Source organism: Micromonospora sp. NPDC049274, from assembly GCF_040678875.1.
In the GTDB taxonomy this organism is placed as follows: Bacteria; Actinomycetota; Actinomycetes; order Mycobacteriales; family Micromonosporaceae; genus Micromonospora.
Window position 1 is genome coordinate 1 of the sequence record NZ_JBFAQS010000026.1, and the last position, 57,671, is coordinate 57,671.

General features: G+C 72.6%; 18 protein-coding genes (1 of these 18 running past the window's edge). 12 read left to right on the forward strand and 6 right to left on the reverse strand.

Going from position 1 to position 57,671, the window contains the following annotated elements:
* Positions 1-1,932, reverse strand: a 1,932-nt coding sequence (locus AB0K10_RS31360; protein WP_363689546.1) for a glycoside hydrolase family 2 TIM barrel-domain containing protein, incomplete at its 3' end; no start/stop codon positions are given.
* A 565-nt stretch (positions 1,933-2,497) separates the two neighbouring features.
* On the opposite strand from AB0K10_RS31360, the gene AB0K10_RS31365 reads away from it, so the two are divergent.
* From AB0K10_RS31365 to AB0K10_RS31380, 4 genes are all read left to right on the forward strand, one after another.
* Complete coding sequence (locus AB0K10_RS31365) at positions 2,498-3,628, forward strand: LacI family DNA-binding transcriptional regulator (protein ID WP_363689548.1); 1,131 nt, start codon at positions 2,498-2,500, stop codon at positions 3,626-3,628.
* Positions 3,629-4,135: 507 nt separating this feature from the next.
* Positions 4,136-9,556, forward strand: coding sequence for a biotin carboxylase N-terminal domain-containing protein (locus tag AB0K10_RS31370; RefSeq protein ID WP_363689550.1), 5,421 nt, complete (start codon positions 4,136-4,138; stop codon positions 9,554-9,556).
* A 178-nt stretch (positions 9,557-9,734) separates the two neighbouring features.
* A complete protein-coding gene (locus AB0K10_RS31375) occupies positions 9,735-10,580 on the forward strand; it encodes a metallophosphoesterase (protein ID WP_363689552.1) in 846 nt (281 codons plus the stop codon).
* The gene (locus tag AB0K10_RS31380) at positions 10,577-11,230 is read left to right on the forward strand and encodes a 4'-phosphopantetheinyl transferase superfamily protein (protein WP_363689554.1); all 654 of its coding nucleotides are present in this window, start codon (positions 10,577-10,579) and stop codon (positions 11,228-11,230) included. The genes AB0K10_RS31375 and AB0K10_RS31380 overlap by 4 nt, the downstream gene beginning before the upstream one ends.
* On the opposite strand, the gene AB0K10_RS31385 is transcribed toward AB0K10_RS31380, so the two are convergent.
* Positions 11,190-12,599, reverse strand: coding sequence for an aldehyde dehydrogenase family protein (locus AB0K10_RS31385; protein ID WP_363689556.1), 1,410 nt, complete (start codon positions 12,597-12,599; stop codon positions 11,190-11,192). The genes AB0K10_RS31380 and AB0K10_RS31385 overlap by 41 nt on opposite strands.
* Before the next feature lie 154 nt (positions 12,600-12,753).
* Between AB0K10_RS31385 and AB0K10_RS31390 the strand changes: the two genes are divergently transcribed.
* From AB0K10_RS31390 to AB0K10_RS31425, 8 genes are all read left to right on the forward strand, one after another.
* On the forward strand, positions 12,754-14,082 hold the full coding sequence (locus tag AB0K10_RS31390; protein WP_363689558.1) for a carotenoid oxygenase family protein: 1,329 nt from the start codon (positions 12,754-12,756) through the stop codon (positions 14,080-14,082).
* Positions 14,083-14,111: 29 nt separating this feature from the next.
* On the forward strand, positions 14,112-15,035 hold the full coding sequence (locus AB0K10_RS31395) for a hypothetical protein (protein ID WP_363689560.1): 924 nt from the start codon (positions 14,112-14,114) through the stop codon (positions 15,033-15,035).
* Between the two features lie 58 nt (positions 15,036-15,093).
* Positions 15,094-33,141 carry a type I polyketide synthase gene (locus AB0K10_RS31400; protein ID WP_363689562.1) on the forward strand — a complete coding sequence of 6,016 codons (18,048 nt, stop codon included), beginning with the start codon at positions 15,094-15,096 and terminating at the stop codon, positions 33,139-33,141.
* A 22-nt stretch (positions 33,142-33,163) separates the two neighbouring features.
* Positions 33,164-33,994, forward strand: coding sequence for a hypothetical protein (locus AB0K10_RS31405; protein WP_363689564.1), 831 nt, complete (start codon positions 33,164-33,166; stop codon positions 33,992-33,994).
* Positions 33,994-37,041 (forward strand): amino acid adenylation domain-containing protein, encoded by a 3,048-nt coding sequence (locus AB0K10_RS31410; protein WP_363689566.1) that lies wholly within the window; start codon positions 33,994-33,996, stop codon positions 37,039-37,041. The genes AB0K10_RS31405 and AB0K10_RS31410 overlap by 1 nt, the downstream gene beginning before the upstream one ends.
* Positions 37,042-37,073: 32 nt before the next feature.
* On the forward strand, positions 37,074-38,546 hold the full coding sequence (locus AB0K10_RS31415; RefSeq protein ID WP_363689568.1) for an FAD-dependent monooxygenase: 1,473 nt from the start codon (positions 37,074-37,076) through the stop codon (positions 38,544-38,546).
* Positions 38,547-38,589: 43 nt separating this feature from the next.
* Positions 38,590-39,204 (forward strand): TetR/AcrR family transcriptional regulator, encoded by a 615-nt coding sequence (locus tag AB0K10_RS31420; RefSeq protein WP_363689570.1) that lies wholly within the window; start codon positions 38,590-38,592, stop codon positions 39,202-39,204.
* 121 nt (positions 39,205-39,325) lie between these two features.
* On the forward strand, positions 39,326-40,870 hold the full coding sequence (locus AB0K10_RS31425) for an MFS transporter (protein ID WP_363689572.1): 1,545 nt from the start codon (positions 39,326-39,328) through the stop codon (positions 40,868-40,870).
* Between the two features lie 53 nt (positions 40,871-40,923).
* Here AB0K10_RS31425 and AB0K10_RS31430 read toward each other — a convergent pair whose 3' ends face one another.
* The 4 genes in view from AB0K10_RS31430 to AB0K10_RS31445 are tightly spaced (at most 29 nt apart) and all read right to left on the reverse strand, a layout consistent with a single transcriptional unit that may run on beyond the window.
* A complete protein-coding gene (locus AB0K10_RS31430; protein ID WP_363689574.1) occupies positions 40,924-41,988 on the reverse strand; it encodes a methyltransferase in 1,065 nt (354 codons plus the stop codon).
* A 29-nt stretch (positions 41,989-42,017) separates the two neighbouring features.
* On the reverse strand, positions 42,018-43,184 hold the full coding sequence (locus AB0K10_RS31435; RefSeq protein ID WP_363689575.1) for an acyltransferase: 1,167 nt from the start codon (positions 43,182-43,184) through the stop codon (positions 42,018-42,020).
* A complete protein-coding gene (locus AB0K10_RS31440; RefSeq protein ID WP_363689577.1) occupies positions 43,181-51,520 on the reverse strand; it encodes a type I polyketide synthase in 8,340 nt (2,779 codons plus the stop codon). The genes AB0K10_RS31435 and AB0K10_RS31440 overlap by 4 nt, the downstream gene beginning before the upstream one ends.
* Positions 51,521-51,526: 6 nt before the next feature.
* On the reverse strand, positions 51,527-57,671 hold the 3' portion of the coding sequence (locus tag AB0K10_RS31445; RefSeq protein ID WP_363689579.1) for an SDR family NAD(P)-dependent oxidoreductase. It continues 4,487 nt past the right edge of the window; 6,145 of the gene's 10,632 nt are visible here — the last part of the coding sequence; the start codon falls outside the window, past its right edge; its stop codon occupies positions 51,527-51,529.

Below are 57,671 nucleotides of genomic sequence, written 5' to 3' on the forward strand. Positions count from 1 at the left end.
CGGCAGATCGACCGCGGCCACCGGGTTGAACGCCGCCTGCACCCGCTGGATCTGCGCGTTGCTCCACGGATCCGGCAGATTGTCGACGCCGTAGATCGGGTGACCACCCTCCTCCGGGGTGAAGTCGGTGGACCGCACGCCCGGCACCACGCTGGCCCAGGCGGACAGCAGCGTGTACGGACGCAGATCGGTGGCGCCCTTGCCGCGCTTGGCCATGGTTGCCGTGGCGAACCACTCGAAGCCCTGCTTGTTGTTGCATGCCGGCCAGATGAACTCGCCCTCGCCGTCGGGCCGCCCGTTCACGCTGACCAGGCCCTCCCCGTACCTGCCGAAGCCGTCGACGTAGTGCGGGATCACCGCGAAGTTGGCGTACGTCATCCCGGGATACAGACTGACATTGTTGCCGACGCCCACCTCGGCGATGATCGGCCGGGTGCCGTCGGCGCCGTTCATCGCCGCGTACAGCTCCTTCTCGAACTGTTCGGAATCCTGGCCGCTCTGGTTCGGCTCGTTGTTCTGACTCCAGCGGATGATCGCGGGGTGGTTGCGGTCACGCAGGACCAGCGCACGGGCGTGGTTGACCATGTTGTCGTGCCCGACGGACTCCTTCCACTCCTGCGAGGATTGGGAGCCGCGAATCGCGACCTCGTCGATGATCATCAGGCCCATCTCGTCGGCGACATCCAACATGTACGGGCTTCCGGGCTCCTGGTGGATGCGCACCACGTTGTAGTTCAGCCGCTGGTAGTTGTCCACCGCCTGCGGCCAGCCGCCGTTGCCGGACGACGGGGGCAGGAAGCCGGGCAGGGTGTGGTACGCGTCGCCCTTGCCACCGTTGTTGATCCGGTCATAGTCGGCGCCCTGGAGGTTGTCGCCGCGGAAGTTCACGCGCACGCCGTTGAGGTAGTAGTAGTCACCGTTCTGGGTGGCCTCCCGGAACCCGAACCGGTACTCGCCGTCGCTCGTCCGGCCGTCGTCGGTGACGGCATGCACCGTCAGCCCGTGCAGCTGCGCCCGGTACCCCGACCGGTACGGCACGTTGGGCCACCAGTACGAGGTGCTGTCGAGGTTCCACGCGACCGGCCCGACGGTCACGGTCGCGGTCGAGCGGGCCGCCACGGTGACCGTACGGCTGGGCAGATCCGGGTAGCTGAAAGCCGTTCCGTTCTTGGACGACAGCGACCCGGTCAACGTCACCGACCGGGAACTGCCCGACGTGTTCCGCACCGTCACGTCGTAGGTCAGCGTCTTGTTCGCCACCGACGTACGCACGAATGTGTCGCTGACGTACACCTCCGGGTACACCCGCAGGAACGCGGACCCGAAGATCCCCTGCGGGACCGCCTCGGACCACGTGGCGGCGTCGGGCACCAGGTACCGGCCGTTGGATGCCTTCAACGCGCCGCGGCCCTTCACGTTCACCGTGATCGTGTGGGTGGTGCCGGGCGCCGCGTATGCGCTGATGTCGAAGTTCGACGGGGTGAACGCCGTCGTCTGGGTGGCGACCACGCGGCCGTCGACCGACAGTGTCGCCTGGTGATTGACGGCACCGAACTCGATCCAGGTCGACTGCGGCTGCCCCGAGTCCGGAACCGTGATGCTGCGCGAGTACACCGCCTCGTTCACGGTGGTGAAGCCCTGCTTGTACCAGCCGCCACCGGGTACCGTGATCGTGGTCGCCCCCCGACCCGCAGGCGTGAAGTTCCACGTCCCGGCCAGGTCGACCGAGGTGATCGCGGCGTTGCCGGCCGCCACACCGTCAACACCGGCGGCCGCGACACTCTGCTTCGCGACCGGCGCGGCCAGGGCCGACCCGGGGGTCGTCAGGGTCAGGCCGCCCAGCGTCAGGGGCAGGGCGAGCGCCACGGTCGCGGCCAGCCCTCTGGCCAACGCCGACAATCGGCCACCCCAGTGGACGTTCGTACGATGCACGGTAACCCTCCTGTGACTCGTCCGCCAGCTCCGCAACACCGGTTCAGGGCACGGCCTCACGGCCGATACTCGAATCGATTCGACAGATCTGCCGGCGTCGCCGACCATCCGGGAAGGATGGTTGCGGCCAGATACATAGACCTGTATCAAAGGGCGTATCGAGCGTTAAGTCAAGGTTTCAAGACGGTTACTTCCCGCTCCTGACGCCTCGCAAGCTTCGAGCGGCCGCCGAGGAATACGACCCTTCCAGAGCGCAAAGGCATCGCGCTCAGGCATTCCGCCTCACCGGCCGAGTGGTGCGGCACCGATCGAATAGCGAACCGGTTCGCCTCTGCGGCACCCGACCGCGTGACACGCTCAAGGCGTGGACAGCACTGCGGTCCTCGGCCAAGTCGGCGGGCGGGCCCGGCCTGAACTGTTCGGTTCGAAACTGGGGTTAGGGTGTCGGCAAGGAACGTGCTTCGCCATCGTCACGGGCGGGTTGCGAGCTCTTAACGGTGAGTGTCTGACTGCGTAGACATGACTGCGCAATCATACAGGACTATGGCCGGCGACGGGAGATGCCGTGACGCGACTGGCGAGGCCGGGTGGAAGCCCTCCGGCGCCACGCAGCGTGGACGTCGCGCGGCTGGCCGGCGTCTCCCAGAAGACGGTGTCCAGGGTCCTCAACGACGAGCCGTATGTCTCGGCCGACGCGCGCCGGCGGGTCCTGGACGCCGCCGCGGAGCTCGGCTACCGGCGCAACCAGGCGGCCCGCGCGCTGGCCTCCGGGCGGACCCGGTCGATCGGCGTGGTGACGCTCGGCAGCGCCCTGTACGGGCCGGCGTCGTGGCTCATGGGCATCGAGGAGGCGGTCCGGAAGGTGGGCTACACGCTGCGGGTGGCCACCACCATCGAGGGCGACCCGGGCGGCATCGCGAGCGCCCTGGCGTCGCTGCTGGACCAGGGCGTGGACGGCCTCGTCATCTCCGAGCCGATCGACGAGGGCGTCGGCCTCATCAGCGTGGACGTGCCGGTCCTGGTCCTCGGTGCGCCGCCCACCTTCACCGCGCCGCAGGTGGTGACCGCCAGGGTCGGCGCGGGCCGGCTCGCGCGGGCCGCGACCGAGCACCTACTGGAGTTGGGGCACGCGACCGTCCATCACCTGGCCGGCCCGCAGCGGTGGTATTCGGCACGGGACCGTCTCGCCGGCTGGCGCGAGGCGCTCCGCGCTCACGGCGCGGACGAACCGCCGGTCGTCGAGGGCGACTGGTCGGCCGCGTCCGGCTACGCGGCAGCCCGGGAACTGGCCGGCGACGGCACCGTGACCGCGGTGTTCGCCGCGAACGACGACATGGCGATCGGTTTCATCCGCGCGCAGCTCGAGGCCGGGCGCCGGGTGCCCGAGGACATCAGCGTCGTCGGGTTCGACGACATCCCGATCGCCGCCTACGTCACTCCCCCGCTCACCACCGTGCGGCAGCCGTTCGACGAGGTCGCGCGGCAGGGCCTCGCGCTGCTGGTACAGGTCATCGAGAAGCCGGACGTCGAGCTTCCACCGGCGGCCGACCAACCGGTCGAGCTCGTCGTCCGCGCCTCGACGGCGCCACCTCCGCCCCGGCCGATCCCGGGACGTGACCGCCGAGCGATCCCCCATGCCCCCGGTGGCCCGCACGATCAGCCCGCGGGCAGCGAAGTCCCATCCACCCAGCCCTGATCAGCGTCGATCTGTTCACCTATGGCGGCACGTCACCCGAGCACCGGCCGCCGCTGACGAGCGGCGGCAGCACCCGCGCCGCGGGCCTGTAGATCGGGGTCCCGAAGGCGCCCGTCGACATCGCCGCCGCCCGGACCGCGCTCACTTCGCCACCCCGAGTCCAGGACAGCCGGTGGGATCGCGGCCGAGCCCTCTCCGCGACTGGCGTATGCAAGCAACCGCCTCGACTGACCGTGTCGGCCCTGGTTGGCTTCGGCTTGCCGGGCCGGATGAACCCGTCGGTGCGCCGGGCCGCTGAGATCAGCGTCCAGGGCGCTCCCCGCCGGGTCACCGCAGCGACCGATTCTGATCAGACCTAGAGCGGCAGCTCGCGCCCCCCTGGAACGGGAAGCAGGGGTACCCCCTGCTTCCCGTTCGCACGCTACTTTCGTCAAAGCCTGCACCACGATCCATGTGCGATGTCACACGCGATCGTCTTCTGGGGGTCAGGCAAGGAGAGGACGACCGATGTTCAGGCGTATCGCGATCATCAACCGTGGAGAACCTGCCATGCGGCTCATCCACGCCGTGCGGGAGCTCTCCGCAGAGACCGGGACCCCGATCGAGACGGTCGCGTTCTACACCGACGAGGACCGAACCTCGACCTTCGTCCGTGAGGCGGATCTGGCCCATCCGCTCGGTCCGGCCGCCGCGCGGCCCTATCTCAACCATGACTTACTGGAGCGCGCGCTCGTCAAGACGGGCGCGGACGCGGCCTGGGTGGGCTGGGGTTTCGTCGCCGAGGACCCGGCGTTCGCGGAGTTGTGCGACCGAATCGGGATCACCTTCGTGGGCCCGAGCGCGGAGGCCATGCGCAAGCTCGGTGACAAGATCGGCTCGAAGCTGATCGCCGAGAAGGTTGGGGTTCCGGTCGCTGCGTGGAGTCGCGGCGAGGTGGCCACCCTCCAGGACGCGCTGCGGGCCGGTGACGAGATCGGCTATCCGCTGATGCTGAAGGCGACCGCCGGTGGCGGTGGGCGTGGCATCCGGCGGGTCGACTCGGCGTCGGATCTGACCGAGGCGTACGAGCGGACCAGCCAGGAGGCGCTGCGGGCGTTCGGCTCCGGTGTGGTCTTCCTTGAGCGCCTGGTGACCGGCGCGCGCCACGTCGAGGTGCAGATAATTGCCGACGGCCAAGGCGGCGCCTGGGCGCTCGGTGTCCGGGACTGTTCGGTACAGCGGCGCAACCAGAAGATCATCGAGGAGTCGTCCTCGGTCGTGATGGCACCCGAGCAGGCCGCTGAGGTGAAGGCGGCCGCGGTCCGGCTGGCGCTCGCGGTCGGCTATCGGAGCGCGGGAACCGTCGAGTTCCTCTTCCAGCCGGGCGAGAAGCTGTTCGCGTTCCTCGAGGTGAATACGCGACTCCAGGTCGAGCACCCGATCACCGAGATCACCACCGGCACCGACCTGGTCAAACTCCAGCTGTACGTGGCCGGCGGCGGCCGCCTCGAAGGTGCGCAGCCCGTCGAGCAGGGGCACGCGGTCGAGGCTCGGCTGAACGCTGAGGACCCGGATCGTGACTTCGCTCCGTCCCCAGGCCGCATCGCCCGGCTCGCGCTGCCGGCCGGCCCGGGCATCCGGGTGGACACCGGAGTCAGCGAGGGCGACAGCATCCCGGCCGCGTTCGACTCGATGATCGCCAAGATCATTGCGTACGGCCGCAACCGCGAGGAGGCCCTCGGGCGGCTCCGTCGGGCGATGGCCGAGACCACGGTCATCATCGAGGGCGGCTCCACCAACAAGAGCTTCGTGCTCGATCTGCTCGACCAGCCCGAGGTCGTCGACGGCTCCGCCGACACCGGCTGGATCGACCGGGTCCGCGCCGAGGGCCGCCTGATCAGCCACCGGCACTCGGCGATCGCCCTGGCCGCCGCCGGCATTGGGGCCTATCTGGATGAGGAGGAGGTCAGCCAGCAGCGGCTGCTCGCCACCGCGCACGGCGGCCGTCCTGAGGTGCGGCACGACATCGGCCGCGCGCTCGACCTGAAGCTGCGCGGCGTCCGGTACCGGGTGCAGGTCTCCCGGCTGGGCCGCGAACGCTTCGGGGTCGACATCTCCTCCGGCGCCTCCTACGGGCACGCCGACGTGGTGACCGAGCGGTTCGACGACCACACCAGCCAGATGTACGTCAACGGCCACCGCTTCCGCCTGGTCACCGCCACCCACGGGCCGATCCGCACGATAGAGGTCGACGGCGTCACCCACCGGGTCAGCCGGGACGAGGGCGGCGTGGTCCGCTCCCCCGCGCCCGCCCTCGTCGTCGCCACCCCCCTCGCGGTCGGTGACGAGGTCGAGGCTGGCGCGCCCATCCTCGTGCTGGAGAGCATGAAGATGGAGAACGTGCTGCGGGCGCCGTTCAAGGCCCGGGTAGGCGAATGCGCGGTCGCGGTCGGCAGCCACGTCGAGGCCGGCGCCCCGCTGATACGCCTGGAGCCATTGGCCGATGATGTCGAGGAGACCCCGGCCGACGACGCCCCCGAGATCGACCTGCCCTCGTCGCAGGCCGACCTGTCCGCCGAAGAGAGCTTGGCGAACCTGCGGGCCATGCTGCTCGGCTACGACGTCGACCCGGCCGAGCTCGAGGTATATCTGGCCACGCGTACCGATCCGCGGCAGGGCGAGCTGGACCTGCTGACGGTCTTCGCCGACCTGGCCGAACTGAGTCGCAACAGGCCGGACGACGACTGGAAGACCGAGCCGGGCAACGCGGTGCACAGCCCTCGCGAGTACTTCCACAGTTATCTGCGGAGCCTCGACGCCGACCGGGCCGGACTTCCCCCCGCGTTCCGGACCCGGCTCGAACGGGTTCTCGCGCACTATGGCGTAACCGATCTGGACCGGACGCCGGAACTGGAGAACGCGGTCTTCCGGATCTTCCTTGCCATGCGGAAGTCGGCCGCGAACGCGGGTATGGTCGCGGAGATCCTGGGCCTGTGGATCACCGCGAATCCGCCCCGGGAGCCGCTCGCCGGCCGTGCCGCCATCGCGCTGGGGCACCTGATCGAAGCCACCCAGGTACGATTCGTATCCCTGTCCGACCTGGCCCGGGGCATCGTGTTCCGGTGGTACGCGCAGCCGCTGCTCCGGCGTACCCGAGCGAAGAGTTATGCCGAGGTCCGGGCTGGCCTGCGTTACCTCGATCGGCATCCCGATGCTCCCGACCGCGCCGACCACATCGAGCGGATGGTCCGCTGCCTGCAGCCCCTGGTGAGGATCATCGGCGAACGGATCCGGCGTCCAGGCCTCCATGATCATGCGCCGTTGCTGGAAGTGCTCACCCGCCGCTACTACGGCAACCGCGGCCTGACCGCGGTGACAGTGCAGGACGAATTCATCACGGCAGAGCACGGCACGACACGCGTGGCGGCGGGTGCCACGGACATGACAGGTCTTCCCTCCGCCCTCGGCAGGCTGAACAAGCTCGCCACCGGGACAACCGGCGAAGAACTGGTCGCAGACCTGTACGTCGCGTGGGAGGACCAGCCCGCCATCGACGTGATGGCAGCACGATTCGGCGAACTGCTTGCCGAGCATCCTCCGCACATCGGTGTGCACCGCGTGACCGTGACCGTGGCCGGCACCCACGGCGCGGTGATGCACCATCACTTCACGTTCCGCGCGGATGAGTCGGGACATTTCACCGAGGACCGTCTGATCCGGGGTCTGCATCCCCAGATCGCCAAGCGCCTGCAACTGAAGCGGCTCCGCCAGTTCCAGTTGACTCGGCTGCCCTCCGTCGACGAGGAGATGTACCTCTTCAAGGCGGTGGCCAGAAACAATCCGGCTGACGAGCGGCTCATCGCAATGTGCCAGGTCCGGGACTTGACCGCGCTGCGGGAGACCGGCGGCCGCCTGCTGGCGCTGCCGGCCCTCGAGCAGGCCCTCACGCTGGCCCTGGACGCGATCCGCACCATCCAGGCGCAGCGCCCGCAGAACAAGAGGTTCGACACCAACCGGATCATGATGTACGTCTGGCCGGTCACCGAGTTGTCACTGGACGAGCTGAACGCGCTGGTGCAACGGATCCTGCCGACCGCCTCCGGGGCCGGCCTGGAAGAGGTGCAGTTCATCGCTCGTCAGCGGCGATCCAGCGGGGAGCTGACCGAGGTGGCGGTGACGATCACCCTGGAGCCGGGCAACGGCGCGCGCCTGCACGTGGGCGAGCCGTCCACCGAGCTGGTGCAGCCGCTGGACGACTACCGGCAGAAGGTGCTGCGGGCGGCACGGCGCGGGACTGTCTACCCGTACGAGCTGACCGACCTTCTGGGCAGTTTCGTCGAGTACGACCTCAACTCCGCCGGGGCTCTGGAGCCGGTCGACCGGCCGAAGGGCCGGAACTCGGCGGCCATCGTCGCCGGTGTCGTCACCACGCCGACCGACCGCTACCCGCAGGGCATCAGACGGGTTGTGCTGCTCGGCGACCCGACCAAGTCGCTCGGTGCCCTCTCCGAGCCGGAGTGTGCCCGGGTCATCGCCGCACTCGACCTGGCGTCCGCTCTGGCCGTGCCGCTGGAGTGGTTCACTCTCTCCGCCGGCGCGCGGATCTCGATGTCCTCGGGCACCGAGAACATGGACTGGGTCGCGGCCGCGCTCAAGCGGATCGTCGAGTTCACCCAGGCCGGCGGCGAGATCAACATCGTGGTCGCGGGCATCAACGTGGGCGCGCAGCCGTACTGGAACGCCGAGGCCACGATGCTCATGCACACCAAGGGCATCCTGGTCATGACACCCGACTCGGCGATGGTCCTCACCGGCAAGCAGTCGCTCGACTTCGCCGGTGGCGTGTCGGCCGAGGACAACTTCGGCATCGGCGGCTACGACCGGGTGATGGGCCCTAACGGCCAGGCGCAGTATTGGGCGCCCAGCCTGCCAGCCGCCCGGGACGTACTCATGATCCACTATGACCACACCTACGTGGCGCCGGGTGAGTCCCAACCCCGTCCCGCGCTCACCACCGACCCCGCCGACCGGGACATCTCCGGCTACCCGCACACCATCGCCGGTAGTGACTTCACCACCGTCGGCGGGATCTTCTCGGCAAGACACAACCCGGACCGCAAAAAGGCCTTCGACATTCGTACGGTCATGCGTGCTGTCTCCGACCAGGACCACCCCGTCCTGGAGCGGTGGGCCGACATGGCCGACGCCGACACCGCCGCGGTCCAGGACGTGCACCTCGGCGGTCGCCCGGTCTGTCTGATCGGCATCGAGTCCCGGCCGGTCACCCGGCGCGGCTTCCCGCCCACCGACGGTCCCGACACCTACACCGCGGGCACCCTCTTCCCGCGCTCGTCGGCCAAGACGGCGCGAGCGATCAACGCCGCTTCCGGCAACCGACCGCTGGTGGTACTGGCCAACCTGTCCGGCTTCGACGGTTCACCGGAATCCATGCGCAACCTCCAGTTGGAGTACGGCGCCGAGATCGGCCGGGCCATCGTCAACTTCAGGGGCCCGATCATCTTCACCGTGATCTCCCGCTACCACGGCGGCGCATTCGTGGTCTTCTCCAAGGCCCTCAACCCGAACATGACCGTCCTGGCGCTGGAAGGTTCGTTCGCCTCCGTCCTCGGCGGCGCCCCCGCCGCCGCGGTGGTGTTCTCCGGTGACGTCAACAACCGCACCGCCAACGACCCGCGCGTCGCCGAACTCGAGACCCGGGTGGCAGCCGCGTCCGGTGCCGAACGGGCTGCCCTCAGCATGCGTCTCGCCGAGGTCCACTCATCGGTGCGCGCCGAGAAGCTCGGCGAGGTGGCCGCGGAGTTCGACCGTGTACACAGCATCCAACGGGCGGTCGAGGTCGGCTCGGTGGACGCCATCGTGAGCACCGCCGAACTACGTCCCCGCCTCATCGAAGCCATCGAACAGGGCCTCGGCAAGCGGGGAGCGTAGCGCGGCCACGACGAACCGAACGAACACCCATCGTCGGTTGCCGCCACGGTGAAGAAGCTCATTGCTGGCAGCGGCGCCCCGGAAATGTCCTGCCGGGACACAGGTGGGGCTCACCGCCGACCGACCCCTGTGTTGCTAGGGGTGGCCGACCGCGCGTCTGATCACTACCGTTCGATTAATGCGAAGGACCCTGTACGCGGTCAGTGACCTGCACGTGTCGTACCGGGAGAACCGCCAGGTCGCCGACACGCTGCGGCCGGAGTCCGACGACGACTGGCTCCTGGTCGCGGGCGACGTCGCGGAGAAGTTCGACGAGGTCACCGGCGCACTGGCGCGGCTCAGCGAGCGGTTCGCCAAGGTGATCTGGGCACCCGGCAACCACGAACTGTGGGCCCACCCGCAGGACCCGGTGCAGCTCCGCGGCGAACGGCGCTACCGGGAGCTGGTCCGGGCGTGCCGGGAGCTGGGCGTGCTGACCCCGGAGGATGAGTACGCGGTCTGGCCCGACCCCGATGGCCCGCTGGTGATCGCCCCGCTCTTCCTGCTCTACGACTACACGTTCCGGGCGCCCGGTACCCGGACGAAGGACGAGTCGCTGCGCTACGCGTACGACACTGGCGTGGTGTGCACCGACGAGATGCTGCTGCACCCCGACCCGTACCCCAGTCGCGAAGCCTGGTGCCAGGCGCGCGTGACCGAAACCGAACGGCGCCTCGCCGCCGTCGACCCGGCCCTGCGCACCGTGCTCGTCAGCCACTGGCCCCTCGTGCGACAGCCCACCGACATGCTGCGGTACCCGGAATTCGCGCAGTGGTGCGGCACCGAACTGACCGCCGACTGGCACGTCCGATTCCGCGCGGAGTTGGCCGTCTACGGCCATCTGCACATACCGCGGACGGCCCACTACGACGGCGTACGGTTCGAGGAGGTCTCGCTCGGTTACCCGCGCGAGTGGAAGCCGCGACGCGGCGACGATCCCGCCCCCATGCGCGCCGTCCGGCACACCCCGATCGCCGCCCGATGATCGAGGAGTTGCTCCCGGCAGGCGTCCGCGTCGCCGAGGCGTTCCGCGATCTCGACGACGAGCCCGTCTACCCGGGCGAGGAGTCCGCGGCTGCGCAGGCGGTCGAGTCCCGCCGGCGCGAGTTCGTCACCGCCCGCTGGTGCGCGCGTGAGGCCCTGGCCCAGCTCGGCGTCCCACCCGGCCCGATCCTCCGCGGCGAACGGCGAGAGCCGGTCTGGCCTGCCGGCGTCGTCGGCAGCATCACCCACTGCGCAGGCTATCGCGGCGCGGCCGTCGCCGACGCCGGTCACCTCGCCAGCCTCGGCATCGACGCCGAGACACACGCCCCGCTGCCGGAGGGTGTCCTGGAAGCTGTCACGGTGCCCGCCGAACGGCCGCGTCTGGCCGCGCTCGCCGTCCAGGATTCGTCGGTCTGCTGGGACCGGTTGCTGTTCAGCGCCAAGGAGTCGGTCTACAAGGCGTGGTTCCCGCTCGCCCGGCGGATGCTCGGCTTCGACGAGGCCGAGCTGACGTTCGACCCCGCGGCCGCCGTCTTCCGGGCCCGTCTGCTGGTGACCGGCCCGGTGTCCGGGTTCACGGGGCGCTGGCTGGTGAAGGACGGGCTGGTGCTCACCGCGGTAACGGTGAATGCCGCACCTGCACCTCGGTAAAGGCCTCGAGCCCCAGCCGGCCGTTCTCGACGCCGATCCCACTGGACTTGTGACCGCCGAACGGCCGGCCCGGATGCACCTCGAAATGAGTGTTGATCCAGGTGGTGCCGCACTCCAGGCCCTCGGCCACCTCGGCCGCACGCTCGGTGTTGCCGCCCCAGACGGACCCGTCCAGACCGAAGTGGGTGTCGTTGGCCCGGTGGACCGCCTCCTCGACCGACCGGTACGGCAGGATCGGCAGTACCGGGCCGAACTGCTCCTCGGCGACCACCCGGGCGTCGTCGCCGACGCCGGTCACGATGGTCGGCCGGTAGAAGTAGCCGGGTCCGACGCCCGGCTCGCCGCCGGCGGCGATGTGGGCGCCCCGGCCCCGCGCGTCGGCCACCAGGTCGATGATCCGTTCAAGCTGTGGTCGGTTGTTGACGGGCCCGAACTGAACGCTCGCCTCGAAGCCATTGCCGACCCGGGCCTCGGCGGCCAGTTTGGCCATGGCGCCGACGAGGTCGTCGTGCAGCCGCTCGGGCACGTACACCCGCTTTATCGCGGAACAGAGCTGGCCGTTGTTCTCGAAGGCGTACCTGAACAGCTGCGGGGCGACGGCGTGTGGATCGGCGTCGTCGAGGACGATAGCGGGGTCGTTGCCGCCCAGCTCGAGGGTCACCCGTTTCAGGTCGCGGGCCGCGGCCACCGCGACCTTCGTGCCGGTCGCCACGCTGCCGGTGAAGCTGATCTTGCGGGGCACCGGGTGGGCGGTCATCGACGCACCCAGCGGATCGAGGCCGCTCACCACGTTGAGCACCCCGGGCGGGAGCACCTCGCGCATCAGCTCGCCGAACGCCAGGGTGGTCAGCGGCGTCCAGGGGGAGGGCTTGAGCACCATCGTGTTGCCCGCCAGCAGCGCCGGGCCGATCTTCCAGCAGGCCAGCATCAGCGGGAAGTTCCACGGGGTGATCGCGGCGACCACCCCCATCGGGCGGCGGACCACCTCGACGTGGGCCGCCGGGTCGTCCCGCAGGACCTCGTGCGGGATCGGCAGGTCGGCCGCGTACCGCAGCCACCAGGCGGCGCCGCCGATCTCGTACGCGGCGTCCTTGAGGGGTTTGCCCTGTTCGGCGGTGAGCACCGGGGCCAACTGACCGGTCCGCCGGGTCAGCAGGTCGGCCGCGGCGTGCAGAGCCCGACGGCGGGCGCGCTCGTTACGGCGCCACGACTTGTACGCCTCGTGCGCCGCCGTGAAAGCGTCGTCCAGCTGTCCCTCGTCGCAATCGGGTGCCTCGGCGTGCGGCCGGCCGGTGGCCGGGTTGACCACCTCAAACGTCGCCGTGCCGGTCACCCGGGCGCCGCCGATCGTCATGGCGTACTGCGGCATCGTCTCCCCCTCGTCGGTACCGGGACGTTAGCCGGACCGGACCGGGCATTTCCGTCGCTGGGGCGATTCTCAGGGGCGACCTAGGGGTTACCTCAGCTCGAGGCTCGCCAGATAGTCGACGGTGCCGCCGGTTTCCGTCGAAGGGAACGAGCTCTTGTCCACCGGAGTTCCACATCTCGCGGGCAACTACGCCCCGGTCACGCACGAGCTCACCGCCACCGATCTGACCGTCACGGGCGCCATCCCGAAGGAACTGACCGGCTGGTACCTGCGCAACGGCCCGAACCCGCACGAGGCGGCGTCCGCGCACTGGTTCCTCGGCAGCGGCATGGTGCACGGAGTACGGCTGGAAGGCGGGCGCGCCACCGCCTACCGCAACCGGTGGGTACGCACCACCGCCCTCACCGACGGCGCCCAGCTGTTCGACCAGTTCGGCAACCGCGACCTCACCGCCGGGACGGTCAACACCCACATCGTCCGACACGCCGGGAACCTCCTGGCGCTGGCCGAGTCAAGCCTTCCCTACCTGCTCACCCCGGAGCTGGACACCGTCGGCGCGTACGACTTCGGCGGCCTGCTGACCACGCCGATGACCGCGCATCCGAAGACGTGCCCGCTCACCGGCGAGCTGCACTTCTTCGGGTACGGCATGCTCACGCCCCCGTTCCTGACCTATCACCGGGCCGACGCCGCCGGGAACCTGGTGGTCAGCCGGGTCGTGGACGGGGTCGGCCCGACGATGATGCACGACTTCGCCCTGACCCAGCGGCACGTGGTGTTCCTGGATCTGCCGGTCGTATTCGACATGAAGCTGGCCATGCGCGGCGAGGCCTTCCCGTACCGGTGGAACCCCGCCTACCCGGCCCGCGTCGGGGTGCTGCGGCGCGACGACCCGCACGGGGCGGTCCACTGGTTCGAGGTGGAGCCCTGCTACGTGTTCCACGTCGCCTGCGCGTACGACGACGGCAACGACATCGTGCTCTACGTCGTGCGCTACCCCTACCTCTGGCGCTCCGGCAGCGGCGAGGCCTACCCCGAGTCCAACCTGTGGCGGTGGACGATCGACCTCGGCGCCGGGAAGGTCGCCGAGGAGCAGCTGGACGACCGCAACACCGAGTTCCCCCGCATCGACGATCGGCTGTCCGGCCTCGAATCCGGTTTCGTGCACACGGTCGTGGCGGCCTCGCATCCGCGCCACGACCCGGTCGACGGGGCGCTGCTGCGCTACGACACCGGCACCGGCGCGGTCGCGCGGCACAGGCTCGCCCCCGGCCGCATTCCCAGCGAGGCCGCGTTCGCCCCCGCCGACGACCGGGCCGGCGGCGCCGGGTGGCTGATGACCTACGTGTACGACGCCGCCACCGACACCAGTGACCTGATCATCGTCGACGTCGACGACATGACGGCCGCCCCCGTCGCCACCATCCACCTGCCGCAGCGCGTCCCGTACGGCTTCCACGGCAGCTGGCTGCCCGATCTGTGACCCGATCCCTCAGAACGGAGAAAACGCACGTGGGTTTCGAATTCATGAACGGCTCCTGCCGTTCCTTCCGCGGCGACGGCAAGCTGGACCTGCTCGTTCGCGACCCGGACACCGGCGAGTTGCTCGTCTACCCGCACAGCGGCAAGCTCAACGGCACCTCGACCTACGAGGACCCGGTCAAGATCGCGGACGACTTCACGCGTAAGCGGTTCTGCTTCATCCGGGCCTGCGACGTCTCCGGCGACGGGCAGGCCGAGGTGTGCGCGTTCAACGTCAAAGAGGTCGTGATCAACGGCGAGCTCCGCCAGATCAACACCGGCGAGAACGGCCAATTCGGCTTCTTCTGGTTCCCCAACCTCGGCGGGCCTGGCGAGATCGGCCCGCTCGGCGAGCCGATGCGCATCTCGGGCAAGCGCGACGACGACCGCTACTGGTCGACGTTCGGCTTCGCCGACATCACCGGCACCGGCAACGACGACATCTACTCCCGCGGTCTCGGCGGCGGCAACTTCGACAGCTTCCCGCACCTCAACAACGGGGTCGTCGCAGACGACACGTACGACCGGGAGCCCTTGCCGCTGACCACGATCGACCCGGCCGACTTCCCGTTCGCGATGGCCGACTTCACCGGCACCGGCAACCTCGACCTGCTGGTCCGCCGGGCCAACGGCGACATCGCGCTGTTCGAGTTCCCGGTGCCGACCGGCTCGGAGCACGTCGAGCCGGAGCGCGGCAACTGGTACGTGGTCGCCCGCGGTTGGCAGGACATGAAGTTCCTGACCCACACCGACGTCGACCTCGACGGCAAGCCGGACCTGCTGACGCTGCGCCCGGACGGGACGCTCGCGGCCTGGGTCCACACCGGCGAGTTCGACCGCGACAACCCGGAGAGCCTGTTCGCCGAGCCGGTCACGGTCGGCACCGGCTTCGGCAGGTTCGACACCGTCAGCTGACGCCGACCGAACAGTCCCCCGCCGACGGGCACCCCGGTGCCGGATCTGGATAGAGCCAATGGTGTTCGATGACGCTGTCGCGATCGTGGGTATGTCCTGCCGCCTCCCCCAGGCGCCTACCCCCAAGGCGTTCTGGCGGTTGCTGCGCGACGGCGTGGACGCGATCACGGCTCCTCCGGACGATCGGCGGGAATTGGCCGCGCCCGGCACCGGTGGTGCCGGGCGCGGCGGATTCCTCGATGCCGTAGCCGATTTCGACGCCGAGTTCTTCAACATCGCCCCCGACGAAGCCGCCATGATGGACCCGCAGCAGCGGCTCGTGCTGGAACTGTGCTGGGAGGCGCTCGAGGACGCCGGCATCGTCGCGTCCCGGCTGCGGGACACCGCCGCCGCCGTCTTCGTCGGTGTCATGAACGGCGACTACGCGAGTCTGGTCGGTGGCTCGGTGAACCGGCACACCCTCACCGGGCTGGGCCGTTCCCTACTGGCCAACCGGGTCTCCTACGTGCTGGGTCTGCGCGGTCCCAGCCTGACCGTCGACTCCGCCCAGTCGTCCTCGCTCACCGCCGTCCACCTGGCCTGCCAGAGCCTGCGGTCGGGCGAGTCCGAGCTGGCCGTGGTCGGCGGCGTCAACCTCAACCTCGTACCGGACAGCACCGTCACCGCCGACCGGTTCGGTGCGCTGTCGCCCGACGGACGGTGCTTCACCTTCGACGCCCGGGCGAACGGCTACGTGCGGGGCGAGGGCGGCGGAATGATCGTCCTCAAGCCGCTGGCGCGGGCCAGGGCCGACGGCGACCGGATCCGCTGCGTGATCCTCGGCAGCGCGGTCAACAACGACGGCGCCGGCAGCGGCCTCACCGTCCCGGACCGGCAGGCCCAGGCCGACGTCATCCAACTGGCCCACCGGCGGGCCGGGATCGCCCCGGCCGACCTCGCGTTCGTCGAGCTGCACGGGACCGGCACCCGCGTCGGTGACCCGGTCGAGGCGCACGCGCTCGGCGACGCCGTGGGTGCCGGACGGACCACGCCGCTGCCGGTCGGCTCGGCCAAGACCAACGTGGGTCACCTGGAGGGTGCCGCCGGCATCGTCGGCCTGCTCAAGGCAGCGCTGGCCCTGGAACACCGCGAGCTGCCCGCCAGCCTGAACTACCGGACGCCGAACCCGTCGATCCCGTTCGACGAGCTCAACGTCCGCGTCAACAGCGAACGCACGCCGCTGACCAGCACCGGCCCGCTGGCCGCGGGCGTCAGCTCGTTCGGTGTCGGCGGCGCCAACTGCCACGTCGTCCTCGCTTCCGGTCCCCTCACCGACGACCCCGCGCCCCGGCCGACGGGCGTCACCGGTCCCCTGCCGACGCTGGTCTCCGGGCGCGGCGAGAAGGCCCTGCGGGCCCAGGCCGCCCGGCTCGGCGACCACCTGGCCCGCCTGGACCCGGCCGACCTGGCCGACGCCGCCTTCTCGGCCGCGACGACCCGGCAGACGTTCGAACACCGCGCGGTCGTGCTCGGCGACAACCCCGCCGGCAATCTCGCCCGATTCGCCCGCGGCGAGCCGGTCACCGAGGTCGTCGCCGGCCGGACGGGCACGGACCCGGCGGCGCGGGTGGCGTTCGTCTACTCCGGACAGGGCAGCCAGCGGCCCAGGATGGGACGGGAGCTGCACGCGACGTACCCGGTCTTCGCCGCCGCATTCGACGAGGTCCTCGGCCACTTCGACCCCAGGCTGCGGGCGGTGATGTTCGGCGACGACCCGGAACCGCTCGACCGGACCGCGGTCATCCAGCCCGCACTGTTCGCCTTCGAGGTGGCGCTCACCCGCCTGCTGGAGCACTGGGGCGTACGGCCGGGGGCGCTGATCGGGCATTCGATCGGCGAGATCACCGCGGCGCACATCGCCGGCGTGCTGTCCCTGCCGGACGCCTGCGCGCTCGTGTCGGCGCGGGGCGCGCTGATGGACGCGCTGCCCGCGGGTGGGGCGATGGTCGCGCTGGAGGCCGGCGAGGACGAGGTGCTGGCGGCCCTGGACGGCGTACAGGCGGGCATCGCGGCGATCAACGGGCCGCGGGCCGTGGTGATCTCGGGGGCCGACCCGGACGTCACCCGGATCGCGGCGGACTTCGCGAGCCGGGGGCGGCGGACCCGGCGCCTGCGGGTGAGCCACGCGTTCCACTCGCCCCTGATGGAGCCGATGCTTGCGGAGTTCCGGCAGGTAGCGGGCGGCCTCACCTACCACGCACCGGAAATCCCGATCGTCTCCAACCTCACCGGCGCGCACGCGGACGCCGGGCAGCTGTGCTCGGCCGAGCACTGGGTGCGGCACGTGCGGGAGGCGGTGCGCTTCGGCGCCGGCCTGAGCGCGCTTGCCGACACTGGCATCGCCACCTTCCTCGAGGTCGGACCGGACGCGGTGCTGACCGCCATGGGACCGGGCAACGTCCCGGGGGCGATGTTCCTGTCCACCCAGCGCGGGGGCCGGCCGGAACCGCGGACGCTGCTGCGCGCGGTTGCCGGGCTGCACGTTCACGGGCACGAGGTCGACTGGTCCGCGCTGTTCGCCGGGTCCGGTGCACGACGGGTGCCCCTGCCGACGTACGCCTTCCAGCGCACCCGCCACTGGCTCGGCTCGCGGCCCGCCCCGGTCGCCGCCGTCACCGGGCAGCGGGACGTCCTCGCCGTCCTGCGTGGCGCCGCCGCGGTCGTGCTCGGCTACCCGGACCCGGCCGGCGTCGACGCCGACCGCCCGTTCAGCGACCTCGGGCTCGACTCGATCGGCGCGGCCGAGCTGTGCACGCACATCAACGCCGGCCTCGGCACGTCGCTGTCCCCGATCGCTCTGTTCAACCACCCGGACCTACGGCGCCTCGCCGAGCATCTGCGGGACACCGGCGCCGAGCCGGTCGGCGTGGCGCCGGCAAGCCACGCCGGCGAGCCGATCGCCGTCGTCGGCATGGCCTGCCGCTATCCCGGCGGCGTCACCTCGCCGGACGACCTGTGGCACCTGGTCGCCGGCGCCGTCGACGCGATCGGCGAGTTTCCCGCCGACCGGGGCTGGAACCTCGACCGTCTCTACCACCCCGATCCCGCGCATCGCGGCACGTCCTACACCCGACACGGTGGGTTCCTGCGCGACGCGGCCCGGTTCGACCCGGCGTTCTTTGGCATCTCCCCCCGGGAGGCGCTCGCCATGGACCCGCAGCAGCGGTTGCTGCTGGAGACCTCGTGGGAGGCGATCGAGCGGGCCGGGGTGAACCCGGCCACCCTGCGCGGCACCCGTACCGGGGTGTTCGCCGGTGTCATGGCGCAGGACTACGGCCCCCGCCTGCACGAGGCGTCCGGCGACGGCGAGGGCTACGCGCTCACCGGAAGATCGGTCAGCGTCGCATCCGGCCGGGTCGCCTACGCGCTGGGCCTGGAGGGTCCCGCCGTCACCGTCGACACCGCGTGTTCGTCGTCGCTGGTCGCGCTGCACTCGGCGATTCAGGCGCTGCGCTCCGGCGAGTGCGACCTGGCGCTGGCGGGCGGGGCAACTGTGATGGCCACGCCGGGCATGTTCATCGAATTCTCCCGGCAGCGCGGCCTGTCCCCGGACGGCCGCTGCCGGTCGTTCGCGGCGGGCGCCGACGGCACCGCGTGGGCCGAGGGCGCCGGCATGCTGCTGGTCGAGCGGCTCTCCGACGCCCAGCGTAACGGGCATCCGGTCCTGGCGGTGGTCCGTGGTTCGGCGATCAACCAGGACGGCGCGAGCAACGGCCTGACCGCGCCGAACGGCCCGTCCCAGGAACGGGTGATCCGGCAGGCGCTGGCCAACGCCGGCCTGTCCGCCGCCGACGTGGACGCGGTCGAGGCGCACGGCACCGGCACCACCCTGGGCGATCCGATCGAGGCGGAGGCGCTGATCGCGACCTACGGCCGGGACCGGTCCGCCGAGCGCCCGGTGTGGCTCGGCTCGCTGAAGTCGAACATCGGCCACAGCCAGGCCGCAGCGGGGGTCGGCGGGATCATCAAGATGGTCCAGGCGATGCGGTACGGCCAGCTCCCCCGCACCCTGCACGCCGATGAGCCGAGCCCGCACGTGCGGTGGGCGGCCGGCGGCGTCGAGCTGCTCACCGAGGCCCGCCCGTGGGCCACCGGCGAGCGTCCGCGCCGGGCTGGGATCTCGTCTTTCGGCATCAGCGGAACCAACGCGCACGTCATCGTGGAGGAGCCGCCACCCGCCCCGGCCCCGGTGTCGCCACGGCACGCGCGGATCGTGCCGTGGGTGATCTCGGCGCACAGCCCGGCGGCCCTGCGCGGACAGACCGATCGGCTCCGGGCCTGGGTCACCGCGCATCCCGCGGCGGATCCGGTCGACGTGGGCGCGGCGCTGGCCGGCGGCCGTGCGCTGCTCGCACATCGGGCGGTGGTGCTCGGCGTCGATCTCGGCGAGCTCCAGCGCGCTCTGGACGCGGTGACGGCCGGCGCCGACAACCCGGCAGCCCTGCGTGGAAGCGGCGTCGGGGCCACCGGCCGGCTGGGCTTCCTGTTCTCGGGTCAGGGTAGTCAGCGACTCGGTATGGGCCGTGAGTTGGCCGCCGAGTTCCCGGTGTTCGCCGACGCTCTCGACGAGGTGCTGGAACGTCTCGATGTGCGGGAGGTGATGTGGGGTTCGTCGGAGGAGGAGCTGCGCGAGACCGGTAACGCGCAGCCGGCGTTGTTCGCCTTCGAGGTGGCCCTCTATCGGCTGCTCACCTCGCTCGGAGTCGAGCCGGATGTCCTGGTCGGTCATTCGATTGGGGAGATCGCCGCCGCTCACGTGGCGGGTGTGTTGTCTCTGGATGACGCGTGCACGCTCATCGCCGCCCGGGCCGGGTTGATGCAGGCGTTGCCGGCGGGTGGGGCGATGCTCGCGGTCGCCGCCCCCGAGGCCGATGTGTTGCCGCTGCTCGACGAGCAGGTCGGTATCGCGGCGGTGAACGGCCCGTCGGCGGTGGTGGTCTCCGGGGCAGAGGACAGCGTGGCCCGGGTCGAGGCGGCGTTGGTCGGGGTGCGGACGCGCCGGTTGCGGGTCAGTCACGCGTTCCACTCGCCGTTGATGGAGCCGATGCTGGCGGAGTTCCGGCAGGTGGCTGAGGGTTTGACCTATCGGCAGCCGAGTATCGCGCTGGCCATGAATGGTGATCCGACCGATCCGGGTTACTGGGTCGAGCACGTCCGGCAGGCCGTTCGCTTCGCCGACAACATGGCCGCCGCGAACGTCGACATCGCCGTGGAGATCGGCCCCGACGGCGTTCTCAGCGGCCTGACCGAGGCGATCCCCACCGCCCGCAAGGACCGCGACGAGGTGCGGACCTTCGTCGAGGCGCTCGCCCGCCTGCACGTCGCGGGCGTCGCCGTCGACTGGGCCCGGCACCTGGGACGACCGGCGGCGCACGTCGACCTGCCCACCTACGCGTTCCAGCACGAGTACTACTGGTCGAGCAGCACCGACCCGGCCGGGATCGAGACGTCGCCGACCACCCACCCGATCCTCGGCACCGCACTGCGACCGGCTGGCGGAACGGTGCTGCTCAGTGGTTCCGTGTCGGCGGCCGGCGCGCCCTGGCTCGGCGACGACCCGGCGTCGACGGTCGCGCTGTCCGGCGCCACGCTGGTCGAGCTCGCGCTGAGCGCCGGGGAACAGGCCGGCCTCAACAGGGTGGAGAACCTGACCCTGCACCGGCCGCTGGCCGCGGGGGCGCCGATCGACGTTCAGGTCACGGTCGGCCCCGAGGAGTCCGGGCACGCCCCGGTGGCGATCTACGCTCGCGGCCGGCACACCCCGGAGTGGACCTGCCACGCCACCGGCGTGCTCGGCGGAGACGCCCGGCCGGTCCCCTCCGACCAGCCGGGCGGCGAGAGCATCGACGTCCCGGCGGTGTACGAACGGCTGGCGGCGCACGGCTTCCCGACCGGACCGATCGCTGCGGTCCTGCGGTCGGTCCGCCAGCGCGACGGCCACACCTACGTCGACGTGCGGCTTCCCGAGGGCGTGACCGGCGACGGCTTCGCCCTGCACCCGCTGCTGCTGGACGCGATCCTGCATGCCCACCTCGCGGACGCCCCCGACCAGGGGCCGGGCCTGCGGCTGCCGCTCTCGTGGACCGGGGTCTCGGTGTTCGCGAGCGGGGCGACCCGGCTGCGGGCGCGAGTGTCACCGGCCGGCGACGACGTCTGGACGGTGAGCGTCACCGACCAGGCCGGCGCACCGGTCGCCGTCGTCGAGTCGGTCACGCTCGGCACCGTCTCCTGGGCCGAGGTCGCGCCGGCGGAACTGGCCACCGTCTTCGAGGTCGAGTGGCGGCCGCTGCCGGTCCCGTCGCCTTCCGCCGCAGACCTGGGCATCGCCGTGCTCGGTGGCGGACTCACCGTTCCCGGCGCGCGCCGTCACCAGGATCTGACCGCCCTCGCCGGCGAGAGCCACGTGCTGTCGGCCGGCGGTGCGGAAACGGCCGAGGAGGCGCGCGACGCCGTCGCCCGGGTGCTGAAGCTGATCCAGGAGTGGGTGGACGGCGAGCGGTTCACCGATGCCCGGCTCGTCGTCGTCACTCGTGGCCTGCTCGGCGACACGGCCGGCACGGTGGCCGACGCAGCCGTGTGGGGCCTGGTACGTACCGCTCAGAGTGAGTTCCCCGACCGGATCGTGCTGCTGGACCTGGACGACGACGACCGATCGGCGGCCGGGGTCGCCGCCGCGCTCGCCACCGGCGAACCGCAGTTGGCCATCCGGGCCGGCGAGATCCTCGTCCCCCAGCTCGCCTCCGCGCCACCTCCGGCCGACGCCGGCTCTTCCTGGCCGGCAGGCGGCACGGTGCTGGTCACCGGGGCCACCGGCACGCTCGGCACGCTGATCAGCCGGCACCTGGTCACCGGCCACGGCGTGCGGGACCTCGTGCTGGTGAGCCGCCGCGGACCGGACGCGCCCGGGGCCGCCGATCTGGCTGCGGAGCTGACCACGCTCGGCGCCCGGGTGCGGGTCACGGCCTGCGACGTCGCCGACCGCGACGCGCTGTCTGCCCTGATCGCCGACCTCGGCACGGGGCTCGCCGCGGTGGTGCACGCGGCGGGTTCGCTCGACGACGGCATCATCCCCGCGCTGACGCCGGAACGGGTCGACACCGTCTGGCGCCCCAAGGCCGACCCGGCATGGCACCTGCACGAGCTCACCAGGGACCTCGACCTAAAGGCGTTCGTGCTGTTCGGCTCGATCGCCGCCGTCTTCGGCAGCGCGGGCCAGGCGAACTACGCCGCCGCCAACGCCTTCCTCGACGGACTGGCCCGGCATCGGCGCGCCATCGGCCTGCCCGCCACCACCATGGCGTGGGGGCTGTGGGACGGCACGGCGGGCGGCATGGCCGGCGCCCTCGACACGACGGCGGTGGCCCGGTGGTCGCGGGCCGGCGTCGACCCGATCCCGCCCGAGCGGGGGCTGGCGATGTTCGACGCCGCGCTGGCCGGCGGCGCGGCCACCGTCGTGCCCGCCCTGCTCGGCGCCGGGCGGCTCACCGGCGGCCCGGTTCCGCCGCTGCTGCGCGGCCTCGTCCGACACACCTCGGCCCGCCGCTCGGTCGGCGAGACGGGCACGCCGCTCGGCCGGCGGCTGGCCGGCCTGGACCGCGAACAACAGGACGCCACTCTGCTCGATCTCGTGCGCGGGCAGGCCGCCCTGGTGCTCGGGCACGCCGATCCCGGCACCCTCACCGACGGACAGGCCTTCAAGGACGCCGGGTTCGACTCGCTGACCGCGGTCGAGCTGCGCAACCGGCTGAACGCGGCGACCGGTCTCCGGCTGCCCGCCACCCTGCTGTACGACTACCCCACCGCCACATCGCTCGCCGGCTTCCTGCGCGGCGAGCTGCTCAGCGCCGCCGCCGCCACGACGGCCGCGGCCCGGACCACGGTCGCCGCCGACGAGCCGATCGCGATCGTCGGCATGGCGTGCCGCTATCCCGGCGGCGTGGCCTCTCCCGACGACCTGTGGCGGCTGGTCGCCTCAGGCGCCGACGTGATCGGTGAATTCCCTACGGATCGGGGCTGGGACCTCGACCGGCTGTACGACCCGGACCCCGGCCGCAAGGGAACCGCCTACACCCGGCACGGCGGCTTCCTCTACGACGCCGGCGACTTCGACGCCGCGTTCTTCGGCATCTCGCCCCGGGAGGCGCTGGCGATGGACCCGCAGCAGCGGCTGCTGCTGGAGACGTCGTGGGAGGCCCTCGAACACGGCGGCATCGACCCGGCGTCCCTGCACGGCAGCAGCACCGGCGTCTTCGCGGGCCTGGCGCCCCAGGACTACGGGCCGCGCCGGCACGAAGCGCCGGCCGAGATCGAGGGCTACCTGCTGACCGGCGGCTCGGCGAGCATCTCGTCTGGGCGGGTGGCTTACACGTTCGGCTTCGAGGGCCCGGCTGTCACGGTCGACACCGCCTGCTCGTCGTCGCTGGTCGCGCTGCACCTGGCGGTGCAGTCGTTGCGCTCGGGTGAGTGTGACCTGGCGCTGGCCGGCGGGGCGATGGTCATGGCGACGCCGGGCACGTTCGTGGAGTTCTCCCGTCAGCGTGGTCTCTCGCCGGACGGTCGGTGCAAGGCGTTCGCCGACTCGGCCGACGGTACCGGCTGGGCCGAGGGTGTTGGTGTGCTGCTGGTGGAGCGGCTCTCCGACGCGCGCCGCAACAACCACCAGATCCTTGCGGTGGTACGGGGTTCCGCGGTCAACCAGGACGGCGCGTCCAACGGGCTGACGGCGCCGAATGGGCCGTCGCAGCAGCGGGTGATCCGCCAGGCGCTGGCCAACGCGGGTCTGTCCACGTCAGACGTCGATGTCGTGGAGGCGCACGGTACCGGTACGACGTTGGGTGATCCGATCGAGGCGCAGGCGTTGATCGCGGCCTACGGCCAGGACCGGGAACGGCCCCTGTTGTTGGGTTCGATCAAGTCGAACCTCGGGCACACGCAGGCGGCGGCGGGTGTCGCCGGTGTGATCAAGATGGTCATGGCGATGCGGCACGGGGTTCTCCCGAAGACGCTGCACGTGGACGAGCCGTCTCGGCACGTGGACTGGTCGGCTGGTGCGGTGGAGCTGCTGGCCGAGCCGCGGGAGTGGACCGGTGACGGTCGACCGCGACGGGCCGGGATCTCCTCGTTCGGGTTCTCCGGCACCAACGCACACGTCATCATCGAGCAGGGCGAGCCCGGTCCGGGCCCGATCCAGAGGCAGCGCGACCCTGCTGTCGTGCCATGGCTGGTGTCCGCGCGCACTGAGGAGGGGTTGCGAGCACAGGCCGCGAAGCTTCTGTCGCATGTGGATGAGAGCGCCGATCCGGTGATGGTCGGCGCGGCCCTGCTGACCCGCACGCGCCACGCGCACCGGGCGACGGTGGTCGGCTCGTCGCGGGACGAGCTGACGGCCGGGCTGCGCTCGCTTGCCGCCGGTCAGGCGGCGGCCGGCGTGCACGTCGGCAGCGGCACGGACGGCCGGCTGGGGTTCCTGTTCTCGGGTCAGGGTAGTCAGCGCCTCGGTATGGGCCGTGAGTTGGCCGCCGAGTTCCCGGTGTTCGCCGACGCCCTCGACGAGGTGTTGCATCGTCTCGATGTGCGGGACGTGATGTGGGGCTCGTCCGAGGAGGCACTGCGCGAGACCGGTAACGCGCAGCCGGCGTTGTTCGCGTTCGAGGTCGCCCTGTTCCGGCTCGCCACGTCGTTTGGTGTCGAGCCGGATGTGCTGGTGGGTCACTCGATCGGGGAGATCGCGGCCGCCCATGTGGCGGGGGTCTTCTCGCTGGATGACGCGTGCACGCTCATCGCCGCCCGGGCCGGGTTGATGCAGGCGTTGCCGGCGGGTGGGGCGATGCTCGCGGTCGCCGCCCCGGAGGCCGACGTGTTGCCGCTGCTCGACGAGCAGGTGGGTATCGCGGCGGTGAATGGCCCGTCTGCGGTGGTGGTCTCCGGGGCTGAGGAGAGTGTGGCCCGGGTCGAGGCGGCGTTGGTCGGGGTGCGGACGCGCCGGTTGCGGGTCAGTCACGCGTTCCACTCGCCGTTGATGGAGCCGATGCTGGAGGACTTCCGGCAGGTGGCCGAGGGCCTGACCTACCGGCAGCCGAGTATCGCGCTGGCCATCAGTGGTGACCCGACCGATCCGGGTTACTGGGTCGAGCACGTACGTCAGGCTGTTCGGTTTGCCGACAACGTCGCCGCCGCCGGTGCGGACATCGCGGTGGAGATCGGCCCCGACGGGGTCCTCAGCGGCCTGACCGATGCGATCCCCACCGCCCGCAAGGACCGCGACGAGGCTCAGGCGTTCGTCGAGGCGCTCGCCCGCCTGCACGTCGCGGGCGTCGCCGTGGACTGGACCTCCTACCTCGGCGAACCGGCCGGGTCGATCGAGCTGCCCACCTACGCGTTCCAGCGCGAGCGCTACTGGCTGGAGGCGGGAAAGGCCGGAGCAGACGGGCTGGGATCGCTCGACCACCCGTTCCTGACCGGCGCGACCGACATTCCCGGCACCGGCGCGCTTCTGCTCACCGGCCGGCTGTCCCTGGCCACGCACCCCTGGCTCGCCGACCACGACGTACTCGGCGCGGTGATCCTTCCGGGCACCGCATTCGCCGAGCTGGCGTTGCGCGCGGCCGAGCACGCCGGACAGGCCGGCCTGACCGAGCTGACCCTGGAGAGCCCGCTCGTTCTCGCCCCCGGCCGCACCACGCAACTGCGCGTCCTGCTGGACGCGGCCGGGGACGGCGGCGAACGGGCCGTGCGGATCTACGCCCGCGACGACGACGGCGCGCCCTGGACCCGGCACGCGAGCGCCACCGCGGGCGCGCCCGCCGACATGCCCGGCGCACCGCTCACCGAGTGGCCACCGGCCGGGGCGACGCCGGTGGACCTGCTCGACCCGTACGCCGACATGCTCCTCCGGGGTTATGCCTACGGCCCGGCTTTCCAAGGTCTGCGGGCCCTGTGGCGGTCCGGCGCCGACCTGTACGCCGAGATCGAGGCCCCGGAGGCCGACGCCGCCCGCTTCGGCGTGCACCCGGCGCTGCTCGACGCCGCCCTGCACCCGGTCACGCTGGCCCTCTTCGACCGGCCCGGCGACGACCGGTCGCTGCTGCCGTTCACCTGGTCGGGCGTCCGGCTGTACGCCGCCGGTGCCGCCGCGCTGCGGGTGCGGTTGGCACCGATCGGGCCGGACCAGGTCGCCGTCACGGTCAGCGACGCGGCCGGGACGCCGGTGCTGACGGTCGAGTCGCTGACCCTCCGGCCCGCGTCCGCCGGCCAGCTCCGGCCCGAGAAGCCGATGTACACCGTGGAGTGGCCGGAAACGCCCCTGCCGCCGGCGGGTGGTCCTTCCCCGATGTTCGAGATCGGCACGTCCGGCCCCGCGGCGGATGCGCTGTGGCGGGCGCTGGACGCCGGCGAGGACGTGCCCGAGGTCGTGCTCGCCGCCCACACCGTCGCGCCCGCCGCCGACGTGGCCGTGGCCGCCCGCGCCGGCACTCGGGACCTTCTCGCTTTGGTGCAGCGTTGGCTCGCCGACAGCCGCCTGACCCGATCGCGCCTCGTCGTCGTGACCACCGGCGCGGTCGCCCTGCCGGGTGAGATGGCCGACCTGCCGGCCGCGCCCGCCTGGGGTCTGATCCGGTCGGCCCAGACCGAGCATCCCGACTGTTTCACCCTGATCGACACCGACGGCACGGAGGAGTCGGCGAACGCCGTCCCCGCGGCGCTCGCCTCCGGGGAACCGCAACTGGCCCTGCGTGGCGGCACGGCCCGGGTTCCGCGGCTCACCGCTGCGCCCCGCCTGGACGGTGCCGCCTCGAAGCGGTGGCGGCCCGGCGGCACGGTGCTGCTCACCGGCGGCACCGGGGCGCTGGGACGGCTGATCGCCCGCCGGCTCGTGACCGAGCACGGGGTACGGCGGCTGGTCGTCGCCTCCCGCCGCGGCGTCGCCGAGCAGATGCGGGAGGAACTGGCGGGCCTCGGGGCCGAGGTCTCGTTCGTCGCGGCCGATCTCGCCGACCGTGCCCAGGTCGCCGCGCTGATCGACGGGATCCCGCGGCTGAGCGGCGTGGTGCACCTCGCCGGGGCCGTGGCGGACGGCGCGGTCACCGCCCTGCGCGCCGGGCAGGTCGACGAGGTGTTCGCGCCCAAGGTGGACGCGGCCTGGCATCTGCACAAGCTCACCGAGGGCCACAACCTCGACTTCTTCGTGCTCTGCTCGTCCGTCGCGGGCGTGGCCGGAAGCGCCGGCCAGGCCAACTACGCTGCGGCCAACGTGTTCCTGGACGCGCTCGCCGCCAACCGGCGCGTCCGGTCGCTGCCGGCCACGTCGCTGGCCTGGGGCCTGTGGCAGCTCGACGGCGGGATGTCCGGCGCCATCGGGCGGGCCGACGTCGACCGGCTGCGCCGCACCGGGATCAGCCCGATGCCTGTGGACGAGGGCATGGCGCTGTTCGACACCGCACTCGCGCTCGACCGGCCGCTGGCCGTGCCGGCCCGGCTCGATCTGGCCGAGCTGCGCCGTCACGACGAGATTCCGGCTGTGTTCCGGGGACTGGTCCGCGCGCCGGCGCGCCGGGTCGCGCCGGCCGGGAAGCCGAGCGGCCTGCCCGAGCTGCTGGACCTGATCCGTGCCGGTGCGGCGACCGTGCTCGGCCACACCGGCGCCATCGACGCCGACCTGGCGTTCTCAGACCTGGGCTTCGACTCGCTGAGCTCGGTCGAGTTGCGAAACCGGATCAGCGCGGCCACCGGGCTGAAGCTCGCGAGCACGCTGCTGTTCAACCACCCAACACCGCGCGATCTCGCCGCGCACCTGCACGAGCGGCTTACCGGCGCGACGACAGCGGCCGGCCGGGGGGCGACGGTCGTACGCGACCCCGGCGAGCCGATCGCGATCGTCGCCATGGCCTGCCGTTACCCCGGCGGAATCAGCACTCCCGAGGACCTCTGGCGGGTGCTCACCGAGGAGCGGAACACCGCCAGCACCTTCCCCGCCAACCGCGGCTGGGACCTCGACAACCTCTATCACCCGGACCCCGGCCACGCCGGCACCAGTTACACCCGGCACGGCGGCTTCCTGCACGACGCCGACCAGTTCGACCCGGCCGTGTTCGGCATCTCGCCGCGCGAGGCCACCGCCATGGACCCGCAGCAGCGCCTGCTGCTGGAGATCAGCTGGGAAACCCTGGAGCGGGCCGGACTCGACCCGGGCGGACTGCGCGGCACCAGCACCGGCGTCTACACCGGCGTGATGTACCACGATTACGGCGGCCGGCTGGCGCAGGCGCCCGACGGCTACGAGGGCTACGTCATCAACGGAAGCGCGGGCAGCGTGGCGTCGGGGCGTATCGCGTACACGTTCGGCTTCGAGGGCCCCGCGGTCACAGTGGACACGGCCTGCTCGTCGTCGCTTGTCGCACTGCACTCGGCGATCCAGGCGCTGCGCTCCGGCGAGTGCGACCTCGCCCTGGCAGGCGGCGTGACGGTGCTGGCCACGCCGAACGTCTTTGTCGAGTTCTCCCGTCAGCGCGGGCTCGCGCCGGACGGACGGTGCAAGTCGTTCGCCCGGGACGCCGACGGCACCGCCTGGGGCGAGGGGGCGGGCATGCTGCTGGTTGAGCGGCTCTCCGACGCCCGGCGCCTCGGCCACCCGGTGCTCGCCGTGGTGCGCGGCAGCGCCGTCAACCAGGACGGCGCCAGCAATGGCCTCACCGCGCCCAGCGGTCCCGCCCAGGAACGGGTGATCCGCCGGGCGCTGGCCGGGGCCGGGCTGTCCGCCCCCGACATCGACGTGGTCGAGGCGCACGGCACCGGCACCACCCTGGGCGACCCGATCGAGGCGCAGGCGCTCATCGCGACCTACGGTCAGGACCGGCCCGACGATCGTCCGCTGTGGCTCGGGTCGCTCAAGTCCAACATCGGCCACACCCAGGCCGCGGCCGGAGTCGGCGGCATCATCAAGATGGTCCTGGCGATGCGGCATCAGGTGCTGCCCCGCACCCTCGGGGCCGACGAGCCGACACCGCACGTGGACTGGGCGGCGGGCGCGGTGTCACTGCTGACCGCGGCCCGGCCGTGGGAGTCCCCCGGCCGCCCGCGCCGGGCCGGGATCTCGTCCTTCGGAGTCAGCGGGACCAACGCGCACGTCATCCTCGAGGAGCCGCCCGCCGCATCCGAGCCGACCACCCCCGACGCGCCTCCCCGGCTGGTGCCGGTCCCGGTCTCGGGGAAGACCCCGGAAGCGCTCCAGGCGCAGGCCGCCAGGCTGATCGCCTGGCTAGGCGACGGCGACGGGGTGGACGTGGCCGCCGCCGGCCGCGCTCTCGCGACCGGCCGAGCCCACCTCGATCACCGCGCGCTGGTGGTCTGCGCGGACACCGCCGAGCTCGTTGCCGGGTTACGTGTCGTGACCACTGGATCGGCGCCGGCGACGCGGCCGGTGGGCCGGATGGCGTTCCTGTTCGCCGGTCAGGGTAGTCAGCGGCTCGGTATGGGCCGTGAGTTGGCTGCCGAGTTCCCGGTGTTCGCCGACGCTCTCGACGAGGTGTTGCAGCGTCTCGATGTGCGGGAGGTGATGTGGGGTTCGTCGGAGGAGGAGCTGCGCGAGACCGGTAACGCGCAGCCGGCGTTGTTCGCCTTCGAGGTGGCCCTCTATCGGCTGCTCACCTCGCTCGGAGTCGAGCCGGACGTCCTGGTCGGGCACTCGATCGGGGAGATCGCCGCCGCTCACGTGGCGGGTGTCTTTTCGCTGGATGACGCGTGCGCGTTGGTCGACGCTCGGGCGCGGTTGATGCAGGCGTTGCCGGCGGGTGGGGCGATGCTCGCGGTCGCCGCGCCGGAGGCCGATGTGGTGCCGCTGCTCGACGACCGGGTGGGTATCGCGGCGGTCAACGGCCCGTCGGCGGTCGTGGTCTCCGGGGCAGAGGACAGTGTGGCCCGGATCGAGGCGGCGTTGGTCGGGGTGCGGAAGCGCCGGCTGCGGGTCAGTCACGCGTTTCACTCGCCGTTGATGGAGCCGATGCTGGACGAGTTCCGGCAGGTGGCCGAGGGCCTGACCTATCGGCAGCCGAGCATCGCGCTGGCCATCAGCGGTGACCCAACCGACCCCGGTTACTGGGTGGAGCACGTCCGGCAGGCCGTTCGCTTCGCCGACAACGTCGCCGCCGCCGGTGCGGACATCGCCGTGGAGATCGGCCCCGACGGCGTTCTCAGCGGCCTGACCGAGGCGATCCCCACCGCCCGCAAGGACCGCGACGAGGTGCGGGTGTTCCTCGAAGCGCTCGGGCGGCTGCACGCCGACGGCCGCACCGTGCGCTGGGACCGGTGCTTCACCGGGGTGGCCGCCCGCCCGGTTCCCCTGCCCACCTACGCGTTCCAGCGCCAGCGCTACTGGCTCGACGCTCCCGCCCCGGCCGGCGACGTCACCGGCGCCGGGCTGGAGGTCGTCGACCACCCGCTGCTCAGCGCGGTGATGCCGGCCCCGGACTCGGACGCGGTCACCCTCACCGGCCGCCTCTCGGTGGCCGCCGCTCCGTGGCTCGCCGACCACGTCGTCGACGGGGCCGTGGTGGTTCCGGGCGCGGCGCTGGTCGAGATGGCGATCCGGGCCGCGGACGAGGCCGGTGCCGCCGCGGTCGAGGAACTGACCCTGCTGGCGCCGCTGGTGCTGCCGGCCGACGGGTCGGCGCGGGTGCAGGTCACCGTGGCGGCGCCGGACGAAACGGGACGACGCCGGGTGGCGGTCCATTCGCGGGCCGGGAACGGCCCGTGGACGGTTCATGCCGCCGGGATCCTCGCCGACGACTCCCCCGCCCCGGAGTTCGACCTCGGCCCGTGGCCGCCCGCGGGGGCGGAGCCGGTCGACGCCGACGGCCTGTACGACCGGCTGGCGGCGAGCGGCATCGAGTACGGCCCGACCTTCACCACGGTGCGGGCGGTCTGGCGAGCCGGGGACGCCGTGCTGGCCGAGCTCGAACTGCCGGAGCCGGCGCGGGCCGACGCCGCCCGGTTCGGCCTGCATCCCGCGCTGCTGGACGGCACGCTGCACGCGATCGTCGCCGGCGGGCTGCTCGAGGAAGCGGCGGGCGGGCGGCCGTACCTGCCGTTCTCGTGGCAGCGGACGACCCTGCACGCCGCCGGCGCCACCCGCATCCGGGTGCGGATCACCAGGTCGGACAGCGGTTTCACGCTGTCGATCGCGGACCCCGCGGGCGCACCGGTGGCCCAGGTCGGCGCCGTGTCGCTGCGCGCGGCAGCGACCGCCCCGGCACCCGCTCCCGGCGACGGGCTGTTCCAGGTGGACTGGGTGCCGGCGGCGCCCGGGGAGCCCACCGGCGATCTGGCCGTCATCGGCACCGCGTTGCCCGGCGTGGCGGCACCCCGGCATCCCGATCTGGCCGGCCTCGGCTCGCGGGTGCCCGCCCAGGTGCTGGTCGCGGCCCCGGAGCGGGGTCTCGCTGATCTGCCGCGAAGCCTGGCAGAGGTCACCGACGGCTTGCTGGGGGTCATGCGGCAGTGGCTCGCCGACGACCGGTTCGCCGAGTCCCGGCTGGTGATCGTCACGCGTTCGGCCGTCGCCACCGAACCGGCGCATGACGTGGACCCGTGCCACGCCGCCGTCTGGGGCCTGGTGCGGGCGGCGCAGGCCGAGCATCCCGGCCGGCTCGTGCTGCTCGACGTGGACGGCGAGGTGGACGGGGCCGCCGTCGACGCGGCGCTGTCGTCGGGGGAGCCGCAGCTGGCGCTCCGTTCCGGCGCGGTGCGGGTGCCCCGGCTGGCCCGGGCCACGGTGAACCGGGTGGAGCCAGCCGCCTTCGGCGACGGGACCGTCCTGATCACCGGCGGCACCGGCGGTCTCGGCCGGATCATCGCGCGCTCGCTGGTGGCCGACCACGGAGTCCGCGATCTGCTGCTGGTCAGCCGCAGCGGGCCGGATGCGGCGGGCGCGTCCGACCTGGTCGCGGAACTGACCGCGCACGGCGCGCGGGTGCGGGTGGCGGCCTGCGACGCCGGGGAGCGCGAGCCTCTCGCAGCCCTGATCGACGCGGTTCCGGCACTGACCGCCGTGGTGCACACGGCCGGTGTGCTCGACGACGGCGTAATCGCCTCGATGACCCCGGAGAAGATGAGCACCGTCCTGCGGGCCAAGGCGGTGGCCGCCTGGCATCTGCACGAGCTGACCCGCGACCGGGACCTGGCCGCGTTCGTGCTGTTCTCCTCGACCTCGGGCATCCTCGGCGGCGCCGGGCAGGCCAACTACGGCGCCGCCAACGCGTTCTTGGACGCTCTCGCCCAGCACCGCGGCGCTCGCGGGCTCCCGGCCGTCTCGGTGGCCTGGGGTCTGTGGGCGGCCGGCGGCATGGCGTCCGGCCTCGGCGAGACGGGCGTGGCGCGACTGGCCCGCACCGGCATCGCGCCACTGTCCGAGCGGGACGGGCTGGAGTTGTTCCTCGCGTCGCTGTCGGCGGGCCGTCCGCAGGTGGTGGCCGCCCGGCTCCTGCTGGACCGGCCGGTCGAGGGCGCCTCTGCGCTGCTGCGGGGCCTGGTCCGCCAGCCCGCCCGGCGCGTCGCGAAGAGCACCGTCAGCTCGGACGACCTGCACGACCGGCTGGCCACGCAATCACCGGAGGAGCGGCGGGAGACGGTTGTCGACCTGATCCGCACCCATGCCGCGGCGGCTCTCGGCCATCCGGACCGGCGCTCGATCGCCGCCGGTCGGGCGTTCTCCGAGCTCGGCTTCGACTCGCTGACCGCGATCGAACTGCGGAACCGGCTCAACGCCCCGCTGGGCGTCCGGCTCCCGGCCACGCTCATCTTCGACTACCCGACTCCCGCCGCGCTGGCCGCTCACGCGCTGACGCTGCTGTTCCCCGAGACGGACACCGGCGAGGTGGCCGACGAGGCGCAGGTGCGCCGGCTGCTGGCGACCGTTCCGCTGCGCCGGCTTGCGGACGCCGGCCTGCTGGACGCGATCCGCCAGCTCGCCCCGGGGCCGGACGACACCGGGGAGCCGGCCCGCGACGAGGCGCACGACATCGACGAGATGGACGTCGACAACCTCATCCAGCTCGCCCTCGACGGCGGTTCCTGACCCGACAACCGAAAGTGTGCACATGAACCTCAAGAGCACGTGGACGGCACTGCGCAACTCGACGTCACAGGAAGTCGTCCTCTGCGCCGACTTTCAGACGACCGGGCGGGCCGAGGCCGGATTTCCCGACTTGGTGCCGATGCTGCGGCATGACAGCAACTACTGGCTGATCTCGCCGGCGCCGGTCGCCCCGGACTCCCCCGTCGATGCCGGCGAGTACCTCGAGTCGTGGCTGGCCCCGGTGCGCGAGATCGGCCTGCCGGTACGCGCGGTGCTCGGCTTCTGCCTCGGCGGGGTCTACGGGGCGGCGCTCGCCGACGGGGTGGCCAGGTTCCAGGGCAGCCCACCCGACCTCATCCTCCTCGACCCCGAGCAGACCCAGCTGGTGACCATCCAGTACCAGCTGACGAAGGTCCTCACGATGCTGAACACGGTCCTGGCCGAGGCCGAGATCGCCGAGATCCACGCCAAGCTCGGCGAGCTGGCCAGCGTCGAGGACATCTCGGTGCGGCGGTACTCCCGGGAGATGTTCGGCGAGTTCCGCCGGTTCACCAACGGCGCGTTCGAGCGGGCCGGGCTCGACCCAGGCTACGGCCAGGAGATGCTGGAGCTGTTCAGCGCGTTCCTGTCGTACCTCAGCATCGCCGAGGACCTCGACCCGCGCCCGGCCTGGCTGGGCGCCACCGCGCTCAGCTCGACCAGCCCGGACAGCGGACTCAACCGGCTGCGGCGCACCGGTGAGATGGGCACCGGCCCGCTGGTCTCCGACGAGATCGGCTTCGCCGAGGAGCACACCGAGCTCCTGCGCTCCAGCGAGGTGGCGCAGACCGTCGACAAGCTTCTGGAGCGATGATGATTGACCCCAAGGAGCAGGCGCTGTGGCTGCTCGAGGAGATCGTGCCGGGCACCGGCGTGAACAACCTGAACATGACCTTCCGTGTCGACGGCCGGCTGCGACCCGAGCTCGTCCAGTCGACGGTGGACGGCCTGGTCCGCCGGTACGAGGTGCTGCGCCGGGTGTTCCGTGAGTCATCGGACGGCCTGGTCCGCGAGACCTTGCCGGCCGAACGCGCCCGCGTCGAGGTGGTCCGGGCCGAGCTCGACGGCGAGGACCTGGCCGACTGGCTCACCGCCTTCGTGGCGCGGCCCTTCCAGCCGGACGGCGAGCTGTTGGTGCGGGCCGCGCACGTGACCCGGGGCGCGGTGGACGCGGTCTGCGTCGCGGTGCATCACGCGAACTTCGACGGGCGCTCCTCGGCCGTGCTGCTGGCCGAGTTCGTCGCGCGCTACGACGCGCTGGCGACCGGCGAGGACCCCGATCCGGGGACCGTCGCGGTCTGGGCCGAGCGGCCCGCCCGGGACGGCAGCGAGGCGTACTGGCGGGCGAAGTTCGACGGGTTCGACCCAGCCGCGCTCGAACTGTGGTGCGCCAAGCCGGCGCCCGCAACGACGACGCTCGCCGGTGACGTGCTGACCCGCGCTCTCTCGGCCGGGGCCCGGGACGCGGTCGCCCGGATGCGGCGGGACCTGCGGGCGCCCGAGTCGGTGGTGCTTGCCGCGGCGTACGGCGTGCTGCTGGCCGCGCACGGGGCGGGCCCGGACCTGACGATCGGCTCGCCGGTGAACGTCCGCCCTCCCGAGGCGGAGCAGGCGATCGGCTATCACGCCAACGTCGTGGTGCTGCGGACACCGGTTCACCGGGCGGAGAGCTTCCGATCCTTCGTACGCCTCAACCGGCGTGAGTTCTTCGACGCGATGGCGTACGCGGACTACTCGGCGGAGCGGATCCTCGAGTATCTGCCGCGGGCGGCTGGATCGGGGCGCAACGACCTGTTCCGGCACACCTTCAACTACGCGCCAGCTGAGACGAGGGCGACCTTCACGATCGACGGCCGGCCCGCCGAGCAGCTCATGATCGAGACCGGGTCGAGCAAGTTCGACCTGGAGTTCTTCGTCACCTCGGCGGCCGGTCAGATCGAGGTGCGGGCCGGGTTCAGCAGCGAGGTCCTCGACCGTGCCGACGTGGACATGCTGCTGGCCCGCTACGACGCGCTGCTCGTCACGCTGGCCGAGCACCCCGACCGACCGTTGGGCGAGACTCCGGTGTGGGCGGACCGCGACCACGAGGTGATCGGCGCGGCCAACGACACCGCCCGTACCGTCGAGCCGGCCACCGTGCCGGAGATGGTCGCCGCCGCAGCCGAGGACCGGGTGGCGGTGGTCGACGGCGACCGCCGGGTCGGGCTCCGGCGGCTGTGGGCCGCGGCCGAGGCCACCCGCGACCGGCTCGCCGAGGCCGGGGTCGGCCGCGGTGACGTGGTCGCACTGCTCGCCCCGCGCAGCCCCGAGCTGGTCGCCGCGGTGTTCGGGGTCTGGCTGGCCGGCGCCACTTATCTGCCGCTGAGCCCCGAGCATCCGGAGGAGCGGATCGCCTACCAGCTGGACGATTCCGGCGCGGCGATCGTGCTGGCCGGGCCGGGCGTCACGGTGCCCGGGGACCGGCGGGCGCTGCCACTGGTCGGCGTCGACGACGTGCCACCGGCCGCGGCCACGGTGCTCGCCGAGCCGCCGGTGACCGCCGACGACCTGGCCTACCTGATCTACACGTCGGGCTCGACCGGACGGCCCAAGGGCACCCGGATCACCCACCGCGCGCTGGCCAACCTGGTCACGCACTTCGCGGACACGCTCGACGCCCGCGGCCGCTCGATGTTGTGGGTGACCACGTTCAGCTTCGACATGTCCACCCTCGAGCTGTTCCTGCCGCTCACCGCCGGCGGGACGCTGGTGATCGCCCCGGACGAGGCCCGCACCCGGGGCGCCGTGCTCGCCGAGGTGCTGGACCGCCACGACGTGTCGATCGTTTCGGCCACGCCCACCACCTGGCGGCTGGTCGTCGGCGACGTGGCCGACCGGCTGGACGGCCGCACGGTGATCACCGGTGGGGAGCCGCTGCCGCCGACGCTCGCCCGCCGGCTGACCGCGACCGGATGCCTGTTGTTCAACCTCTACGGCCCGACCGAGACCACGGTCTGGTCGACCGGCGGCGTGATCAAGCCGGGTGACGAGGACACGATCACCGTCGGCACGCCGATCGCCAACACGCGCGTGCACGTCGCCGGGCCGGACGGCACGCCGCTGCCCCTCGGGGTGCGCGGCGAGCTGTGCATCGCCGGCGCCGGCCTGTCCGCCGGCTACCACGACCGTCCGGAGCTGACCGAGCAGCGGTTCGGCGAGAGCCCGGCCCTCGGTCGGTTCTATCGCACAGGAGACCTGGCCCGGTGGACGCACGACGGGCGGCTGGAGCTGCTCGGCCGGATGGACCGGCAGGTCAAGCTGCGCGGCAACCGGATCGAGCTGGGCGAGGTGGAGGAGGTCCTGCTGTCCCATCCGGATGTCACGGGCGCCGCCGTCGTCCTGGTCGGCGATCCCAGCGGCGACGGCGCGCTGTGGGCGTTCGTCACCGCGCCCGGCCGCCCCGACATCGCCGGCGAGCTCTGGGAGCACGCGCACCGGGTGCTGCCCAACTCGGCCGTCGCCCACGAGTTCGTCGTCCTGGAGGCCCTCCCGATGACCGGTAGCGACAAGGTGGACCATCCCGCGCTGCGCCGACGGGCGGAGGAGCTGCGCGCGGCCCGGGGGGCTCCCGCCGCCGTTCCCGCCGAGGACGCCGACGACCTCGCCGGCGCGATGACCGGGCTCTGGCGGACGCTGCTCGAACGCGGGGACGTCGACCGGGACAGCAACTTCTTCGCCCACGGCGGCCACTCGCTGCTCGGGGTCAAGCTGCTGCAGCAGGTGCAGGAGAGCACCGGGGTGCGGCTCACGCTGAAGGACTTGTTCGACAACCCGACACCGGGCGGCCTGGCCGACCGGGTCCGCGAGGGCGCCGCGAGTTGAACGAGCACGAAAGGTACGCCACGATCGGCGCCATGGAGACCGACGTGGTGATCTGCGGGGGCGGCCCGGTCGGCCTCATGCTCGCCGGCGAGCTGCAGCTCGCCGGGGTGGGTGTGCTGGTGGTGGAACGGCGTACCGGGATCGACCCGACGATCAAGGCGGGTGGCATCAGCACGGCCACCGCGGAGGCGATGTACCGGCGCGGGCTGCTGCCCGCCCTGGCCCGGCAGCGCCCGGCGTTCGCCCGGACGCGCCCCCCGGGAGTCCCCCGGCCGGCCGGGCAGTTCGCCGGGATTCCCATCGACGGCGACCTGATCGACACCGGCGATCCGGCGTTTCGCGACACCGGTCCGGCCGGCGAGCTCATGGTCGCGCAGCAGCGACTCGAGCAGGTGCTCGAGGACCACGCGATCTCCCTGGGCGCGGTGGTGCGCCGGGGTGTCGAGCTGACCGGGTTCGAGACCGATGACGGCGGCGTGACGGTCCGGCTCGGCCGCGAGAGCGTACGGGCGGGCTGGCTGGCCGGTTGCGACGGCGGCCGGAGCGCGGTGCGCAAGCTCGCCGGGTTCGCGTTTCCCGGCACCGGTCCCACGCTCACCGGCCGCCAGGCAGTGGTCGAGCTGGCCGACGCCGGGGGCCTGTGTCCCGGCTGGCATGCCGCGGCCGGCGGGCAGATCGGCTACTGGCCGATGCCGGGGCGGATCGTCACCGTCGAGTTCGACGGCCCACCCGCCGACCGCGACGCACCGGTCACCGCCACCGAGATCGAGGACAGCGTACGGCGGGTCAGCGGCACCGAGATCCGGATCGGCGAGGTCCGGACCGCCACCCGCTACACCGACAACTCGCGCCTGGCCGCGACCTACCGCATCGGCCGGGTGCTGCTGGCCGGGGATGCCGCGCACGTGCACTCGCCGTTCGGCGGCCAGGGGCTCAACCTCGGTCTCGGCGACGCGGTCAACCTGGGCTGGAAGCTGGCCGCGACGATTCGCGGCGGGGCGCCCGGTGGCCTGCTCGACACGTACTCCACCGAGCGCCGCCCGATCGCCGAGTGGGTGCTGGATTGGACCCGCGCGCAGGCCGCCCTGATGCGCCCCGACGCCCACTCGGCCGCGTTGCGCGAGGTCGTCACCGGCCTGCTGGCCACCCGGGACGGTGCCACCTACGTGGCCACCCGCCTGTCCGGGCTCCGGCATCGCTATCCGGGCCTCGGGAGCCACCCGCTCGCCGGCACGTCGGCCCCCGACCTCGAGTTCGCCGACGGCACCCGCCTCGGCGAGCACCTGACCGCCGGCGGCGGGCTGCTGCTCGACCTCGCCGGGTCGGCGGCCGTGCGGGATCTCGCCATGGGCCGGGTCCGGACCCAGACCACCAAGTGTCCGGGCCGTCCCGGGCTCACCGGCGTGCTGGTGCGCCCGGACGGGATCGTCGCCTGGGCCGGCGAGGACGGCGCGACCGAGGGCCTGGAGACGGCGCTGACGACCTGGTTCGGAACTGCCTTGTAGGCAAAGTTGCCTTCAGGGCAATCGCGCGGGTACTGTTGCTCCCATGCCGGAGGAAGCATCGTTCGGGCTGCGCGAGCGCAAGAAGCTCGACACCCGCAAGGCCCTCAGTGATGCCGCACTCGAACTGATGTTCGAGCGCGGCCTCGACAACTTCGTCCGGGAGGACGTCGCGGCGCGAGCCGGGGTGTCCCTGCGGACGTTCAGCAACTACTTCGCCAGCAAGTACGACGCCCTGGCCTACCGGGTCAATCACCGCATCCACCGCAGCGCCGAGCTGTTGCGCACCCGCCCGGCTTCCGAACCGCTGTGGACCGCGATCGCCGAGGCCCTGATCGAGCCGCTGCGCGACGACGGAGTCCCGTTCGGCCGGCCGACCGACGAGCAGATCCTCGAGATCCGCAAGCTCAACGCGACGCCCGAGATGCAGGTCGCCCTGGCCCGCAACACCATCGACGACCTGGTCGAGGCGATCGCCGAGCGCACCGGCACCGACCCCAAGGTCGATCTGTACCCACGGCTGGTCGCCAACGTCACGATCGGCGCTGTCAACGCGGTCCTGAACCGTTACGTGCAGACCGACCCAACGGTGGCGATGTCGCGGGTGCTGCGCGAGGTGTTCGACGGCATCGCCGAAGGGCTTCCTCCACCACCCACGTAATCCGGCTCTTTCTCTTTTCGACGGCAGGCGGGCGCCATCGTGCGCCCGCAATGCCGCCTGCCCTCGGGAGCAACTCACAGTGACCAGTCAGCAACAGAATGCGATAGAAGGGCGAGACGCGATGTCCGAGACGACCACCGCCGCCACGGCCCCGCCGCCGGAGCAGGCGGCGGCATACCCTCGCTTCTTCAAGCTCGGGATCGCCGGCGCGCTGTTCGGCATGTTCCTCGGCATGATGGACAGCTACATCGTCGCCACCGCGCTGCCGAGCATCGTCGGCGACCTCGGCGGACTGAAGTCGATGACCTGGATCATCACGTCCTACGCGCTGGCGATCGCCGCCTCCACGCAGGTCTGGGGCAAACTCAGCGACCTCTACAACCGCAAGACCATGTTCCTGCTGTCGGTGGCGGTCTTCCTGGCCGGCTCCATGCTGTGCGGCCTGGCCCAGAACATGAGCGAGCTCATCGCTTTCCGGGCGTTGCAGGGCGTCGGCGCGGGCGGCCTGCTGGTCGGCGCGGTGGCGATGGTGCAGGCGCTCCTGCCGCCCAAGGAGTCCACCCGGATCTCCAGCTGGACCGGACTGCTGCTGGGCATCGCGCTCATCGCCGGCCCGCTCGTCGGCGGCGTCATCACCAGCTCGCTCAGCTGGCGCTGGATCTTCTACGTCAACGTCCCGTTCGGACTGCTCTGCCTGCTCGGCACGGTCATCGGGGTCAACGTCCCGATGCGGCCGAAGGCGGCCAAGGTGCGCATCGACTACCTCGGCACGTTGCTGCTCACCGCAGCGGTGGTCTGCCTCACCCTGGTCACCGGCTGGGCCGGCACGAAGTACGCGTGGGGCTCCCCGCTGATCATCGGGCTGACCGCGGTGGTGGTCGTCGCCACTGCGGCGTTCGTCCACGTCGAGCGCCGCGCACCCGAGCCGCTGGTGCCGTTCCGGATGTTCGGCACCCGCAACTTCTCGCTCGCCCAGGTGCTCGGCTTCGCGTTCAACGTGACGATGGTCGCGACCGTCAACTTCCTACCGCAGTACTTCCAGAGCGCCCGCGGCGTCGACCCGATCAAGAGCGGCTTCCTGCTGATCCCGATGATGGTCGGCATGGTGGTGGTCATGAACCGCAGCTCCGCCTACATCCGTCGGACCGGCCGTTACCGGATCCTGCCGATCATCGGCGGCGCCGGGGTCGTGGTCGGCATGCTGCTGGTGCTCCTGCTCGGGCCGGACACCAACCCGATGCTCGCCTCCCTGGTCGGAATCCCGCTCGGTGTCGGGCTCGGCTGCCTCATCCAGAACACGATCCTGATCATCCGAATGAGCGTGGAGCCGCGCGACATCGGCGCCGCCATGGGCATGGGCTCGCTGACTCGCACCATGGGCAGCGGCATCGGCGCGGCACTCTTCGGGGCTCTCTACCTCGGCGCCCTGACCAACACCTTGACCGACAGGCTCGGCTCGGCCGACCTGCTCTCCTCGGGCAGCACCCGGCTGGACCCGGAGGAACTCCACTCGATGGCCCCGGCGGTGCGGGCAGCCTGGTCGGCGGCGGTGACCCACGGCCTGCACGTCGTGGCCATCGGCACCGCGGTGGCCGGCGCCATCGCGCTGCTGTCCGCGTACTTCATCCGTGAGGTGCCGCTGGTCGACAACCGGCCGACACGGTAGGGCGGCCGGGAAAAAGGGCGGGCCCGGGTGACCGGGCCCGCCCTTGTGCGTGCTCACTCGCCGGTGAGTTCACATTCGAACACGGTGTGGTTGCTGACCAGCTGGTCGACGGAGACCACGGTCAGGCCGGCCGCCTCGATCATCTTCTCCAGGTCCGCGCGGGTGAAGCCGGTTCCCTCCTCGCACACCACGCGCTGGAACATCGCGCGTACGGCGTCGAAGTCGGTCTCCACCAACGGCTCCAGCACCAGCAGCCGGGACGCGGCGCCGGTGCGGCGCATCGCCTCGGCGATCGACGTCAGGATCCGCACGCCGCTGTCGAACGTCCAGTCGTGCAGGACGTTCTTGAGAAGGTAGAGATCACCACCGGTGGGCACCTCGGTGAAGATGTCCGCGGGCTGGAAGCTCACCCGCGCGCTGACGTCCTCCCCGCGCACCTTCGCGAGCTGCTGCGGGCCGCGCTCGCAGACGCTGGCCCGGTCGGCGCACACCCCGTGCAGGTGCGGATGGGCGGCGACCAGGCCGGCCACCATGCCCGCCCCGCCGCCGCCGACGTCGACGACCGTCCGCACCTCGGAGAAGTCCCGCTGCCGCGCCAGCAGGGCCGCGACCGGACGGGACAGCTCCGCCATCGCCCGGTCGAAGATGGCCGCCGTCTCGGCGTTCTCCGCACGTTCGAGCCACTCGTAGAGCGACACGCCGAACACCGCCCGGAAACCCGAGCCGCCCGTACGCAGGGTCTCGCCCAGGCCGGCGAAGGCGTCGTCGTAGGTCTCCGCCATCAGAATGCAGTAGTTGCGCATCGAGAACGGGTGGTCCTCGCGCAGCGGCGCGAACTTCTCGGTCAGGCTGTAGCGGCCCTCCTCGTCCCGCTCGAACACGGCCCAGACCTTGAGCATCTGCAGGAGCCGGCGCATCACCTGGGGCTCCGAGCCGGTTCGGGCGGCGATCTCCTCGGCCGTCATCGGTTGCTCGGTGACCAGGTCGGCGATGCCCAGCCGGGCCGCGACCGCCAGGGCACGGGAGAACCAGCCGCTGCCGGCCAGCCGAGTCACGTGCATGTGGTTCATCTCGCTGCGATAGGCCTCGTCGAGACCGGTTGCGGTGCCTTGGGTCATGGTGACCTTCCGTTGGTCGTGGATGAGAATCACATCCCCGGCTCGGGGACGAGCTCGCGGGCCGCAACGGCCGGAGCGGACTGGCGGGGCCGCGGCTTGCTCCACCGCTTGCGGATCGGGTTCTCCACGTACGAGTAGAGAAGGCCGGCCGCGGCCACCGCGACGACGAGGATGAACACGGCCATCGCGATCGCGACGTGGGTGCTCCACGGGCCGCCGCCCAGCCAGTTCTGCAACGACTCCATGATCCGGCCGTGCAGCAGGAAGAACGCGTACGAGCAGGTGCCCAGCCACACCATGGCGCGACCACGCAGCGGCGACCACCGCTCCTTGAGGTCGAGCATGGCCAGCGCCGGGATGAGCAGCGCCACCGGGATCACAGTGACGGCGACCTGACGATACGACCACGGCAGCCCGGTGACGTCCGGCACGACGTAGGCGACGGCCAGCAACACCAGCACCGGGAGCACGCCGAGGAGGCGGGGCCAGCGTTCGGTCTGGACGATCCGCGCCATGGCGATGCCGAGCGCGAACTCGAGCAGCCGAGTCGCCGGGAAGATGTAGACGAACCAGTACTGCGGCGCCGACACCGGGCCGACCATGCTGTGCGGCTGGTCCGGCACCACCAGCCGGCCGACCAGCGGCACCAGCCACACCGCGCCCATCAGCGCGACGGCGGCCGGCCACAGCGCGCCGCCCGGGACCCGCCGCGCCAGCCGGATCAGGAACGGGAAGCAGAGGTAGAAGAACGCCTCGGCGGACAGCGACCAGGCGATCGTGTTGACGCCGAACTCGATGCGCTGGTCCGGCGACCACGCCTGCAGCATGAGCAGGTTGATGAGGCCGTCCCAGATCCGCATGGTGGTGCTCCGGTAGTACAGGAGCACCAGATGGCCGACGAGGACGGCGAACAGGAACGCGACGACGTAGTTCGGGTAGATCCGGAAGAAGCGCCGACGCCAGAATGTCCGGGCCGTGTCGTCCGGCCGCGCCGCCCAGGTGAGGCCGAAGCCGCTGGCGATGAAGAAGAAGTCGACAGCGGTCCAGCCGCCCTGGAAGAACAGCCGGTCGAAGGTGTGCTGGGCGGAGCTGTCGGAGAAGATCTGCGAGTTGCCGATGTGACCGAGGAAGACCAGCATCGCGGCGACGAACCGGACGCCGGTGAGGGATGGCAGTCGGGACAGTGTGGCGGTCATCGGGGGGAAACCTCCAGTAGTCGTAGTAGGTGCTCGGCCAGCTCCGACGCGGTCGGGCACTCGTAGACCACGTCCGGCGCGAGCTCGACTCCGATCTGCGCCGCCAGCCGGTTCCGCAGCTCGACCGCGGACATCGAGGACATCCCGAACTCGATGAACTGCACCTCCGGGTCGATCTCGGCGGCCGAGTCGAAGCTCAGCAGCGCTGCGGCCTGCTCGCGGACGAACTCGACCAGGAACAGCCTGCGGTCCTCAGCGGCGTCGAAGCGCCTGTGGAACGGCGACTCGTCTTCCTCTCCCTGATCGCCGCCGGTGGGGGCCGGTGCGTCGCGGAGTCCGGCCAGGGCGGCGAGCAGATCCTCGGGGCGGTGGTCGGCGGGCAGCCCGAGAACCTCGAGCAGGGCGGCCGGGTCACCGCTGTCCACCGCGTCCCACAGCGGGCCGCTCTCGCGGGCGGCCGGCGCCGCGAAGTCCGGCCAGTAGCGGGCGCGTTGGAAGGCGTACGTGGGCAGTGGAACCACCTCGCGCGCGCCGGCGACGGCAGCCCAGTCCACGGTGGCGCCCCGGGTGTGGGCCACGGCCAACGCGCCGAGCAGCGACGCCACCGGGTCGCGGTCGCGGCGCTGAACCGCCGCGCAGCCCTCCGGCACCATCGCCGAGAGCACCGCGTCCGGCCCCAGCTCCAGGAACGTGGAGACCCCGGCGGTCCGCAGCGCCGCCACACCGTCGTGGAACCGCACCGTGTCGCGCAGGTGCCGGGCCCAGTACTCCGGTGCGGTCAGGTCCGCGTCGCTCGCCACCGCGCCGGTCACGTTGGACACGATCGGAATCTGCGCCGGCCGGAACGTCAGGCCCTCGGCCACCGCGGTGAACTCGGCCAGCACCGGGTCCATCAGCGCGGAGTGGAAGGCGTGGCTGACGTCCAGCCGCCGGGTGCGGTGCCCCCGCGCCGCGAGCAGCCCGGCGACCTCGCCGACCGCCGCCTCCGGCCCCGAGACGACCACCGACTCCGGCCCGTTGACCGCGGCGACGTCCACCCCGCCGACCTCGTCCAGCGCCTCGCGGACGATCTTTTCGGAGGCGCGAACCGACACCATGGCTCCGCCGGCCGGCTGGGCCTGCATCAGCGCGCCGCGGGCGACCACCAGCGTGGCCGCGTCGACCAGCGAGAGCACACCGGCCACGTGCGCCGCCACCAGCTCGCCGATGGAGTGTCCGGCGAGGAAGTCGGGCCGGACTCCCCAGTGGCGCAGCAGGCGGTACAGGGCAACCTCGACGGCGAACAGCGCCGCCTGGGTGTAACCGGTCTGCCCGAGCAGCTCGGCGTCGCTGAGAATCACCTCGTGCACCGGCTTGTCCAGGTGCTGGTCGAGCTCGGCGCACACCTCGTCGAACGCGGCCGCGTAGACCGGGTACGCCTCGTACAGTCCCTGTCCCATCCGTAGCCGCTGGCTTCCCTGCCCGGTGAACAGGAAGGCCAGCTTGCCGGCCTGGGCCGTGCCAGTGACCAGGCCGTCCGCAGGCTCACCGGCGATCAGCGCGTCGAGCCCGGCGGCCAGGTCGTCGCGCCCAGTGCCGACGACCACCGCGCGGTGCCGGAACACCGACCGGGTGGCGGCCAGCGAGTAGGCGAGGCCGGCGACGTCGGCGTCCAGGTGGTCGCGCAACCGCCGGGCCTGCCCGGCCAGCGCGGCGGCGCTCTTGGCCGACAGCGCCCAGCCGAGCATCGGCGGGTGTTCCGGGTCGTCGGCCGGCCGGGGCGCCGCCGGGGCCTCCTCGATGATGGTGTGCGCGTTGGTGCCCCCGATGCCGAACGAGGACACCCCGGCCCGGCGCGGCCGGTCGGTCGCCGGCCAGTCCCGCGCCTCGGTGAGCAGCCGGACGGCACCCGCGGCCCAGTCCACGTGGGTCGACGGCTGGTCCACGTGCAGGGTGCGGGGCAGCACGCCGTGCCGTATCGCCTGCACCATCTTGATGACGCCTGCCATGCCGGCGGCGGCCTGGGTGTGGCCGATGTTGGACTTCACCGAGCCCAGCCACAGCGGCCGGTCCTCGGGCCGGTCCTGGCCGTACGTGGCGAGCAGCGCCTGCGCCTCGATCGGGTCGCCCAGCGTGGTCCCGGTGCCGTGCCCCTCCACCACGTCGACGTCCGCCGCCGCCAGGCCGGCCGTGGCCAGCGCCTGCCGGATGACCCGCTGCTGCGACGGGCCGTTCGGCGCGGTCAGCCCGTTGCTGGCGCCGTCCTGGTTGATCGCGCTGCCGCGCACGACGGCGAGCACCGAGTGACCGTTGCGGCGCGCGTCGGAGAGCCGTTCCAGCACCAGCAGCCCCATGCCCTCGCTCCAGCCGGTGCCGTCGGCGGCGTCCGCGAACGACTTGCAGCGGCCGTCCGGGGCGAGGCCGCGCTGGCGGCTGAAGTCGATGAACACGCCAGGGGTGGACAGCACGGTCACCCCGCCGGCCAGTGCGAGGGTGCACTCGCCGCGACGCAGCGCCTGCCCTGCCTGATGCAGCGCCACCAGCGAGGAGGAGCAGGCGGTGTCGATCGTCATCGACGGCCCCTCGAAGCCGAACGTGTAGGACATCCGGCCCGCCGCGACCGCGGCCGAAACCCCGGTGCCGACGAATCCCTCCAGCTCACTGGGCAGGTTCTGGAGCTGCATGCCGTAGTCGTGGTAGGTGAGGCCGACGAACACGCCGGTCCGGCTGCCCCGGACCGAGGCCGGGTCGATGCCCGCGTCCTCCAGCGCCTCCCACGCGCCCTCGAGCAGCAACCGCTGCTGCGGGTCCATGGTCAGTGCCTCGCGCGGCGAGATCCCGAAGAAGGCCGCGTCGAACCCGGTCGCGTCCTCGACGAACCCGCCGTGCCGGGTGTAGGTCGCGCCCCGCTTCTCCGGGTCCGGGTCGTACAGCTCGTCGAGGTTCCAGTTGCGGTCGTCCGGGAACTCCGCGACGACGTCGCCACCGTCGGCGACCAGCCGCCACAGCTGCTCCGGGGAGCTGACGCCGCCCGGCATTCGGCAGCTCATGCCGACGATGGCGATCGGCTCGTCGTCCGCGGCGGCGACGGTCACGGACACGTTCGCCGCCCCGGGCACGTCGAGCAGCTCGGCCCGCAGGAACTCGGCGAGCACCGCCGGGGTCGGGTAGTCGAACACCAGGGTCGCGGGCAGCCGCAGTCCGGTGGCCGCGTTCATCCGGTTGCGGAACTCGACCGCGGTCAGCGAGTCGAAGCCGGACTCCCGGAACGCGCGCTCGTCGTCCACCGCGCCGGCGTCAGACAGGCCGAGCACCGCCGCGACGCGCGTGCGGACCAGGTCGGTCAGTGTGCGGAGATGTTCCGTCGCCGGCATCCGGGCCAGCCGGTCCCGCAGCTCGGAGGCCGCCGCCGCGTCGGTGCCGACGACCCGGCGCGACGCGTTCGGCACCAGGCCCCACAGGATGGACTGCACCGCGCCGAGCCGGGCAGCCGCCCGGAGCGCCCCGAACTCCAGCCGCACCGGCACGACGGTGGCCCCGCCGGCGGCGCACGCCGCGTCGAACAGTGCCAGGGCGGTCGGGGTGGACAGCGGGCCGACCCCGATCCGGCTCAGTCGTGCCCGGTCGCCCTCGTCGAGCCCACCGGACAGCCCGCTGGCCTCGTCCCACAGGCCCCAGGCGAGCGACAGGGCGGGCCGCCCCCGCGATCGGCGGTGCTGCGCGAGCGCGTCGAGGAAGGCGTTGGCCGCGGCGTAGTTGCCCTGGCCGGGCCCGCCGAAGACGCCCGCCGCCGAGCTGAACAGTACGAAGGCGGTCAGCGGCAGGTCGAGGGTGAGCTCGTGCAGGACGACCGCCGCGTCGGCCTTGGGCCGCAGCACCGCGTCGATCCGCTCGGGGGTGAGCGAGCCGATGACGCCGTCGTCGAGGGCGCCCGCGGTGTGCACCACACCGGTCAGCGGATGCTCGGCCGGCACGTCCGCCAGCACGCTGGCCATGCGGGTGCGGTCGGCGGCGTCGGCCGCGACCATGGTCACGGCCGCGCCGAGCCCGGCGAGCTCCGCGCGCAACTCGGCCGCACCGGGGGCGTCGGGACCACGCCGGCTGGTCAGGATCAGATTGCGTACGCCGTAGCCGGTGACCAGGTGCCGGGCGAGAATCGCGCCGAGGGTGCCGGTGCCGCCGGTGATCAGCACCGTGCCGGACCCGCCCCACACATCCGCCGGCTCCTCCGGCGCGGGGACACGAGCGAGCCGGGGCACGTACGCGACTCCGCCCCGCAGCGCGATCTGCGGCTCGCCCGATCCGATCGACGCCGTCAGAGCCGCCCACGACTCGGGCGTGCCGTCGGAGTCGATCAGCACGATCCCGCCGGGGTTCTCCGACTGCGCCGAGCGGATCAGCCCCCAGACCGCCGCCTGCGCCAGGTTGGCGGGAGCCGGTTCGCCCGCCGCGACGGCACCCTCGGTCAGCACCACGAGCGGCACCCCGGCGTGGCGATCGTCAGCCAGCCACTCCTGCACCCCGGCCAGCGCCTGCCCGGTTGCCGCCCGCGTCTGTTCCCCCGCGACGACCAAGAAGCCGAGGTCCGGGACGGTCTCCCCGGCTGGCACGACGCGCGCGCCGGCGGCCTCGAGGGCCGATCCGAGCCCGTCCGAGCCGGCGCCGAGCACGACGCAAGTCGCCCCGGCCGGTGCCGGCGCTGCGGCCGCCACCCGCACCCAGTCCATCTGGTACAGGCCGCCGCGCAACGGGTCGCCGGAGCGGCCCAGGGCGTCGGCCGTCAGCGGCCGCACGGCCAGGGACTCCACCGACGCGACCGGGACGCCGGCGGTGTCCGCCACGTCCACCCGCACCGAGTTGCCGGCCCCGGGCGACAACCGCACCCGCAGCGCGGCCGCGCCGGTGGCCTGCACCCGCACGCCGGCCCAGGCGAACGGCAGCTGCGCCCCGTCCCCGGCGGCGCTGCGGACGGCGAGCGGGTGCAGGGCCGCGTCCAGCAGTGCCGGGTGCAGCGCGAAGCCGTCGGCCGGCCCGCCCTCCTCGGGCAGGGCGACCTCGGCGAAGATCTCCTTCCCGCGTTGCCACACGGCGCGCAGGCCACGGAACGCCGGCCCGTAGCCGACGCCGACCGCGGACACCCGGTCGTAGACGTCGGCCGGCGCCAGCGCGGTCGCCCCGGCCGGCGGCCAGGAGTCCACCTCGAACCGGGCCGGCGGCGCGTCGGTGGCCAGCACACCTGTGGCGTGCCGGGTCCACGGCTCGTCCGGGGCAGCGTCGTCGGGCCGGGAGTTCACGGTGAGCTCGTGCCGGCCCGCGCCGGCCGCGCGCACGGCCAGTTGTAGCTGCACGCCGCCCCGCTCGGGCAGCAGGAGCGGTGCCTCCAGGGTCAGCTCCTCGACGAGACGGCAACCAACCTCGTCCCCGGCCCGGACGGCCAGCTCGACGAACGCGGTGCCGGGCAGCAACACGTGGTTGCCCACCGCATGGTCGGCCAGCCACGGGTGGGTGCGCACCGACAGCCGGCCGGTCAGCAGCACCCCTTCGCCGTCGGCGAGCACCACGGCCGCGCCGAGCAGCGGGTGCGCAGCGGCGGCCAGTCCGAGCCCGGAGGCGTCGACGGCGCGGGCGGCGACCTTGGGCCAGTACGGCCGGCGCTGGAACGCGTACGTCGGCAGGTCGACGCGGGGCCGGGGGCCGATCAGGCCCGTCCAGTCGATGTTCCCGCCGTGCACCCACACCTCGGCAAACGAGGCCAGCATGCGGTCGGGGCCGCCGTTACCCCGGCGCAGCGAGCCGGCCACCAGCGCGGTGCGCACGCCCGCCCGGTCCAGGTTGTCCTCGATGTCGATCTTCAGGGTGGGGTGCACGCTCGACTCGACGAAGAGGCGGAAGCCCTCCCCGGCGAGGGCCTGGACGGCCGAGCCGAAGCCGACCTGTTCGCGCAGGTTCTCGTACCAGTACCCGGCGTCGGCCTCGGTCCCGGTGAGCCAGCGGCCGCGGACCGTCGAGTACCACGCGACGTCGCACGGGCGAGGCGTGACCGGGGCCAGCATCTCGGCGAGCCGTGCTTCGAGCACGTCCACCTGTGGCGAGTGCCCGGCGCAGGACGAGCCGACGCGGCGCACCCGGACCTGATCGGTGTCGTACGCGGCCACCAGCTCGTCAAGGGCGTCCAGGTCGCCAGAGACCACAGTCGCCGACGGCCCGTTCACCGCGGCGACGCAGAGCCGCCCGGACCAGCGGGTCAGCCGGTCCTCGACCTCGCCGACCGGCGACGGCACCCACGCCATGCCGCCGAGGCCGGCGATGTCCAGCAGCAATCGCGACCGCAGCGCCACGATCCGGGCGCCGTCCTCAAGCGACAGCGCGCCGGCGACCACGGCCGCGGCCACCTCGCCCTGGGAGTGCCCCACTACAGCGGCGGGCGTCACTCCGTTCGCGCGCCACACCTCGGCCAGGGACACCATCATCGACCAGAGCACCGGCTGGACCACGTCGATCCGGTCCAGGCCCGGGGCGTCCTCGTCGGCGCGCAGCACGGCCGTCAGCGACCAGTCGATGAACGGCGCCAGCGCCCGCTCGCACTCCGCCAGGCGGGCCCGGAACACCGGGTCGGCCTCGGCCAGCGCCAGGCCCATGCCCGCCCACTGGCCGCCCTGGCCCGGGAAGACGAAGACGGTCTTGCCCGGCTCGACCGCGACGCCGCGCACCACGCCTGCGGCGGGTTCACCCGCGGCCAGCGCGGTCAGCCCGGCGAGCAGCTCCGCCGAGCAGGTGCCGACGACCACCGAGCGGTGCTCGAAGGCCGACCGGCCGGCGGCCAGGGACGCGGCCACCGCGGCCGGGTCGGCACCCGCCGCCTCGTGCTCCAGCAGGGCGCGGGCCTGCGCGCGCAGGGCGTCGGCACTGCGGGCGGACACCAGCCACGGCACCGCGGGCAGGCTCGGGGACTCCGACGTAGCGGCGGCGGGGGCGTCGTACTCCTCGATGACCACGTGCGCGTTGGTGCCGCTGAACCCGAACGACGAAATCCCGGCCCGCCGTGGCTCGTCGCCCCGGTCCCACTGGCGGGCCTCGGTGAGCAGCTCGACGTCGCCCTCGGTCCAGTCGATGTGCGGAGACCGCCGTTCCGCGTACAGCGTCCCGGGCATGACCCGGTGCCGCAGCGCCTCGACGGCCTTGACCAGGCCGGCCGCGCCCGCCGCGGCCTGCGCGTGCCCGATGTTGGACTTGACCGAGCCGATCCACAGCGGGCGGCCCGCCGGCCGGTCCTGGCCGTAGGTGGCCATCAGTGCCTGCGCCTCGAGCGGGTCGCCCAGCGGAGTGCCGGTGCCGTGCGTCTCCACCATGTCGACCTGGGCGGCGGACAGCTTCGCGTTGGCCAGCGCCTGCTGGATCACTCGCTGCTGCGACGGGCCGTTCGGCGCGGTCAGCCCGTTGCTGGCGCCGTCCTGGTTGATCGCCGAGCCGCGGATGACCGCGAGCACCGGATGTCCCCGCCGCACGGCGTCGGAGAGGCGCTCGACCAGGAACATGCCGGCGCCCTCGGCGGCGGCCATGCCGTCCGCGTCGGCCGAGAACGCCTTGCACCGGCCGTCTCGGGCGAGCGCCCGCTGCCGGCTGAACCCGATGAACGTCCCGGGGGTGGAGAGCACCGTGACCGCGCCGGTGAGCGCCATCGTGCAGTCGCCGTCGCGCAGCGCGCGCACCGCGAGGTGCACGGCGACCAGCGAGGACGAGCAGGCGGTGTCGACGGTCGCGGCCGGGCCCTCGAGTCCGAGGGTGTAGGAGATGCGGCCGGACACGACACTGGTGGCCACGCCGGTCATCAGATAGCCCTGAAGCTCCGGCTCGGCCTGCGTCATGATGTTCATGAACTCGCCGCTGTTCGCGCCGATGAACACGCCGGTGCGGCTGCCGCGCAGGGTCTCCGCGTCGATGCCGGCGCTCTCGATCGCCTCCCACGCCGTCTCCAGCGCGAGCCGTTGCTGGGGGTCCATCCCGGCGGCCTCGCGCGGGCTGATGCCGAAGAACGCGGGGTCGAAGCCGGTCACCCCGTCGACGAAACCGCCCTGGCGGACGTACGACGTGCCCGGGTGCTCCGGGTCGGGGTGGTACAGCGACTCGATGTCCCAGCCCCGGTCGTCCGGGAAGCCGCTCATCGCGTCGGTCCCGTCGGCGACTACCCGCCACAGGTCGGCCGGCGAGCTGACCCCGCCGGGGAACCGGCAGGCCATGCCGACGATCGCGATCGGCTCGTGGTCCTTGTCCTGGGCCTGTTCCAGGCGCTTGCGGGTGTCGTGCAGCTCCGCGGTGACCCGCTTGAGGTACTCGACCAGTTTCTCCTCGGTCGCCATCAGCGGCTACCTCTCCTCGTTCGTGGTGGCCAGACCGAGCTCGCTGTCGATGAACCGGAGCACCTCGTCCGCGCTGGCGTTCTCGAGCTGGCCGGAGACATCGGATTCGGCGTCGCGCGTCTGTTTGCGCCAGGTCGACGACAGCTGACGTAGCCGTTCGGTGATCGTGTCGCGGCTGGTGGCCGTGCCGGCCGCCGCGGTCAGCGCCGCCTCGATCCGGTCGAGCTCGGCGAGCAGCAGTTCCTCGGGCGTCCGCGTCGGCGGGGCGATCTCGGCGAGCAGGTGACCGGCCAGCGCCTCGGGGGTCGGATAGTCGAAGACCAGCGTCGCCGGCAGCCGGATCCCGGTCGCCGCCACCAGGCGGTTGCGGAACTCGACTGAGGTCAGCGAGTCGAAGCCGATCTCGGTGAACGGGTTCCGCGCGTCGACCGACTCGGGCCCCGGGAACCCGAGGACCGCGGCGACATGGTCCCGGACGAGGTCCAGTACGGCCGGCATCCGGTCGCCCTCGCCGAGGCCGCTGAGCCGGTCGAGCAGCGTCGCCGCGCCGGAACCGCCGGACTCCAGCGTTCGCCGCGACGGCGCCCGGACGAGGCCGCGGAACAGCGCGGCCACTCCGTCGGCGGCCGCGGCCGTCCGCATCGCGGCGAGATCGAGCCGGATCGGCACCAGCGCCGGCTCGTCCGCGGCGAGTGCCATGTCGAACAGGGCCATGCCCTGGTCCGGGGTGAGCGCGCCGAAGCCGCCCCGCCGCAGCCGCCGCCGATCCGTGTCGTCGAGGTGGCCGGTGATGCCGGCGCCTGCGGCTTGTTCCCACAGTCCCCACGCGAGGGAGGTCGCGGCGTGGCCGGCCGCGTGCCGATGCTGGGCCAGCGCGTCGAGGAACGTGTTGGCCGCGGCGTAGTTGCCCTGCCCGGCGTTGCCCAACACGCCGGCGGCGCCGGAGTACAGGACGAACGCGTCGAGGTCGAGGCCCGCCGTCAGCTCGTGCAGGTTGACCGCCGCGTCGACCTTGGGCCGCAGCACCCGATCGACCTGCTCGGCGGTCATCGAGGCGACGACGCCGTCGGCGAGCACCCCGGCCGTGTGCACGACGGCGGTGAGTGGATGTGCCGCCGGGATCTCGGCGAGCACGCCGGCGAGCCCGGCTCGGTCGGCCGCGTCGCAGGCGACCACCCGGACGGTAGCGCCGAGCGCGGTCAGCTCCTGCGCGAGCGCGCCGGCGCCGGGTGCGTCCGGGCCGCGCCGGCCGGTCAGCACCAGATGGCGTACGCCGTGCGCGGTCACCAGATGGCGGGCGGCCAGCGAACCGAGCGCGCCAGTGCCGCCGGTGACCAGCACGGTGCCGTCCGGCCGGAGCGAGCGGGGCATCGTCAGGACCACCTTGCCGACGTGCTGTGCCTGGGCGAGGTGACGGAACGCGTCCCGGGCGCGCCGAATGTCCCAGGTCCGAACCGGCGGCAACGTCAACGAGCCCCGCTCGAACAGGGCGACGACCTCGCGGAGGATCTCGCCGATCCGGGCCCCGGGCAGCGCGGCCAGGTCGAAGCTCCGGTAGCGGACACCGGGGTGTGCCCGCGCGACCTCGTCCGGGTCGCGCGGATCGGTCTTGCCCATCTCGATGAACCGGCCGCCGCGGGGCATCAGGCGCAGCGAAGCGTCGATCAGCTCGCCGGCCAGGGAGTTGAGCACCACGTCGACGCCCCGGCCACCGCTGCTGTCCCGGAAGGAGTCCGCGAAGCCGGGCGTACGGGAGGAGGCGATCCGCTCCTGCGGGATGCCCGCGTCCCGGAGCGCCTCCCACTTGCCCGGACCGGCCGTGGCGAAGACCTCGGCGCCGAGGTGCCGGGCGATCTGCACGGCGGCCGTACCGACGCCACCGGCGGCGGCGTGCACCAGCACCGATTCACCGGCGGTCAGGCCGGCCAGGTCGACCAGGGCGTGATAGGCCGTGGCGTAGGCCATCGGCACCGACGCGGCCTCGGTGAACGACCAGCCGGCCGGGATGGGGACCACCCGGTCGGCGGTCGTGACCGCGGTCCTGCCCGAGCCGCCCAGCAGGATGCCCATCACCCGGTCGCCCGGACTCAGGCCGGTGACGTCCGGGGCGACCTCGACGATCACGCCGGCGCCCTCGCCGCCCATCTGCGCGTCCCCGGGGTACATGTCCAGGGCGATCAGCACGTCGCGGAAGTTGAGGCCGACGGCGTGTGGGGCGACCCGCACCTCCCCCGGCTCCAGCGCCCGGCCCTCCTCGGCCGGGGCAAGCACCAGGTTGTCCACCGTGCCGCGGCTGCTCACGGCCAGCCGCCAATTGCCCGGCGGAGGCACCAGGGTGGCGGGGACGGCGAGCCGCGGCGCGTACACCCTGCCCGCCCGCACCGCGAGTTGCGCTTCGCCGGTGGCGAGCGCGGCGGCCAGCGCGGCCGACGACGCGGCGTCCTCGTCGAGGTCGGCCAGCACCAGCCGGGCGGGATTCTCCGCCTGCGCCGACCGGATCAGGCCCCAGGCCGGGGCGTTGACCAGGTCGGTAGGGCCGGCCTCGCCGTCCAGCGCGACCGCGCCGGTGGTAACCACGACCAGGCGAGAGGACGCGAACCGCGGCTCGGCCAGCCACTCCCGCACGAGTGCCAGCGTGCGGCAGGTCGCTTCGCGGACCGCCGTGGCGAGGTCACCGGTCTCGCCGGGTGCGGTCAGGCGGATCGCCACCAGCGGCGGCACGTCGGCCGTGTCCGGCAACGCGCCGGGCTCGGCGAAGACCGGCTCGGGTGCGGCCTCGGCGGTGGCGACGGGGGCCCACCGTACGGCGTACATCGAGTCGCCGGCCCCGGTGGTGACGGACCGCGCGGGCAGCGCGCGCATCGTCAGCGACTCGATGTCGGCCACCGGGGTGCCGGCCAGATCGGTGACGCTGATGGCGTAGGAGCCGTTGTCCCGCGCGAACAGCCGTACCCGCACGGACGTGGCCCCGGTGGCGTGCAGGCGTACGCCGGACCAGCTGAACGGCAGTCGCGCCCCGGTGTCGCCGGTCGTTCCGGCCGCGATCACGTGGAGCGCCGCGTCCAGCAGGGCGGGGTGGAGCCCGAACCGGCCGGTCTCGGTGGCGTCCTCGGGCAGGGCCACCTCGGCGTACCGGTCGCTGCCGTTCTCCCACGCCGCCAGCAGCCCGCGGAACGTGGGTCCGTAGCGCATCCCGATGCTGTCGAACCGGTCGTAGAGACCGGTGACGTCGAGGCGTTCCGCTCCCGCCGGCGGCCAGGACGGCCCGGTCCCGACGGCGGGAGCGTCCGTGCCGTCCACCAGGGTGCCGCTCGCGTGCCGGGTCCACGGGTCGCCCGGTTTCGACTGCCCCGGCCGGGAGTAGACAGCGACGGCGCGGCGGCCGGCGGCCGCCGCGTCGACCGCCACCTGCAGCCGCACGTCGCCGCGCTCGGGCAGCACCAACGGTGCCTCGAGGGTCAGCTCCTCGACGACGCCGCAGCCGGCCTCGTCGCCGGCGCGCACGGCCAGCTCGACGAACGCGGTGCCGGGCAGCAGCACCTGGCCGCCGATCTCGTGCTCGGCCAGCCACGGGTGGGTCTGCCGGGAGAGCCGCCCGGTGAGCAGGACACTGTCGTCGGCGAGGGTGGCACCGACGTCGAGCAACGGGTGGCCGGCCTCCTTGAGGCCGATCGACCCCGCGTCGCCGGCCGGCCGGCCGGGGCTCGCCAGCCAGTAGCGCTGGTGGGCGAACGCGTAGGTGGGCAGGTCGGCGTGCCGTTCCCGCGGTCCGAAGAGGACCTGCCAGTCGACGGGCCGGCCGGCGATGTGCAGCCGGGCGAGCGCCTCGACGAACGACACCACCTCGTCGCGGTCCTTGCGGGCGGTGGGGATCGCATCGGTCAGGCCGCTGAGGACCCCGTCGGGGCCGATCTCCACCAGGATGTCCGCACCGGCGGCGGCGACGTTGTCGGCGAAGCGAACAGCTTGCCGGACGTGCTCCACCCAGTAACCCGGATCGGTCGGATCACCACTGATAGCCAGCGCGATGCTCGGCTGCCGGTAGGTCAGGCCCTCGGCCACCTGCCGGAAGTCCTCCAGCATCGGCTCCATCAACGGCGAATGGAACGCGTGACTGACCCGCAACCGGCGCATCCGCACCCCGACCAACGCCGCCTCAACCCGGGCCACACTCTCCTCAGCCCCGGAGACCACCACCGCAGACGGGCCATTGACCGCCGCAATACCCACCCGCTCGTCGAGCAGCGGCACCACATCCGCCTCGGAAGCGGCGACCGCGAGCATCGCCCCACCCGCCGGCAACGCCTGCATCAACCGCGCCCGGGCGCCGATCAACGCGCACGCGTCATCCAGAGACAACACACCCGCCACGTGGGCGGCCGCGATCTCCCCGATCGAATGACCGACCAGGACATCCGGCTCGACTCCGAGCGAGGTGAGCAGCCGATAGAGGGCCACCTCGAACGCGAACAACGCCGGCTGCGCGTTACCGGTCTCGCGCAACTCCTCCTCCGACGAACCCCACATCACGCCCCGCACGTCGAGACGCTGCAACACCTCGTCGAGAGCGTCGGCGAACACCGGGAACTCGGCAGCCAACTCACGGCCCATACCGAGGCGCTGACTACCCTGACCCGAGAACAGGAACCCCAGCCGGCCGTCCACCGTCGCGGTGCCGCGCAGCACCCCCGGCCCGGCCTCCCCGGCGGCGAGCGCCTCCAGTCCCGCGACCAGGGTGAGCCGGTCGGTCGCGACGATCGCGGCGCGGTGCTCCATCGGCGCCCGGGTCGCCGCCAGGGCGGCGCCGATCGCGGCGGTCTCGCCGCGCAGCTCGGTCAGCAGTTTCGCGGCCTGCCCGCGCAGCGCGTCCCCGGTCCGGGCGGAGATCAGCCACGGCACCACCCGCGGCGTCGGCGCCGGCGCCACGGCGGTCTCCGGCTCGGCCTGCTCGAGGATCACATGCGCGTTGGTGCCGGAGATGCCGAACGACGACACCGCCGCGCGGCGCGGCCGTCCCGTGTCGTCCCACGGCCGGGGCTCGGTCAGCAGCGCGACCGTGCCGGCCGTCCAGTCCACGTGCGCGGTCGGCTCGTCGACGTGCAGCGTCCTCGGGAGCGTCCCGTGCCGCATCGCCATCACCATCTTGATCACCCCGGCCACGCCGGCGGCGGACTGGAGGTGGCCGATGTTCGACTTCACCGAGCCGAGCCAGAGCGGCCGGTCCTCGGGTCGGTCCTGGCCGTACGTGGCGAGCAGTGCCTGCGCCTCGATCGGGTCACCCAGCGTCGTGCCGGTGCCGTGCGCTTCGACCACGTCGACGTCCGGCGCGGACAGTCCGGCGACCGCCAGGGCCTGCCGGATCACGCGCTGCTGGGCGGGGCCGTTCGGGGCGGTCAGGCCGTTGGACGCGCCGTCCTGGTTGATCGCGCTGCCTCTCACCACGGCAAGCACCGGGTGGCCGTGGCGGCGCGCGTCGGAGAGCCGCTCGAGCACCAGCATGCCGCCCCCCTCGGCGAGACCGAAGCCGTCCGCAGCGGCGGCGAACGACTTGCACCGCCCGTCGCGGGCGAGCGCGCCCTGCCGACTGAACCCGACGAACCCCAGCGGGGTGGACATCACCGTGGCGCCACCGGCCAGCGCCAGCGAGCATTCGCCGTTGCGCAGGGCGTTCGCGGCCAGGTGCAGGGCGACCAGCGACGACGAGCAGGCCGTGTCGACAGTCAGGGTCGGGCCCTCCAAGCCCAGCGCGTAGGCGGTGCGCCCGGACACGACACTGCCCAGCGTGCCGGTCATGAGGTGACCGACCACCTCCTCGGACAGCTGATCGGAGCCGCGGCCGTAGTGTTCGTAGGCGGTGCCGACGAACACGCCGGTCCGGCTGCCGCGCAGCGACTCCGGGTTGATCCGGGCGTGCTCGAGCGCCTCCCACGAGGTCTCCAGGAGCAGCCGCTGCTGCGGGTCCATCGCGAGCGCCTCGCGGGGGCTGATGCCGAAGAACCCGGCGTCGAAATCGCCCGCCCCGTCGAGGAATCCGCCTTCCCGGACGTACGTCGTGTGCGGCCGGGACAGGTCCGGGTCGTAGATGGCGTCGACGTCCCAGCCCCGGTCCTCGGGCAGGAACGAGATCGCGTCGGCGCCGTCGGCGACGAGC

Bases quoted from the DNA above. Each gene is read 5' to 3' on its own strand.
- AB0K10_RS31370 (WP_363689550.1), top strand. From the start codon at position 4,136: ATGTTCAGGCGTATCGCGATCATCAACCGTGGAGAACCTGCCATGCGG.
- AB0K10_RS31375 (WP_363689552.1), top strand. From the start codon at position 9,735: ATGCGAAGGACCCTGTACGCGGTCAGTGACCTGCACGTGTCGTACCGG.
- AB0K10_RS31380 (WP_363689554.1), top strand. From the start codon at position 10,577: ATGATCGAGGAGTTGCTCCCGGCAGGCGTCCGCGTCGCCGAGGCGTTC.
- AB0K10_RS31385 (WP_363689556.1), bottom strand. From the start codon at position 12,599: ATGCCGCAGTACGCCATGACGATCGGCGGCGCCCGGGTGACCGGCACG.
- AB0K10_RS31400 (WP_363689562.1), top strand. From the start codon at position 15,094: ATGGTGTTCGATGACGCTGTCGCGATCGTGGGTATGTCCTGCCGCCTC.
- AB0K10_RS31405 (WP_363689564.1), top strand. From the start codon at position 33,164: ATGAACCTCAAGAGCACGTGGACGGCACTGCGCAACTCGACGTCACAG.
- AB0K10_RS31410 (WP_363689566.1), top strand. From the start codon at position 33,994: ATGATTGACCCCAAGGAGCAGGCGCTGTGGCTGCTCGAGGAGATCGTG.
- AB0K10_RS31415 (WP_363689568.1), top strand. From the start codon at position 37,074: ATGGAGACCGACGTGGTGATCTGCGGGGGCGGCCCGGTCGGCCTCATG.
- AB0K10_RS31420 (WP_363689570.1), top strand. From the start codon at position 38,590: ATGCCGGAGGAAGCATCGTTCGGGCTGCGCGAGCGCAAGAAGCTCGAC.
- AB0K10_RS31425 (WP_363689572.1), top strand. From the start codon at position 39,326: ATGTCCGAGACGACCACCGCCGCCACGGCCCCGCCGCCGGAGCAGGCG.
- AB0K10_RS31430 (WP_363689574.1), bottom strand. From the start codon at position 41,988: ATGACCCAAGGCACCGCAACCGGTCTCGACGAGGCCTATCGCAGCGAG.
- AB0K10_RS31435 (WP_363689575.1), bottom strand. From the start codon at position 43,184: ATGACCGCCACACTGTCCCGACTGCCATCCCTCACCGGCGTCCGGTTC.
- AB0K10_RS31440 (WP_363689577.1), bottom strand. From the start codon at position 51,520: ATGGCGACCGAGGAGAAACTGGTCGAGTACCTCAAGCGGGTCACCGCG.